This window comes from Cyanobium sp. Morenito 9A2, assembly GCF_024345575.1.
GTDB lineage: Bacteria > Cyanobacteriota > Cyanobacteriia > PCC-6307 > Cyanobiaceae > ATX-6F1.
The window spans coordinates 54,717-109,361 of record NZ_JAGQBJ010000003.1; the positions used below are offsets into that span (position 1 = coordinate 54,717).

Below are 54,645 nucleotides of genomic sequence, written 5' to 3' on the forward strand. Positions count from 1 at the left end.
GGAAAAGTGAGCCGTTGGCTCCCCCCATGCCTCTCGATCCGAGCGCTTCGGCATACCAAGACCACGCCATCCCCATGAACACCCTTCCCTTGAGGCCGCACCGTGGTGGTCATGCTGCCCTGATCCTGGTCCTGTCCGGCGCCCTGGCGGTCTTGATGCCGCCAGGCGCAGGGGCCCACATGCAGGGCATGTTCAAGACCAAAGCCGAGGCCGAGAAGCGGGCCGCTGAGCTCAAGTGCAAGGGCGCGTTCGCCATGGGTTCCCTGTGGATGCCTTGCGCCAATGAACGGTCCCTGCATGAGGCCCTGCAGAAGAACTGATGAACGCTCCAAGCAGCACCTTGCGCCAGCGACACCTACGGAGGCGCCTTCATCGCGCCCTGGTGCCGATCGCCGCGCTGCCGCTGATCATCACCGCCCTTTCAGGCTCGATCTACGGCCTGCTGCTGGCCCACAACATCGAGGCCTTCTGGCTCATGAAAATCCATACCGGCAACTTCGGGATCATCAATCTGCAGCCCTATTACTCCGCCATCATGGGGATTCTGACGTTGATCGTTGCCATCACCGGTGTCGGCCTGTGGCTCGACGGCCGCCGCAGGACAACCCCAGCCGTGAGCTGAATGCCAGCAGCCCTCAAATGCCGCTGCGAGCCCCATCGGTTGAAGTCATCTCCTCGGGTGATGGTCCGGCCCCTGATGTCAGTCCCCCCATGAGCGCCCCAGTCCCAGCCCCGACCTGTTGCCATGGGGACAGCAGCGGCACCTCGACCCCGGACATGGAGCGGGAGCTGGCCCATGAACTCACGCTTCTGCGCCGCAAAGTCACCGTGGCGGCTGTGCTGACGGGCCTGGTGGTGCTCTCCAGCCTGCCCCACATGCTCGGAGGCCGTCATCTGCCCTTCCTGCCGATCTGGTTCACCAGCCCCTGGACCCAGCTGCTGCTCTCCACACCGGTGCTGTTCTGGTGCGGGCGGGAGTTCTTCAGCGGCGCCGCCTCAGCCTTCCGGCAGCACAGCGCCGACATGAACACCCTGGTGGCCGCCGGCACCGGCATCGCCTGGCTCACCTCGCTGGTTGCCACCCTCGCTCCGCAGCTGCTCACGGCGGAGGGGTTGCCAGCGGACGTCTACTACGAAACCGCCGCGGTGATCATCACCCTGGTACTGCTGGGCCGCCTGCTGGAGGCCCGGGCCCGTGGGCAAACGTCGGAGGCGATCCGGCGGTTGCTGAAGCTGCAGCCCCCCACGGCCCGTGTGCTCCGTGACGGTGTGCCGCAGGAGATCCCGGTGGCCCTGGTGGTGGTGGGAGATCGGGTGCAGGTGCGCCCCGGCGAGAAGCTGCCCGTGGACGGGGTGGTGGTGGAGGGCAGCTCCTGGGTGGAGGAATCAATGCTCACCGGTGAACCCACCGCAGTCGAAAAGGGCCCCGGCGACACGGTGATCGGCGCCTCGATGAACCGCAGCGGCAGCTTCAGCTTCCGTGTCAGCCGCGTGGGGGCCGACACCGTGCTCGCCCAGATCGTGGAGCTGGTACGCCAGGCCCAGAGCTCGCGCACCCGGGTGCAGAAGCTGGCTGATCAGGTGGTGGGCTGGTTCGTGCCGGTGGTGATCGCCATCGCCATTGCCGCCTTCGTGGGCTGGTTCCTGATGAGCGGCAACCCGGTGCTGGCGATGCTGTTCCTGGTGAGTGTGCTGGTGATCGCCTGCCCCTGTGCCCTGGGCCTGGCCACGCCTACCTCGATCATGGTGGCCTCCGGCAAGGGGGCCGAGAGCGGGCTGATCTTCCGCAGCGCCGAGGCCCTGGAAACCGCCGGCGGCTTGCGCACGATCGTGCTCGACAAGACCGGCACCCTCACCCTGGGCCACCCGGACGTGACCGATTTCGAGCGCTTGCCCCTGGCTCAGAGCAGCGGCCAGCTGCCGGTCCAGACCCTGCTGGCCGCCGTGGCAGCGCTGGAGGAGCGCTCGGAGCATCCGCTCGCCGAGGCGATCGTGGGCTACATCCGCCCCCAGCTCAGCGAGCCGCGACTGCCTGCCGTGGAGGGCTTCGAGGCGGTACCGGGCCGGGGCGTGCAGGGCACGGTGGCCGGGCGGAAGGTGCTGGTGGGCACACCCCGCTGGTTGAGCGAACTCGGCCTCAATAGCACCGGCCTCACCCCCCTGGTGACACGAATGGAGGCAGCGGCCTGCAGTGTGGCGGCGGTGGCGGTGGACGGGCGGATCGAGGCCTGCTTCGGCATCGCCGATCCGCTCAAGCCCAGCGCCGCCGCCGCCGTGGCCGCCCTGCGGCGCCTGGGCCTGCAGGTGGTGCTGCTCAGCGGCGATGCCCGCCGCACCGCCGAGGTGGTGGCGGCCCGGGTGGGGATCGAGCGGGTGATCGCCGAGGTGCGTCCCGCCGATAAGGCCGCGGTGATCCGCCGGTTGCAGGAGCAGGGGGAAGGCCCGGTGGCGATGGTGGGCGATGGCATCAACGACGCCCCCGCCCTGGCCCAGGCCGACGTGGGCCTGGCGATGGGCACCGGCACCGATGTGGCGATCGCCGCCAGCGACATCACCCTGATCTCCGGCCACCTGGTCGGGGTGCCCGCAGCGATCGAGCTCAGCCGCCACACGATGGCGAACATTCGCCAGAACCTCGTCTTCGCCTTCGCCTACAACGTGGCTGGCCTCCCGATCGCCGCCGGGCTGCTGTTCCCCTTCACCGGCTGGCTGCTGAGCCCGATGATCGCCGGTGCGGCGATGGCGTTCAGTTCGGTGTCGGTGGTGAGCAATGCGCTGCGGTTGCGCCGTTTCCGGCCCACTCCTCTCCCCGTGGCGGTGCCCTGATGGTGCTTCCTCTGCTGATGGCGGGGGGGCCTGCCGCCCGCGCTGCGGCCGAGCCCCTCTGGCGCACGGTCGAGCAGCCCCTGGGCCTCAAGCTGCTGGTGGTCGTGGTCGGCCTGGTTTTGATCGCCTGGGAACTGTGGTGGTTTCTGGGGCGCCATGGAGGCGGCGTGGCGGCTCGGGTGGGGGAGCAGGGCCTCCAGGGGATCACGATCACGGTGGATGGCGGCTATGCCCCCGCTCGGATCAAGGCGATGGCCGGCCGCCCGCTGCGGCTCTCTTTTCACCGCATCGATCCCAGCGGCTGTGTGGCCCAGGTGATCTTTCCTGACTTCCACAAAACTCTCGATCTGCCCATGAATGCCACCACCAGCCTGGAGCTGCCGCCCACCGAGCCGGGGATCTATCCCTTTCACTGCGGCATGAACATGGTGCGCGGTGTGCTGGAGCTGGAGTGACGTTCCGCCGCAACTTCAGAGCGCAAACAGAGTGTCGTACTTGTGGTACTCGGGTTTACGCAAGCCTTCCACCGCCAGCATCCGGCGCAGTTCGATGATCTCCGCCCGCTGGGCCACGATCACACCGCGCGCAAAACGATGGATCGTTGGGTTGGTGCTCTTGGCCAGGGCGTCGTGGGCCATGATCAGGGCCCCGCCGTGGTGATCGAGCATCCCCTCGAGGAACCACACCACCCGGTTCTCTTTGGTGGGGAGCTCACCCATCATTCGCATGCCGTCGATCTGGGCCTGGCCCATGCGCGTGAGCCCCGAGAGGCTGTTGGGATCGCCGCCGTTCGCCAGCGCCACCGGATAGACCGGCGCCTGGGGGTACCAGGCCTTGCGCCAGAGGCCCATGGCGCGGATCTCGCTCGCCTGATCCCGCCAGATCGTCTTTCCCAGGGCCCCGACACCGGGCGCTCCGATGCCAAAGACGAACTCGCTCATGCGCAGAGCCCCGGAGTGGTGCTGCACCATGCCGTCGATGAAGCGCAGGTCGTAGGTGGAGCCGGCTGGTCCTAGGTCATGGGCGTGGCCGGCATGGGCAGGATTGACCCCCGTCGGGGCGGCCATGCCAGGCCTGCCGTCCATGCCGCGATGGCCCGCGTGGGGATCCATCTGGGCCAGGGTCGGGGAGGAGAGCAGCGCCGCAAGGGTGAGTGCGGAGACTCCGAACCGCAACACGGGTCCAGCCATGGGAGAGCGGAGGAAAAAGAAAGCAACACCACCGTATGGTCTCCCCTCAGATGGAGAGTCAAGGCCCTGGGCTTGCTTTCGGTCGATCCCAGGGGTTGATCCCCAGGCCTGCGGGATCAGCCCATCGCCTTCCGCAGCGTCCCCACTCCATTCGGCTGATCGCTGGACCTGGAGCGCCTTCCCCTGCCCTCCAGCCCCGTTCCTTGGGCCGTCGCCGGCCCCTTGGCGGGCCTGATCACCAAGGCGACCAGCGATCCTGCCTCGGCCCAGCAGACGTCCCATCGCCCCACCCCTGGCACGACACCGCAGCCGGCCGATGGGTGGGCCTACCCCCTCCAACCGGTCGTTGGAGGGGGTCGTCGCGTGGTTCCTCCCACCTCCGGGGGGGGCTGGACAAGCCGGGCGACGGCCCAGCCATGGTCGACCCCACGCCTCCCGGACCAGCGATCGATTGAGCCCTCAAGGATTTCATCGGCCGGTTCGCTCCAGCCACCTCGATGGCTTCGCCACCGTTGACCCCGGGCACCTGGGCGTTGATTGAGCAGCCGTGACGTCAGCTGGTTCCGATCTCAGTGTCACGCGCCCACGGATCTCTGGAGAGAGCGGATCGTCGTTCACACCATCGGAGGTGGGCCAACCCCGACCTACCCAACGCCACCCCAACGCGGTAAGACCGGCCCATCAGACCTACGCTCGGGCTCAGCGCCTGAGCTCTTCGATGGTCTGGTTCCTGTCTGAGCGCTCCCGATCCACCCTCCCCTCGGGCAGGGTTTCGATCACCAGGGCCTGGGGGCCCCGCTGCCTTGGCCCTGGGGTTCGTCGGCGCCGCTGGGCTGCGGTGGTGGGGCTTGTGCTCCTGGGAGCGGCGAACCCCGCTCACTCCGAGCTGGCCCTCGGTCCTGAGCCTGCGGTCGGCTTCAGCCTCGAGCAGACGGGCCGTCGGCTGCTGCCCACGGGTGATCCGGTCTGGGAGTTGCGCCTCAGCCTCCCCGGCGAACCAGTCCGACGCTTTGACGCGTTGGTGGGTCGCGCCTCCGCCCAAGGCGCCGATCGCCAACGGCTGGGCAGCCACGCCCCCCTGCCACCAGGCCGTTACCGCGTCGGCCCGATCGTGCCCGTGCCGGCCGGCCTGAACCCGGAGTTGGGCCGCTCCCTCTGGATCGACCTGCAGCCGTTGTTCTCCACCGCCCGACGCGCCTTGGGAATTCACCTCGATCCCAGCGCTGGGCTGGGTGCCGAGAGTGGCACGGAGGGTTGCATCGGCCTGATCCACGCCGCTGATCTCGAGCACTTGGGGGAGCTCCTGCGTCGCCATCGGGTGCGTCTGTTGCAGGTGGTGTCGTGAGTGTGGGCCAGTCCGCTCCCGCCGCCTGAGCCGTCCGTCGGCTCCCCAGCCCCCACCTGCGGGTGGCCAGACTCCAGCCACTGGTGAACCCCCGTGGACCCGCAGCCCGTCTCCGTTTCCAGCCGACCGCTGCTGCATGCAGGCCTGGGCCGCCACTCTGGGCGCCAGGGTGCCTGGTGGGGAGCCCCGGCTCAGGCTCTGGGGGCGGCCCTGGGCTGTGCGTTGGCCCTGGCCGGATGCGGGGAACCCCAGCCCCCCAGCGAACTGCGCCAGGTGCAGGCGGTCAGCGACCAGTTGCTGCGTGCCAATGGCATTCGCACCACCCCGATTCGCTTTGCCCTCGAGGCGGGTGAGACGGCTCCCTACTGGGCCCAGAAGGCGGGCCTGTGCAAGGCCAGTAAGCAGGAAACGGATGCCGGGGATGCTTGCGAGCACTGGGCCCACCTTTCACCGGCCGATGCCGAGACCCCGGCCCACCGCCAGGTCAACCGCCTCTCCTACCTGTTAGGCACCGCCAGCGCGCGCACCTACGCCCACGGGCTGATCACCTTCGATCGCTCCTTCTTCCTCGTCCACGGCGACGACCAGGGTGCCTTGCGCTGCGTGGTGGCCCACGAACTCACCCACTTCCTGCGTCGCCATGGCTTCTTGAGCTCCCGGGCGGTCAACGGCGCCTGGAAGGATCTTCCGGAGCAGCAGCGCCAGAGGGCCCTGGCCACCCTCTCCCAGACGCAGGAGCTGGCCGCCGATCGCAACGCGATGCTGATGACCGCCATCGCTGGCCACGACCCGGTGCTCTGTGTGCAGCAACTCCAGAACGGCGCCCAGCTCGATGCGGACTACGCCCCGGAGGCCCCCCTGGAAAGCCACCCCGGCTACGTCCGCCGCCTCGCCTCTGCCCGGGCTTATCTCAAAGGCCCCCTGCAGCGGGACCTGGCCGCCTGGCGACAGGCGGAGGGCAAGCGGGGTGGCCTCCAGGAGGGGTCCGCCCCTCGCTGGAGCTGGGATCCAAACGATCAGCTGCTCACCGTGCGCACCCTGCCGGAGCGCAGGGTTTCGCCGTAGTTCCACCCGCTTTTTCAAGCACGGTTACCGCTTGTCCGTCTACTCCCGCGTAGATCACAACGATCGTGGCGGGCACCGAACCAGGATTCTCGCCGTAGTGGGCGGTGTTGACCATTTCCACGATCGGATCGCCCGCATGCAGTTCCAACACCGCGCCGCTGGTGGCCACCACGCGCAGGCGCCCCTCCAACAGCACCCCTGCGTTGATCACCGGATGGTGGTGCAGGGGCAGGCGCATCCCCGCGGGGATCGTGATCCGCAGGATCGTCACCTGGGGCTGACCCGTTCCATAGGCGGGCAGGGTCGCCCCGTTCCAGGAGCGACTGGTGCGCACCAGGGTCTCGACCTTCACCCCCGCGCTGGTCTGGGGGGCGGGCTCACCATCGGCCTGCACCGGGCCCCAGCCCAGGCAGCAGAACGTTGCGGCGCCAATCCCAAGCCCCAGCAGCCGCTGCCCCAGGCTGCCCATCAACCCAGAACCGCAATGGCGTCAATCTCCACCCGTGCCCCCCTGGGCAGGGCGGCCACCTGGACGCAGGCCCGGGCCGGGGACACTCCGCTGCCGAAGGTGCCGGCGTACAGGGCATTCACCCTGGCGAAGTCGGCCAGATCGGTGAGGAACACCGTGGTGCGCACCACCTGCTGGGGCGTGGCTCCCGCCTCGGCCAGCACCGCTTCGAGGTTGGCCAGCACCTGGCGCGTTTCCGCCTCCACATCGCCTTCGCCCACCAGCACGCCGCTGGTTGGATCAAGGGCGATCTGGCCCGAGCAGAACAGCAGTCCCGCGGCCTTCACAGCCTGGTTGTAGGGCCCCACAGGGGCGGGTGCCTGGGTCGTGGTGATCGCTTCGAGGGCGGGGGCGGCAACCATGGCGGGTGAAGATGGGGCGCTGAGCTTATGGCCCGACGCCCATCGCCGGCACCGTTTCCCCCCCCACCAGTTCTTCAGACGCTGCGGCTTCCCCCCAGGTGGAGCTGCGGAATCTCTGGCACCGCTACCCGAGAGCCGTCTCGCATGTCGCCACGGGCGCTGAATGGACCCTCTCGGCCGTCGATTTCCAGCTCAATCCCGGGGAACTGGTCGGGTTGCTGGGTCCCTCGGGCTGCGGTAAATCCACCCTGTTGCGTCTGATTGCTGGCTTTGAACGGCCGTCCCGGGGCAGCGTCTGGATCGATGGGCGGGAGGTGGCGGGCCCCCGGCGCTGGATCGAACCGGAGCGCCGTGGGGTGGGCATGGTCTTCCAGGACTACGCCCTGTTCCCCCACCTCGATGCCTGGCGCAACACCTGCTTCGGCCTGCGTCCCCACCAGGAGCGCGGCCGCGCCGCCTGGCTTCTCGAACTGCTGGGTCTGAAGGGCTTGGAGCAGCGCTACCCCCATGAGCTTTCCGGTGGCCAGCGCCAGCGCCTGGCCCTGGCCCGGGCCCTGGCACCTGGGCCAGCCCTGGTGCTGCTGGATGAACCGTTCTCGAACCTGGATGTGGAGGTGCGCACGCGCCTGAGGGGGGAGTTGCCCGGGGTGCTTGGCCAATGCGGCGCCAGTGGCCTGATCGTCACCCACGATCCGGAGGAGGCCCTGGCGATCTGCGATCGGGTGGCCGTGCTTCGAGCCGGGGTGTTGCATCAGTGCGCCAGCCCCCGGGAGCTGGTGGAGCACCCCGCCAGTGCCTTCGTCGGCCGCTTTGCGCTCCAGGGGAATCTGTTGCCGGCTTGGCGTGAGCGTGATCGGATCCATACGGCCGTTGGTGTCTTCGCGCCCCAGGGGGAAGTGCCCCGGCCCCAGGACGCTCGCCCGGACACAGGCCGTGGTGAACCCCTGGCCCTGGAGGTGCTGATTCGACCGAGCGGCTTTGACCTGGCCGCTGACCCCGCCGGGGAGGTCCAGGTGGTGGGCCGGGAATTCCTCGGGCGTGAGTGGTTTTATCAGGTGGAGGCGGGCCCGCTCCGCCTGCGCCTTCGTTTGCCCCTGGAGCAGGAACTGGAGCGCGGCCAGCGCTGTCGGTTGAGCCTCAAACCCGATCAGTGGGCCCTGCTGTTTCCCGAGGGCGTCTCCTTGCTCCCCATCCCCGGTTCTGTGCCGATGCTGTGAGCGGGTGGCGATTGGTGCTGCCCGCAGGGTGGTCTGGGCTTTTACATCCTGGAGAGGGCCGTGATCTTCGCCAACTTCTTGATATTGAGGCCCTCAAGATCACTGATCTGTAGCAGACCGTCTTTCACCATGCCAGCGAAGGTGAAGAGAAGAGCTGAAGTGTTGAAGTCATACTTGCCGTCAAACTCGTATCTCCTGGTGCTGAGATAGTCGTGGAGGCCCCAGATCTGATCGAGAGTCACGATGGAATTGCTCAACTCCTGGACACTTCTGGTGAGATCGGCCAGATCCCGCTCATAGGCCAATGTAAAGGCCGCCCGGGCGGCTTCCTCCTCTTCATGGCTCCAGTCTTCCTCCATGCTTAACTTTTCATCATTGTCAATCCACCACCTTAGCGCTGGGCGTGGTGCTGACGCGTGGATCGTTCCATTGCATGGACCCTTGGCAGCAGGTGCCAGGGAACATGGGGGTAGTGATGGTGCTCCCAGTGATAGCCGAAGTGATAACAGCTCACCAGCGACAGCAGCGGCGGAAGGGCCCAGCTGCGAACGTGATGGGGCTCGTCCGTTGCGGCTCCCAGGCTTCCCCGGTGGGGCAAGTACGTTCCAAACAGAAAGAGCTGAAGGGAGCTGAGCAAGAGCGGCACAGTCCAATACAAAAGGATTGAGGCGATTGACCCGGCCCCCGCCCAGCGCAGGGTCATGCCCAGGCCTGCCCAGGTTCCGACCAGAAGGATCAACTGCTGGGGATGGAGATATCCAGCCATGAAGCGGATGTACCAGCTGAATGGGTTGGTGCTATGACCATCGTGGTAGTCAGGATCATCAACGCTGGCCGGAGAGCTGTGATGGCGTCGATGATTGGTGAGGCAGCGGTCATAGTCCAGGCAGCCGTAGAGCCAGAGCGAGAAGCGGCCGATGCCATGGTTGAAGCGTGGGTGGTCCGGCAAGAGGCTGCCGTGCATCGCATCATGGGCAACGATGAACAGACCTGTTTGCAGGAAGGTGCGGCAAAGCAGAGCAATCACCTTTCCTGAGGTTGAAAGGTGTTCGGCTTCGATCAGGCATCCAGCAAGACTGAGAATCCAGCCGCCGATGATCAAGGCCGCTAGGGCCACACCAATCAGTTCAGTGCGGTTGAGGTCCGTGAGGTTCAGGTCCGTGAGGTTCCGGCCAGTGTCGTTCAAGGCACTGCCGGGGAAACGGCCGGTGGAGACCAGGGTTATCCCTTGGGTCGCTTCTAGGTGTTGGGCCCCCGTTCGATCGCTTCGGCTGGGCTGCGCACTCGAACGGGGCAGGTTCACCGTCAACGAATCAGATTCAGCAACTCCTTAGGGGAGGCAAGCAGGTCGATGGCCACGAAGAAGATTTTGTTGTCAGGATTGAGCAGGAATCTCCAGGCGACATCCATGCCCACTCCGGCACCGAACCAAGGGGTCTGGACCTTCCCGGTGACTTTGATTTGAGTGAAGCCGCCATCGGCTGGCTCGCTGACACCTTTGGAAGGAACCAGCACCAGATTCTGGCAATCCTGCTTGAAGAACTTGAGCACCGCCTCCCTGCCGATGATCGGCTTCTGGAATGGCGGCTGAAGGGCTCCATCGGGAAGAAACAACTCAATCAGGCTGTCGAAGTCATTGGCATTAAGAAGATTCATGTATTCGATCACTGTGGGATTGTCCACATTTTCAATCGAAACCTGAGTGCGCTCGGAAGCAGCGGTTGGGCTGACAAGTGGCTCGCTGATCGTTTCCTCGCCTTCCAGTTTCTTGGGGTCATAACCCATGTCCACGACCATGTTCCGAAGAACTGTGATCTGCTGACCGGGCTCCATTCCCTTGATGGTGCTGAGAACGGCGGCGGCGTTGGCCGAGAGTTGGTAGCCCACGGGAATGGGGGCAACGATGCCCTGCTCCATCCACACGCCTAGCTCATACCAGAAGCCCAGTTTGATGTTGTTGGACCAGAGGGCGTAGGTCCGGTTGATGGGTGTGTTGACGTGATTGGCAAGATCGAACATCACCTTCGTCTGTTCAGCAAAGCTCATCCCGCGGATCTCGCTGAGCGTCCGTTCGGCGAACTGCATCCTTGCGGCACCTAGGGCGGCCACGGTGATTGTCTTGCCCATTTCTTTGTAGGCAAACCAGATCAGAGCCAGTTGATCTTCGACCGTGAGCTGGTTGAATCGGGCCAGGGTACTTGGAACGATGTCGGCCGTGCGGGTCTGTGGAAAAATGCTGCGGGCGGCATCGATGGTGAAAGACATGGCTCCCAGTTGGCGGATGAAAGATGTACCTACTCTAACAGAGTAGCTTCGATGTAATTGAAGGTGATTCGATGTCTGAAAACTTATGGTTTCATCCATTGTCCCCCCTTATTCTGATCATAAACCTGCGGCCATCCGTTCACCCATCCGCCTGAGGCCTGCCGGGTCGGTCCCGTCCTAGCCCCGCCAGTTGTTCTTGCTCTCCCGCAGGGCCCCCAGTTCAGCGGCATCGGCGGCGCGCAGGAAGAGGTTGGTGACGAGCTCCGCTCCAATGCTGCTGGGCACCGTGCAGCGCCCGGCGGCCCTCAGCTCGCGCACCTGCCTCAAGCGCTCGCCCACCGCCGGATCGTGGGGCCGTTCAGCGGCGGCCCAGGCGTAGTTGCCTTCGGTGTACTCGTGGGCGCACCAGATTCGGGTGTCCGCCGGCAGGGCCGCCAGGGATTGCAACGACTGCTGCATCTGGGCCGGACTGCCCTCGAACAGGCGGCCGCAGCCCCCCACGAACAGGGTGTCACCGCAGAACAGCTCCCCCCGGGTGGCCGTTCCGGGCACCGGAGGCAGGTGGTAGGCGATGTGGGCGCGGGTGTGACCGGGCACATCCAGCACCCGCACCGGTCGGCCCAGCAGCGCAAAATGTTCGCCCCCCTTCACGGAGCGGGTCTGGAGCGGGATGCGCGCGATGTCGGCGCCAGAGGCGTAGACCTCGGCGCCGGGCCAGCGGGCCAGCAGCCCTGGGGTGCCGCCGATGTGATCATCGTGGTGGTGGGTCTGGAGTACGGCCACCAGCTCCAGCTGCCGTTGCTCGAGCCAGCTGATCACGGGTTCGGCCACCGCCGGATCCACCACCACCGCCTGAGTGCCGGGGCCTCCGTGCCACACGAACACGTAGTTGTCCTCGAGCACCGGGATCAATTCCACCGTTGCTGCGGCTGTTGCGGCGGCCGTTGGCAGGGTCTCGCGGGGGGGCGGGGTCGCGGCCATCGTTAAAGTCCACGTTGCGGTGCAACACCATGATCACCGTCGCCCTGGCCAAAGGCGCCCTGCTCAAGCATTCGGTGCGGCGTTTCGCCGCCGCCGGCCTCGACTTCAGCGCCCTGCTCGATGCCGACAACCGCCAGCTGCGGGTGCCCAGCGCCTGTGGCCGCGCCAGCGGCCTGCTGGTACGCAACGCCGATGTCCCCGTTTATGTGGCCTATGGCCAAGCCCAGCTGGGCGTGGTCGGCTACGACGTTCTGCAGGAGCACCAGTTGCCTGTGGCCCAGCTGGTGGATCTCGGGTTCGGCGGCTGCCGCATGGCCGTGGCCGTCAAGGCCAGCAGCGGCTACCGCCAGGCGGCGGATCTGCCCCCCCACTGCCGCGTGGCCAGCAAGTTCACCCGCTGCGCCGAAGCCTTCTTCGCCGATCTCGACCTGCCGGTGGAGCTCATCCATCTCACCGGGTCGGTGGAGCTGGGCCCGATGACGGGGATGTCCGAGGCCATCGTCGATCTGGTGGCCACCGGCCGCACGTTGAAAGAGAACGGACTGGTGGCGATTGACGACCTCTTCAACAGCACCGCGCGGCTGATCGGCCACCCCCTGGCCCTCCGCCTGGATGAGGGAGCGCTCCAGGCCCTGGTGGACCGTGTCGCCGCCGCAGGTTCCCCTCCTGCGGCACCGTTGCCCTGATGGCCTCACGCGATCGCCAGCGGCTGCGTCTGCTGCTCCCCTACATCGGCCGTGAGCGCCGCCGGCTCACCCTCTCCCTGGTGCTGTTGATTCCGGTGGCCCTGGCGGCCGCCGTCCAGCCCCTGCTGGTGGGCCAGGCGATTTCGGCCCTGCGCCATGAACCCACCATGGCCTGGCTGGCGGGCCAGAGCGTGCCCCAGGCCCTGCGCACCCTGGTGGGGCTGCTGCTGCTCGCGGTTCTGGTGCGCCTCGCCCTTCAGGGGGTGCAGACCTACAACATCCAGGTGGTGGGCCAACGGCTCACGGCTCGCATCCGCGACGACCTGTTCGCCCATGCCCTGGCCCTCTCGCTGCGCTTCCACGACCGCACCCCGGTGGGCAAGCTGCTCACCCGGCTCACCAGCGATGTGGACGCCCTGGCCGAGGTGTTCGGCAGCGGGGCGATCGGCGTGCTTGCCGACCTGGTCACCCTGCTGGTGATCGCCTTCACGATGATCTCGATCGAACATCGGCTGGGGGCCTTGCTGCTGGCGATCCAGGTGCCGGTCACCTTTGCGATCGTCTGGCTTCAGGGGCGCTACCGCAAGGCCAACTACCGGGTGCGGGAGGAGCTCGGCCAGCTCAACGCCGATTTTCAGGAGAACCTCCAGGGGCTTGAGGTGGTGCAGATGTTCCGCCGTGAGGCCACCAACAGCGCCCGCTTTGCCAGCACCGCCCAGGCCTATCGCCAGGCCGTGGATGGCACGATTTTCTATGACAGCGCCATCTCGGCCCTGATCGAATGGGTGGCCCTGGCGGCAATCGCCGTGGTGCTTGCCCTTGGAGGGCTACTGGTGGATCGCGGAGCCATGGGCCTGGGCACGCTCACCACCTTCATCCTCTTCTCCCAGCGCTTGTTCGATCCCCTGCGTCAGTTGGCGGAACGCTTCACCCAGATCCAGGGGGGGCTCACGGCGATCCAGCGCATCGACGAGCTGATGGAGCAGCCGATCGAGATCGCCGAGCTCCCGATGGCCCAGCGCACGGTCGCCGCCCAGCGCGCCGGTGAGCAGCGCACCAGTGCCGGTGAGGTGGTGTTCGAGAACGTGTCGTTCGCTTATCGCAGCGACGACCCTATCCTCACCGACCTCAGCTTCCGCATTGCCCCCGGGGAGCACGTGGCCCTGGTGGGCCCGACGGGTTCCGGCAAGACCACGGTGATCCGGCTGCTCTGCCGCCTGTACGAGCCCCAGCAGGGTCGGATCCTGCTCGATGGCATCGACATCCGCCAGTTGCCGATGGCCACCCTGCGGCAGCGGCTCGGGGTGGTGCTGCAGGACACCTTCCTTTTCAGCGGCAATGTCGCCGACAACCTGCGCCTCGATGCACCGATCGACGAGGCCCAGCTGCTTCGGCTCTGCCATGAGTTGGGCCTCGATGGCCTCCTGGCCCGACTGCCCGATGGCCTGGCCACTGAGTTGCGGGAGCGGGGCGGCAACCTCTCCTCCGGGGAGCGTCAACTGCTCTCCGTGGTGCGGGTCGCCATTCGCAATCCCACGGTGCTGATCATGGATGAGGCGACGGCCTTTCTGGATCCCTCCACCGAGGCCACCTTGCAACGGGACCTCGACACCCTGCTTTCGGAGCGCACCGCAATCGTGATCGCCCACCGCCTGGCGACGGTGGAAGCGGCCGATCGCATCCTGGTCCTGCGCCGGGGTCGCCTGATTGAGCAGGGCACCCACCGGCAGCTGCGTGCCGCCGGTGGCCTCTACGCCCAGCTGGCCGACCTCCAGGAACGGGGGCTGGCCAGGCTCTGAGGGCGCTCGGCCACCAGCGGCTCCAGCCAGCGGTCGATCAGGGAGGCCAGCTGGCCGGGGTCCTGACGCATGGGCAGGTGGCCCATGCCCTCCAGCAACTCCACCTCGTGCAGGGGGGCATAGCCCGCCAGATGGCGCACGTAGCGCGGTTCCATCACCCCATCGCGGCTGCCACTGATCCACAGGCTGGGCACGCTCAACCGGGCGGTGAGCGTGGGCAATTGATGGACGGCTCGCCGGTTGGTGCTGCAGGCCAGGAGCCCCCGGGCGGCCCGCTGATCGGCCACCAAGGGACTGCGGAAGGCTCCGACGCCGGGCAGGTCCGCCAGCCAACGGGGGCGTAAGCGCACGACGGCCGAACCAGCCCAGCGCAGGCGCGCGAACGGCCGAGGCTGGTAGACCCCGCCCCCGGTGGAGATCTGGACCAGGGCCAGCAGCTGATCCCCCAGGGCGGCGGCGGCATGGAGGGCGACGCTGCCGCCAAGCGAATGGCCCACCAGCACGATCGGGCGACCATGGGCCTCCCTGACGCTGGCCTGGGCCACCCAGCGGCCGTAGCTGGCGAGGGTGGGCTGGAGCGAACGGGGCCGGGGCCGCTGGCCAAAGCCAGGCAAATCGGGGGCCCACACAGGCCAGCGGGGGGCCAGAGCTTCCTGGAGGGGATCCCAGAGTCGCCCGGAGAGCAGCCAGCCGTGCAGGCAGACCAGCAGCGGGACCTCAGGACCGGCAACCGGCCGGGCAATCGGGGGCTGGGCAGGGCGGGCAGGCGGCGGGCTCAGGGGGCCTGGGGCGTGGGTCTCCAGATTGCAGCAAAACCGGCTCGATCGGGCAGGATCGTCTCCTTGCTTGGTTGCGCCACTGACTCCCGACCGCCTGGACTCCCATCCCGCCTTGATCCCTCACTACGGCGAGGGACACCGTCTCTGCCCTGTGGCCAACACCCAACTGACGCTGGTGCTCAGCCAGGAGCGGGCCATCGATCTGGTGGAACTCGAGCAACTCTGCGATGCGGTGGGCTGGAGCCGCCGTCCCCTGCGCCGGGTGCGCAAGGCACTGGAGCACAGCCTGTTGCGGGTGGGTCTCTGGCGCCACGATGCCCGCCTTCCGCGGCTGGTGGGTTTTGCCCGCTGCACGGGCGATGGGGTGAGTGAAGCCACGGTCTGGGATGTGGCGGTCCATCCGCGTTACCAAGGTGCGGGCCTGGGCAAGCAGCTGATGTCCTATGTGCTCGATCAGCTGCGGGCGATGGAGGTGGAACAGGTGAGCCTGTTCGCCGATCCCGGTGTGGTGGGCTTCTACTCCGATCAGGGCTGGGAGCTTGAGCCGAACCAGCGCCGCTGCGCCTTCTGGTATTCCCCTTGATGGCCTGGGGCTGGTTCCTGGGCCTTGGGGGGGTAATAGGCCCCTGCCAGCCGCTCTGGACTCGCCCCGGCGCGCCAGGCCCGCCGCAGGCCCCAGTTGGCCCAGGTGGTGCGCAAGACCCCGAGCCGCCGCCAGCGTTCCCCGTCCACCTGCAGCTCCGCCTTGAGGCAGCGCACGGGGCTGGGGCCCTTGAGTCGCTCCACCAGATCGAGGTCTTCCATCAGTGCCAGGGGCCGGTAGCCGCCCACCTGCCGGTAGAGACCAGCTGGGATCAAGAGGCCCTGATCCCCGTAGGGACGATGCAGCAGCCGCGTGCGCACGGCCACCGCCACCTCCACCGCCCGCAGACCCAGGCCTTCCCCCTCGACGCGCAGCCGGAAGCACCAGGGAGCAGGGGGGCGCAGCAGGGCCTGCTGCAGCGCTTGCAGCCCGAACGGGCCCAGCCGCCCGTCGGCATGAAGGAAGAGAAGCCAGCCAGCGCCTGCCTCGGTGCCGCCACCCCATTCAGCCTGTGCCTGGGAGGCGAGCTCCAGCTCCGCCAAGGCCAAAGTGGCCCCACGCGCCAGCTGCAGCCCGCGACCGGGTGCGCTCTGGATCACCCGGGCCCCGGCCAGGCGAGCCAGCGCCGGGGTGCCATCGCCACTACCGCCATCCACCACTAGGGGCCGGCCCAGCGCTGGTCTGGCGGCCGCCAGATCTGCCAGCAGAAGCGGCAGTCGACCGGCCTCGTTGAGGGCTGGGATCACCACCTGGATCAGGGGCGCCAGGGACCCGATCACCGCAGCCATGGGGCCAGATCCTCCAGCCGATCCAGGTCCTGCTGGCTTCCGAGCGCCAGGGGCGTCAGCCCCAGGGCCGCCGCTGCCACGCAGGTGAGTGCCCACACCTGCTCCGTGCCCCAGGGAATCCCGACCAGCAGGGGCGCACTCGGCTGGCCTGCCCCCAGCCCCAGGAGCCAGTAGCCCCCATCGATCGCCGGTCCGAGCACCAGGGGGTGCTCGGTGAGGGCTACCAGGGCCGTCGCCAGGGCGGTGCGATCGAGGCGCGGTAGGTCGGTGCCGATCAGGGCCACCGCCTGGGCTCCCTCCAAGAAGCTGTGGCGCAGCTGGCGTTGCAGGCGCAAGCCCAGGCCGCCGGGGCCCTGAAGGCGCACCCGATCGGCCCCCAGCTCCCGGCCCCAGCGGGCGGCAGCCCGGGGGCCAAGCCCCTCCACCGCCAGCACCAACTCGGCGTTGACCGGCCGGGTCACCTCCTGGGCCACCGCGAGGGTGTGCTGGGTGAGGCGTGCCTGGATGCGCGCCGCGGCCACCGCGCCGATTCCGGCCGCCAGGCGCCGCTTGCAGCGGCCCGGCGCCGGCCAGCGACTCATCACCACGAGCTGGAGGGCATGACCGCCAGTGCTTGATTGCCGGTCGGCGCGCAATTCAGCGTTCGCGAGGTAGTTCAGCCGGTTGCAACTGCAGTTCCAGCCGTTGCTCGCCCCGACGCACCTTCAGGGGGAGAGCGGCGCCCACCTTGCCCTGGTCCACGGCCACCTGCACCTCAGAGGGGTTCTTGACCCGTTCGCCACCCACCTGCTCAATCAGATCGCAGGGCTTGAGACCACCTTTGGCGGCGGGGCTGCCCCCCATGACCTCCACCACCACCACGCCGTTGGACTCGGGCAGCTTGCATTCCGCCGAGGTGGCGTTGATCTCCCGTGCCAGCTGGGGGGTAAGCGCCTGTAGGCGCACACCGATGTAGGGATGGGAGGCCCGACCCCGATCAAGGATCTGGGCGGCGATCTGCCGCGCCAGGCGGATCGGGATCGCGAAGCTCAGGCCCGCGCCGGGGGCCTGGCGGATGGCGGTGTTGATGCCGATCACCTGGCCGCGGTCGTTGATCAAGGGGCCGCCGCTGTTGCCCGGATTGACGGCCGCATCCGTTTGCAGGTAGGGCACTCGCTGGCCTTCACCCACGGCATTGGAGCGGCCGATGGCGCTGATGATCCCGGCGGTCACCGTGTTGTCGAGGCCCAGGGGGTTACCGATGGCGATCGCCCATTCCCCCGGCCGCACCTTGTCGGAGTCACCCAGGGGGGCCACGGGCAGCTTCGAAGCCACCACTTTCACAACCGCCACGTCGGTGACCGGATCGCTGCCCAGCACCTTGCCGTGGAAGCTGCGGCCATCGGGCAGGGTCACGGTCACATCACTGGCTCCTTCCACCACGTGGGCATTGGTGAGCAACACCCCATCGGAGCGGGTGATGAAGCCCGAACCCTGGCCCTGCTGCTGCTGGATCGAGGGGCCGCCGCCGAACAGGCCCCCGAGCGGGTTGAGCACGCGCTTGACGGTGTCGATGCGCACCACCGCCGGTCCCACCTTGTCGACGGCATTGACGATGAAGTTGTTGCCCGCCTGCAGCGGGGCGGGTGGGGGCGCGTCGCTCACCTGGGCCGGGTCGCTTCCCCGGCGCGCGCCCGGCAGGCCAGGGATCTGGGGCAAGCCAGGAAACCCCGTGGCGCAGCTCCCCAGCAGCAGACCGCCGAGCGCGCTCGTGGCCAGGCCGCTGATCACAACGGCGGATCGCCGATGGCGCTGGGTGGGACGGGATTCGGGGGTCATGCGGGTGGGCCGGGGCCAGGTCGTCAGGCGCCTCATTCAAGGCGGCCTTGGCCTCTCACTCTGCCTATATTCGGGCGCTCGGTGAAGGGCGATCGGTGCAGCAGGGTCAGGAGCTGTGGCACCGGGTTCAGCAGGCTCTCCAGGCCAATCTCAGCAAGCCCACCTTCGAAACCTGGATTCGTCCGGCCCGCTGCTCGTCCTACGGCGACGGCCGCCTGCAGCTGATCGCTCCCAACAGTTTTGCCAGCGGTTGGCTGCGTAAGAACTACCTGGCGATGATCGCAGAGGTGGCCTCCGAGCTGGCTGGAGAGCCGCTGCTCGTCGAGGTGGAGACTGAGCCTGCCGTCGAGGCCGTCCCGGTGGCTGCGGCAGCGCGGGCCGGGGCCGGTGGGATGCAGGGGGCCCAGGGCAGTGGCGGCCCCGGGGCCATCGGGCCCAGTCCTGAGGGGACGCCCCAGGGGACCCCGGGGGAGGCGGCGCGGCGGGTTGCCCCGGGTCTCAACCAGCGTTACGTGTTCAATCGCTTCGTGGTGGGCCCCAACAGCCGCATGGCCCATGCGGCGGCCCTGGCGGTGGCCGAGGCCCCGGGGCGGGAGTTCAATCCCCTGTTCATCTGCGGAGGCGTCGGGCTGGGCAAGACTCACCTCATGCAGGCGATCGGCCACTACCGCCTGGAGATCGATCCAGGCGCCAAGGTTTTTTACGTTTCCACCGAAGCCTTCACCAACGATCTGATCCAGGCGATCCGCAAGGACGCCATGCAGAAGTTCCGTGACCGCTACCGGGCCGCTGATCTGATTCTTGTGGATGACATTCAGTTCATCGAGGGCAAGGAGTACACCCAGGAGGAGTTTTTCCACACCTTCAACGCCCTTCACGAAGCCGGCCGCCAGATCGTGATTGCCTCCGATCGGCCGCCCAGCCAGATTCCGCGGCTGCAGGAGCGACTGATCTCACGGTTCTCCATGGGCCTGATCGCCGACATCCAGGCGCCGGATCTGGAGACCCGCATGGCGATCCTGCACAAGAAGGCCGAGCAGGAGCGCATGGCCCTGCCGAGGGATCTGATCCAGTACATCGCCGGTCGCTTCACCTCCAATATCCGCGAGCTGGAGGGGGCCCTCACCCGTGCCGTGGCCTTTGCTTCAATCACCGGCTTGCCGATGACCGTGGAGTCGGTGGCTCCGATGCTCGATCCGGCTGGCAACGAGGTGGAGGTCACCCCCCAGCAGGTGCTCAACAAGGTGGCCGAGGTCTATGGGGTCAAGGTCGATGAAATGCTGAGCAGCAGCCGTAAGCGGGCCGTCAGCCAGGCAAGGCAGGTGGGCATGTACCTGATGCGCCAGGGCACGAATTTGAGTCTGCCGCGCATCGGTGAGGCCTTTGGCGGCAAGGACCACAGCACGGTCATGTACGCGGTCGAGCAAGTGGAGAAAAAGCTGGCCATCGACCCGGCGGTGGCCCGTCAGGTGCAGCAGGTGCGCGACCTGTTGCAGATCGATTCGCGTAAGCGCAGATAAGGCTTGCCCTGCGAGTTTGTGGGGCTGGAGCCGGCTACTCCGTGATTGGCAGACTGGGGTCGAGGCCCTCCACTTCACCGGCAAACACCCGGCTGGAGGTGATGTCCGGGGCCTCAATCGTGATCAGGTCACCCTTGGTGATACCACCGCCCCTGTTGTTGAACAGGCGGTTGGCCTGGCGCATGCGGGCGCGATCAATGGCGTTGCGAATGGAGCGGGCATTGGCGAAAAAGGGGAGCTGCATGCGACGCTGGATGTAGTCGGAGAAGGCGAAGGTGGCCTCCTCGCTGAAGCGGTAGTTCTCCGTGGCCAGAATAAGCTTGGCGATCGCCAGCAATTCCGAGGCTGTGTAGTCGGGGAAGTCGATGTGGTTTGCCACGCGTGAAGAGAGCCCTGGATTAGACTGATAGAACACATCCATACGGTCCTTGTAACCGGCGAAGATCACCACCAGATCGTCGCGGTTGTTCTCCATCACCTGCAGCAGGATCTCGATCGCCTCGGCGCCGTAGTCCCGTTCGTTCTCGGGTCGGTAGAGGTAGTAGGCCTCGTCGATGAACAGCACGCCGCCCATCGCCTTCTTGAGCATCTCCCGGGTCTTGGGGGCCGTGTGGCCGATGTACTGGCCCACCAGATCATCGCGGGTGGCCGTCACCACATGGCCTTTGCGCACATAGCCGAGGCGATGCAGGATCTGGCTCATGCGCTCGGCCACGGTGGTTTTGCCCGTGCCCGGTCGTCCGGTGAACGACATGTGCAGACTGGGGGCTCCCGTGGCCAGTCCAACCTGCTTGCGGGCCCGCTCCACCACCAGCAGGGCGGCGATCTCGCGGATGCGGGTCTTGACGGGCCTGAGGCCGATCAGTTCCTTGTCGAGTTGCTCCAGGACCTCATGCACCTGGGAGCCCTCGTAGGCCGCCATGAGGTTGACCGGTGTGGTGTCATCCAGCTCACCATGGGCTGTCGTGGGAGGGGGGGACTCCGATCCGGGGTCAGCTGAGGAGACCATCGATGGCGGCGGCGAAGGTATGGTCGGCGTCGCTGAGCGCTTCGCCCTCCCCCTCCGCCCGCAGGGTGATGTTGACGTAGGTGCGGCCGAAGCTGATGTCCGGGTAGCGGCCCTGCTGCTCGCAGAAGTCGTTGAGCCGATCGAGAAAGGCGCGATTGCTGGCGTAATCGGCGAATTCCACGCGCCGCTCCAGGCGCACGGGCTGCTCGGGTTTGGGGCGCGGCGTCCAGGGCTGGTCCATGGCGTACAAACTAAGTGAGGGGCTGATCAGTCCGGAATCGGGGCCAGCGCTCACGCCAGGCAATCGGTGCGGGCCACCGCCAGGCGGGCGGCCCAGGCGGCGGCGTAGGCCCGGTTGGCAGCCTGCTCGGCCGGATCCTTGCTGCTGAGCGGACCGGGGAAGGTGCCCTGAATGGCGGCGTTGGTCACGCAGAACATCGCCTTCTGGAAGCTCATGCAGATCTTGACGCGCACATCGCCATCCCCTCGGGTCCGCTCCAGGTACCAGGCGTGCAACCGTTCCGGCAGGTGGCGGTACATGTCCTGCATCAGCAGGCTGGGCGGGATGCCGGCCCCCATCGTGGGAAGTGGATCGGCGTAGAGGGCGCCGTAGGCGAACTGGGCCTGATCCGGGGAGATCTGCTGGGCCTGGGCGTTGAAACTCACGGTGCCCAGGAACGGGAGGCCCCGCAGGAACACCGCCTCCACGTAGGGCACAGCCACATCCCCCAGGAAGGTGAGACCAGCTTCGGGCGGCAGCACCCACAGGTGTTCCCCGGCCACCTCCACCCCGTAGCTGATCGGGTTGGCGGCGGCAGCCACCAGGCCGTCCTTGATGAACTCCACCACTGCCTCGATCGAGGTCACGTGGCGGCTGGTTTCGGCGCGGGCCAGATCGAGGAAGAGATCGCTCATCACCCGCCAGAATTGGCCCAGGGCGTGGGTGGTGGCAGCGGTGCGGATCAGCTCGATCAGAAAACCCGGAAACAGCGGATGCAGCAGCGCCAGCAGCGGATCACGGCGGGTCTTGCGGCGGATGATCGCGGCGCAGCCTGCGGCGAAGGCCTCCGAATCGAGGTAGGCATCCAGACCGCCGGTGCCGTGCCAGAGCATCGCCTTCATGCAGTATTCGGCGTACTCGAAATTGATCCGGTCGTGGTTGAGGTGGCGCCAGATCTTTGCCGGACTCCTCTCGCCATCGAGGTATTTGAACAAAGGAAACGGCAGCAGGAACTGCTGCTCGGCCTGGAAGATCAGGTTGGTGCTGTAGGCATCCAGCACCTCGCCGTAGCTCTTGAGTACATCCACCACTTCGATCAGATGGTCGGCGGTCTCCGCCAGCAGCGTGGCGCCGGCCAGCAGTTTCGATTGCAGCTCCCCGGCGCTGGGCATGCCGCCGGCGTGGACCAGATCGGCCGAGATGATCGGCATCAGCCCAAGCCTCCGCTCGGCAGGGCGACACCATGGAGGGCCGCCGTCAGGGCCGGCAGTTGAACCATGGCCGTGGCCGCGGTCTCACTGAGCCGTCCAAGACCAGCCGGCAGCAGACCGATGACGACCACCCCGATCGCCAGGGCCATGGCGGGGATCGTTTCACGGGGGGCCACCGCGGCGAGATTCACATCCAGCCGGCCATGGACCACCGGATCGGTGATGGCGGTCACCGCCAGACGGCCGAAAAACGCCCGGTTGACCAGCAACAGGAAATACACGGCCGTGAGACCCGATCCCACCATGGAGAGCAGGGTGGCCAGGGGAAAGGCGCTGATGCTGCCGCGGAACACCAGGAACTCGGAGATGAATCCAGCCATCCCCGGCATCCCGGCGCTGGCCATCACCCCCAGAATCATCAAGCTGCCGGTGAAGGGCAAACCCCGCTCTGGGTTGAGCAGCCCATGGAGCACCGCCAGATCCCGGGTGCCGGTCTTGCGGTACACGATCCCCACCAGCAGGAACAGCAGCGCCGAGATCAGGCCGTGGCTCACCATCTGGAACACCGCCCCGAGCATGGCGACGGGTGTCGCCGCGGCGGAGGCCAGCAGGATGTAGCCCATGTGGCCCACGGAGCTGTAGGCCACCATCCGTTTCATGTCCTTCTGGGCGATGGCCGCGAGCGAACCGAACAGCACCGAGATGGCCGCCCAGATGGCCAGAGCCGGGGCCAGTTGCACCCAGGCCTCGGGGAACAGCCCCAGGCAGAAGCGCAGCAGGCCATAGGTGCCCAGCTTCAGCAGCACGCCGGCGAGCAGCACCGACACCGGCGTTGAAGCCTGGGTGTGGGCATCGGGCAACCAGTTGTGGAACGGAAACAGCGGAATCTTGATGCCGAAGCCGATCAGCAGTGCCCCCAGCAACAGCAGCTGGCTGCCCATCGACAGCTGTTCACTGGTGATCGGCGCCAGGCTGAAATCCGCGTTGCCGGTGAACAGGGCCAGACCGAGGAAGGCCCCCAGGATCAGCATCCCCGAAACCGCCGTGAAGATCAGAAACTTTGTGGCGGCATAGGCCCGGTTGGTGCCGCCCCAGATGCTGATCAGGGCCCAGAGCGGAATCAGCTCCAGCTCATAGAAAAGGAAGAAGAGCAGCAGGTTCTCGGCCAGAAAGGCACCGTTGACCGCCCCACTGATCACCATCAGGAGGGCGAAATAGAAACGCGGCCGCTTGTCGATGTCGCGGGTGCAGATCGCCGAGACCAGCGTGAGGGCGCCGTTGATCAGCACCAACGGCAGGGACAGGCCATCGATGCCGAGCCTGTAGTCAAGCCCCAGGCTGCCCACCCACCCGAGCGACTCCTGCAGCTGCATGGCGCTGTTGCCGGGGTCGAACCGGGCCAGCACCACCAGGCTCCAGGCCAGCTGCAGGCCCAGCACCACCAGGGTGATCGTGCGCATGCGCCCCTGGGCAGGGTTGCCTGGCCAGAGGGCCAGCAGCAGGGCCCCGCCGAAGGGAATCAGCAGCAGGAGGCTCAGCATCGGGTGCGCCTCATCCCTGCCACCACTGGAGGGAGGTGAGCAGCAGCACGATCGCCACCATCACCGTGAGCACATAGGTTTGCGGCTGGCCGCTCACGCCCAGCTTGAGCCCCTCGGCGCTGGCCAGGGTGAGGCGGCCGATGCCGTTCACCAGGCCGTTGACCATGCTGCGGTCGAGCCAGTCGGTGAGCCTGGCCAGGCCGGCCACCGCCGCCACGATTGTGGCCCGGTAGAGGCGATCGGTGTAGAAGTCGGAGGCGAGCAGGTCCTGCAGGACCCGCAGCGGCTGGATCATCGAGCTCGACCAGAACTTGCTCAGGGGCGCCACCGCGCCGCCGGCCATCCCCACCAGGCCGCTGGCGGCCACCGCGGCGGCCACCGTCCAGGGGAAGGCGCCGATGCCGGGCAGCGGATCGAAGCGGGCCATCAGCGCTGGAATCAGTGCCACCAGCACCGTGAGGCTCACCATCGGCAGCGCCATCAGCCAGTTCACCTCCGGGGCGCGCTTCGTTTTGGGCATCGGAGGGCCAAGGAACACGTGCCGGTAGACGCGGGTGAGGTTGAAGGCGGTGAGGCCGTTGGTGAGCAGGCACACCGCTGCGAAGAAGGGCTGCTGGTGGGCGAAGCTTTCCACCAGCAGCCCAAAGCACCAGAAGCAGCCCAGGGGCAGCAGGCCCACCAGACCGGCGCCGCCCACCAGGTAGGCGGTGGTGGTGGCGGGCATGCGGGAGCCGAGGCCGCCCAGCTCAGTGAGGTCCTGGCAGTTGGTGGTGGCGATGATGCTGCCCACGCTCATGAAGATCAGCGCCTTGGCCAGGCCGTGGGCGAACAGCAGCAGCAGCGCGATCGCCGGCTGTTGCAGGGCGATGGCAATGAACACCAGCCCCAGATAGGAGGAGGTCGAATAGGAAAAGGCCCGTTTGATGTCCACCTGGGCGATCGCCACCAGGGCGCCGGCCACGGCGCTGATCGTGCCCACCACCAGCAGCACGCTGGTGGCCAGCGGGGAGAAGCGCAGGAGGGGCATCACCTTCATCAGCACCAGGGCGCCGGCCGTGACGACCACCGAGTTGCGCAGGATCGAGGCCGGGTTCGGCCCCTCCATCGCTTCATCCAGCCAGAGGTGCATCGGGAACTGGGCGCACTTGCCCATTGGTCCGGCGATCAACCCCAGGCCCAGCAGCGTGCCGGCCAGGGGCGTGAGCGCACCACTGCCTTCAGCCTCGGCGGCCCAGACGTAGAGATCCTGGAACTCTGTCGAGCCTGCCCAGGCCGAAAGCGCCACCATCGCCATCAGCAGGAGCACATCACCCACCCGTTTGGTGAGGAAGGCGTCGCGGGCGGCCGTCACCACCAGCGGTTGGGCATACCAGAAGCCCACCAGCAGGTAGGTGGAGAGGGTGAGCATCTCCAGCAGGAAATAGCTCATGAACAGGCTGCTGCTCAGCACCACCCCCGCCAGGGCTCCCTCAAAGAAACCCACCAGCGCGTAGAAGCGAGCCAGCGACCACTCCTTGTCGAGGTAGCCGAGGGCATACACCTGGCCCAACAGGCTGATGCCCGTCACCAGCTCGAGCGCCGCCAGGTTGGTGAGCGAGAGGTCGAAGCCGATGCGCAGGTTGAGGTCGGCGGCCTGGAACCAGGTGAACTCCAGGTGCTGGGGTCCGTACTGCCACACCTGCCAAAGGATCCAGCTGCCGTGCACCACCGCGAGGAGCGTCACCAGCAGATTCAGATAAGCCGCAGGGCGTGGGCCGTTGCGCTTGAACCAGCCCGCCGCCCACGGCACCGATAGCGCCATGCCGCTGAATCCGTAGAGGGGAATCAGCCAGACCAGCTGGGTGGGCAGAGGAATGGACGTGGACAAGGGCGGGGTCGGTGGTAGGCGTCCCGACGGCCGCCAGAACTGAAATCTAGGGACCGGTCAGAAGGTCGCCCGCTCCTCCGCAGGCCACTGAAGGGTGCTGAGTTGGCTGAGCCAGGCCTCCAGCTCAACACCATGCTGGAACTCCTCCTGGTGCAGTTGACGGAAGAAGTCCGTGTTGTCACGGTCGCTGATCAGAAGACAGAAGCGCACCGCCTCGGTGTAGTGCTCCACCAGGGAGGACTCAAGGGCTGCGTTCTGACGGAGCAGTCCCACCAGATCGCCCGCCGTGGTGACCGGCCGCAGCTGGGAGGCAGCGGGGGCCACCCCAAAGGAGAGCATGCGTTGCACCAGACGCTCGGCATGCTGCATCTCCTCGACGGCTTCGTGGCGAAACCGGCCGGAGGACTCTCTGTCACCCCAGCGGTCAGCCAGGGCGGAATGGGTGACGTACTGCTGAACGGCCGAAAGCTCGAGGCTCAGGGCCCTCCCGAGGAAGGCCAGCACACGGGGATGAACGGCCATCATTGCTTTCAGAGCCGGCGCAGGGCGTCGCTGGCGACAAGCACGGGCTCCACTTCGCTATGGGGGCGGGCAATGATGTGGGCCGCCACCAGACCATCGCCGACCCGCTCACAGGCATCAGCGCCGGCACGAACCGCGGCATTCACGGCGCCGGTTTCACCACGCACCATCACGGTGACGTAACCACCGCCCACGAATTCCCGCGCCACCAGGGTGACTTCCGCGGCCTTGGTCATGGCGTCGGCGGCCTCGATGGCGGGCACCAGACCACGGGTTTCGATCAGGCCGAGGGCGATGCCTTGATGGGTGGGAGCCATGGGAAAGGGGGTGGGGGTGGAGGAAGGACGGATGGGGGTGGAGCTGCCACCTGTGCTCGCGCCGCTGGCTGAGCGGGCGGTGGAGGCCCGGGCTGGAGTGCTCCGGGTGGGGGGGGCGGACTTGGCGCTGGTGGTGCGAGCCGCTGGGCGAGCCGAGGCCGCCGCCGCCGCCGTTGTCGCCACGGGGACGGCTGTGGCCTCGACAACGTTGGGCCCAGCGGCCTTGGCCTCGGGAGGCGTTTTGGGCGGGGCCGGGTCGGGCGCCGCCGGCAGGGCCTTGGGGCCGGCAGGCGGAGTAACGGCTTTTCGGGAGCTGACGGGACGGGAGCGTGGGGTGGCCATGACGGTGAAGGGGTAAGGGGATCAGGTCGATTGCATTCAGCCGTCTGGCGTCCAGTGGTCGATGATGCCGGCGATGGTGAGGTCGGTGAAGATCTCAGGGTTTTCGCAAGCAAAGCGGGCAGCGGAGCCACTGGCTGTGAACACCCAGTTGCCCGGAGAGGCGCCCACCGGATCCACGGCCACGCTTGTTTTCCCCTTGCTGCTGCGCAGCACGCGCAGGTTCATGTGACCAAGGCCGTCCACCCGTTGGGTGCAGGTGATCGAACCTGTGACCTGCATGATTTCCATCAGCGGGTTCCCCCGCTGGCGGGCGCATGGTTGCTGTCAGCTGTTGGCCCTTCGGCCATTGGCGTATCGATTGTTGCGGTGGTGGTCGTCGCTGGGGCCTTTGGCGTTGACGTAGGTGCTGGTTTGTCGGCGTTGGGATCCCAGTAATCGATGATCCCGACGATGGTCAGATCACTGGGGTATGACTTGCTGCCGGCCGCCTCCCGGGCCGCGGAGCTGCCCACGCAGATCACCCAGTCACCGGGGATGCAACCCACGGCATCGACGGCCACTTTCTGGGTGCTGCCATCGAGAACCACTTGCAGGTGTTTGTGCTCGAAACCTGGGATGCGGTTGGTGGAGACCAGCGGCTTAAGGACCTGGCAGATCAGCATGTCAGTGCACCTCCACAGGCTTGGAAGAGATCGAGGACCCCACGGTCTCGGCGGGCACGTGGTGATCGCGGTCTCGCACCGTCAGCAGGGTGTGGAGGAGGCCATCGCGGCAGAGATCGGCGTAGCGGTTTTCGATGGCGGAGCGCACCCGTTGACAGTGGCCAATGGCCCGCTCCCGGGCCCCCGGCACGCTCCCGTGGTAGTCGAAGCGGATGACCACCGGAATCGGCAACCCCCTGGAGACGTTAAGTCCACGGAAGATGTTGACGCCCACATCCAGATCCGGGGCACCCTCCTCCACGGTGTCCATGTAGGCGAAGTAGGTGAGGTTGCGCAGGTGGATTTCCTTGAAACCGATGCCCACGCCGATGAAACGTTCGGCATGGCCCGCCTGGCCGTAGCTACCGCCGTGGTAGTGGCGCACGTAGTCAATCTGGGAAAGGTTGTTCTCGATCAGCCGGGCAATCAGATGCACCATGCCGGGGTCGGCAGGTTCCACAGCAGCCTGTTCCACCAGCTCGAGGATGAGTCGCCGCCCTTCGGCTTCGCCCAGATTCCGGGTGGCCTCATAAACGTCAGCGGCGGCCAGCCAACGGTTGAGATCGGTGCCTCCGTCGCGGCTGGGCACGTGCACCCGGATGGCATCAGTGTCAGTGTCGAGGCCGATCAGCAACAGATCGACGGAGGCCCCGCAGCAGAAGCTGTTCTCCACCGCCTCGCGGAAGTCCTGCAGGCGGCGCAGGCCTGAGGCCGCGGCAGCGGCGTCATCGCTGCCATGGGCAGCGCAGCCCCCATGGTGTGGGTCGCGGGAACTGAAGTGGTAAACCACCGACTTGAGGTAGTGGGTGGGCTCGTGGGCCCCGTTGGGCTTGGCCTCTCGGAACCGCAGATGTTCGGTCTTGACCCAGCGGTCAACGGTGTTCTCCACATCGAACAGGGCGCCCGCATGGGAGCGGCGGCGCACGGAGCTGAACGGAATCCGCAGGGCGTAGGCGATGGCGTGGGCAAGCCGACCGTCTGAACAGGGCGTGATGTCGAGCAGATGAAAGCCATCGGCGATCAGTTCGGCGTTGAAGCTCTCCCCATCAAGGCCCCCCAGCGGATCGCCGTTGAAGAAGCCATCGCTCACGGATCGGTAGGTCTCGAAGACGCACCAGGCGAACAGGGAACGCATGTCCAGCTGGGTGACCCAGGCTTGCTCGAGGATGGGTAAGGGCAGCTCAAAGCCAAGGCTGGCCCGGGCGCAGTCCTGGGCCAAGGCAACGAAGTCGCTTTCGTGTTGCAGGGCGGAAATGTCCTTGAGCACCGGCACGATGCGCTCGAAGGAGGTCTGTACGCTGGCTTCGTAGGCCTCCAGCAAGGCGTTGGCCCGGCCGTTGGTGAGCGGGTGGAGGTTGCCGCGCCTGGGCTCGAAGGCGTGGCTGGTGGTGGGGGTTTCGGTTGCTTTTCCCTCCAGCTTGCCTGGTGCTTTCTCCGTGGGGCGCCGCCGGGGCGCCGTGGGAGCCATGGGCCGGGGCGCTGTCGCAGGGCGACGGACCATCAACCTCGAGCGCCCCCTGAGACGGTGATCAGCGAGCCTTGGTTGGTGTTACCGCTGGAGCCGGTGACAGGGCTGCTGGGGCGGGGCAGATCTTCGTTGCGTTTGCGCTGGTGAATCACCTGGCCGGGCAGGGAGCCGTTGCGGGTTGGGTTGCGACGGCGGGCGGAGACGCCCTCCGTACCGGTCACGCGTTCACCGCGATCCCAGTCGTCGCCTGTGATTTTCAATCCTGCTGAGATGCCTTCACCGGTGACCCGCGACACCGGGCGAGCATCCTCATCAACGCTCACGGGGGCGTGAGCCGTGGCCGCAGCAAGGGTGCTGGGACGACGATCGAAGCGGAATTGTTCCGTGCCGGTGACGGTGTCACCGGCCAGGTCAAAAGGGCCGGTGATCTTGGCGCTGGTTTCGTAGCGGGTGCCGGTGACGGCACCACTGCGCTTCTGGGTCTGTTGGGCCACTTGGGCCGGGGACTGCACGCTGAAACGTTGCCAAGAAGACTCAGCTTCGAGAGGTTGGGGGAAATCGGCTTCGTGGACGCCGAGGGTTGCTGCGGCTGTGCCGCAAGCGGAGGCGAATTGGTCACCACCGATGTAAGGGGTGCCGGTGATGGATTCACAGGCTCCCTTGGCCGCGCCGGTCATCACCCCGCCGATACCAGGCTGGATCCCGCTCAAGCGGGCGCCGGGGGTGCCGGCACGAGCCGGGGTGCGCTGGCGGATGCTGCGCAGATCGTCACTGCTGCACCAGTCGCTCGCCTGCTCAAGGCCGGCATAGGGGGTGCCGGTGACCGACTTGCAGGTGCCGGCTTCATCGCCGGTCACGCTGGCGGAACGACCGGTGCGGGTGCCTGAAACCACCTGGGCCCTGTTCGTGATGCTGAAGCCCACCTTGGCGGCCTCTGGCCCCGGCCGGGCGCCGCAGAAGCGGTCGTACTGCTGGGGGCCGATGTACTCGTCGCCGGTGATGATCTTGCAGGTGCCGGGCTCGTTCCCTGTGACCTTGTCGGAGCGGCCGACCAGGGTGCCGGTGACACCGGTTCCTCTGAGGGTCAAGACCTCGCCCACCTTTGCCGGGGCCTGGCCCGGTGTAGCCAGGGAATCGTTGCCGAGGTACTGGGTGCCCGTGGGGTTGATCCCGGATCCGTGCTCATCGCCTGTGACCCGTTCCGATCGGCCGACCAGAACTCCTGAGACCTTGCGCCCTCCCTGAGTTTGGGCCACTCCCACCTTGCGTGGTGAGGGGGTGGAGCCCCCGCACCAGGTGGAGGCCTGGTTGGCGGAGATGTATTCGGTGCCGGTCACGTTTTTGCAGGTGCCAGGTTCATCGCCGGTGACTTTTTCGGAACGGCCCACCTCGTTGCCGGTGACCCGATTGCCGTGGCTGGTGGCGCTGACACGAACCTTTGCGGGTTGACTGGGACCTGGATCGCTTTGGCAGAAGGACCGGAAGATTTCAGCGCCGAGGTACTCGGTACCCGTGATCGTGCGGCAGGTGCTGGCTTCGTTGCCGGTGGTCTTCAAGGAGCGGTTGGCCTGGGTGCCGGTCACCACTTGACCACGGGAAGTTTCACTGGCGCCCACCTTCCAGGGGGCGTCCTGGGCACCGGCGGCAGCATGGGCCTGAAGGTTCTTGCCACGGCGGGGCCCGCTGGGACGGGCGGAGCCCGAACCGCTGGAGCCGCCGGCACTGCGAGCCACGGCGGCGGCACCGGTTTTGCTTCTTAGATCACGGATGCGGTGGGCGAGATCGCGGCTGCTGAGTTCGGGGTTCGCCTGGCGTACTGCAGCCGCACCACTTGGGGTGGAGGTGGTGGCTGATTTGCCGCGCTTGGAGAGGGCGTCTCGGCGCGCCAGCACGAGGGCCCGGCTGGGATTGTGTTGGGCGCTGACGCGCTTGCTGCTCTTGCTGCTGTGGCGAGAACCCTGCTCAGGGGCGGACAAGCTCAAGCCAGGGCGAGCATCGGAACGGGAGGTGGAGCCTTCACCCCGATCCTTGGCTTTGGAGGTGGTCTCAGGCGTAGCGATGGGAGAACTCGATGCCGCCTTGACCGGCAGGCTGCGGGTTCGATCGCGGCTGGTGTCGGCCCGTTTGCCCTTCTTGCTGAGGGCTTCGCGACGGGCCAGCACGAGCTCACGGCTGGGGTTGGAGAGGGCCGCCCGGTTGATGGTGCGGGGCGTTGAGTGGCTCAGGCTGATGGGGATGCGGGTGGCCAGTTCGGGGCGGGCGGCGGGAGTTGCAGAGAGGCTGGTCGACGCCGCAGCGATGTCAGTGCGGCTCGGCCTGGCTTCACTGGCACTGCGCACGCGGTTGGCCCCATTGGAGTAGCGCTTCTCGGCACTCTTGCCGGAGGTGGAGAGAGCGAGGCGCCGCGCCAAGGCAGCTTCACGACTGGTTTGAGTTGCCATATCCGCCCGTTGATTGAGATGTCTTGATGGAAACCATGGGCGAAACAATGAATCCGAAGCCTGCATCGGAATCTTGTTCAGCCGCAGCTACTGCGTCGATGGATGAAAAGGGGATCTGATCGAGTCAGGCCCCCCGAAACCCAGCGTGGATTCAGCGTGCTTCGAAGACGACGAAGCAGGCACCCTGGCTCTGGGCATAGGCGTCGTAGCCCACCAGACGCACGTGATGGTCGGGGTAGGCGCGATGGCAGGCCTCCAGCTCGCTGACGATCACACCCAGATCCTTCTCGCCGAAGAAGGGCAGCTTCCAGTACGACCAGTAGGTCGCCATGGAACGGCTGGGGTGGACGTGCTCCACCACAGGGCTCCAGCCCTGGGCAATGATGTAGGCGATCTGGTCGTAGATCTCGTCCTGGGTGAACGGTGGCAAGAAGCCGAAGGTCTCCAGGGTGGCGACTGTTTGGTAGTCACCCACGGTGCTCTTGAAGGGCATGGGGATGGTGAGAATGAAGGTGGGTGGGGACTCTCCCCGGGCCTTGGCCTCAAGGTCAAGGAGCCAGCAATCCTGGCCCCTCTCTTGCTGCGTAGGCGATCAGAGGACGATCAGACGTTGACGTCGAGTTTGTCGACGGTGTCGAACTCGAACTTGATCTCCTTCCAGGTTTCGAGGGCGATTGCCAACTCGGGACTGTGCTTCGCGGCCTCCAGGAGGATGTCGCGGCTTTCCTTCTCGATCTCGCGACCGGCGTTGCGAGCCTTGACACAGGCTTCCAGGGCCACGCGGTTGGCAGCGGCACCGGCAGCCGAACCCCAGGGGTGGCCGTGGGTACCACCGCCGAACTGCAGAACGGAGTCGTCGCCGAAGATCGCCACCAGGGCAGGCATGTGCCACACGTGGATGCCGCCGGAGGCCACAGCGAACACGCCGGGCATGGAGCCCCAGTCTTGGTCGAAGAAATTGCCGCGGCTGCGGTCTTCGGGAACGAAGGATTCCCGTAGTTGGTCGATGAAGCCCAGGGTGGTCTGGCGATCACCTTCAAGCTTGCCGACCACGGTGCCGGTGTGCAGCTGGTCACCACCGGAGAGGCGCAGGCACTTGGCCAGCACACGGAAGTGGATGCCGTGCTTGGGATGGCGGTCGATCACCGCGTGCATCGCACGGTGAATGTGGAGCAGCATGCCGTTCTTGCGGCACCAGCGCGCCAGACCGGTGTTGGCTGTGAAGCCACCGGTGATGTAGTCATGCATGATGATGGGCTGGTTGAGTTCCTTGGCGAACTCAGCGCGCTCATACATCTCTTCAGGAGTGTTGGCGGTGCAATTGAGGTAGTGACCCTTTCGCTCGCCGGTTTCCTCCTCAGCCGATTTAACGGCTTCAGCCACGAACTCGAAACGGTTCTGCCAGCGCTGGAAGGGCTGGGAGTTGATGTTTTCGTCGTCCTTGGTGAAGTCGAGACCACCGCGGAGGCATTCGTAAACCACCCGGCCGTAGTTCTTGCCGGAGAGACCGAGCTTGGGCTTGATGGTGCAACCCAGCAGAGGACGGCCGTATTTGTTCATCCGGTCGCGCTCGACCTGGATGCCGTTGGGCGGGCCACCGCAGGTCTTGATGAACGCCATCGGGAAGCGGATGTCTTCAAGGCGCAGGTGGCGCAGGGCCTTGAAGCCGAAGACGTTGCCAACCAGGGAGGTCAGCACGTTGGTGATCGAACCTTCCTCGAACAGGTCAAGGGGGTAGGCGATGAAGGCGTAAAACGACTCTTTGTCACCGGGCACATCTTCGATGCGGTAGCAACGGCCCTTGTAATAATCAAGGTCGGTAAGGAGCTCGGACCACACGGTCGACCATGTGCCTGTCGAGGATTCAGCGGCCACGGCGGCAGCCACTTCTTCCTTGGGAACGCCCTCTTGACCGGTGACCTTGAAGCAGGCCAGCAGGTCAGTGTCGAGGGGAACGTAGTCGGGAGTCCAGTAGGTGTCGCGGTACTCCTTGACCCCTGCGTCGTACTTCTTGCTCATAGGGAGATCTCTAGTTGGTTCGGTAGGAATTCAGAGGATTTGGCGTCCCTTCAGGGGCGCATCAGGCCTCAGTCCTTGCCGCCGAGGAAGTTGCTGCTGCTACCCAGGGCAGGCTCCACTTCGCGGTGGGGGCGGGCAATGATGTGGGCGGCCACGAGGCCATCACCAACGCGCTCACAGGCATCGGCACCGGCGCGGACGGCGGCGTTGACGGCGCCGGTCTCACCGCGCACGAGAACGGTGACGTAACCGCCACCGACGAATTCACGACCGATCAGGCGCACTTCGGCGGCCTTGGTCATGGCGTCGGCCGCCTCGATTGCAGGGACGAGGCCCCGGGTTTCGATCATGCCGAGGGCGATGCCCATGGTTTCGTTAGCCATTGCCTGCTCCTGGAAGGGGGGGGTGGAAGGTTCGTTCGTCACCATGGTCCTGCGCTTACCCCCCCGTCAAGGACTTTTGACGGATGGGGCCATCACGGTCCGTGCATGTATCTATAAGAGCGTCTGATCAGTGCGAAACAAAACGTTGGTTTTGCTGTTCTCCCGCCCGGTTCCGGCGCCCGGAGTGCCTGGAGGCAATGGTTCTGGGCCGCTGGATCAGAAGCTCTCCGCTTCGGCCACGAAGGCCACACCGCCGTAGTACTTCAGGATCGGGCGCACGCTGGAGCGCAGTTTGGCGAGCACGTCGGCTCCACAGAAGACGATCACATGGGCATTGGCTCCCAGGCCACTGAAGTCCATGCCCTCAGACACCTCTCCATTGGGCCCACGGCCCGTGACGTGCCGCATCACCGAGTAGCCGGGGGCTCCCGCCTTGTCGATCGCGGTGCAGATCTTGTCGAGTTCCCGTTCGCTGAAAATCAGATCGACGCGTTTCATGGCTCTCAGGTGGCAGGAATCAGGCGCTGGACAATCGCCATGTAGGCGGGAATGCCTACGACGATGTTGAAGGGGAACGTGAGCCCCAAGGAGGTGGAGATGTAGAGGCTCGGGTTGGCCTCCGGCACGGTCATGCGCATCGCGGCCGGTACGGCGATGTAAGAGGCGCTGGCGCAGAGCACCATGAACAGCAGTGCGTTGCCCTGGGCCAGCCCGAGCAGCAGGGCGATGCCCAGTCCCAGCAGGGCATTGACCGGTGGACAGAGCAGGGCGAAGGCAATCAAGAAGGCGCCTGCCTTCTGGAGTTCGGCCAGCCGCTGGGCGGCAACGATGCCCATGTCCAGCAGAAAGAAACTGAGGGCGCCGTAGAAGAGCTTGTCCGTGAACGGTTCCATCTTGGTGACCCCGCTCGGGCTGTACTGGGCAACGAGAAAGCCGATCACCAGGCTTCCCACCAGCAGAAACACCGAACTGTTGAGGAAGGCTTCCCGCAGGACGGAGCTCCAGGACATCTCGCCGCCCCCCGGACGCTCCTGGGGCGCGGCCAGCTTAACCAGCAGCAGACCAATGATGATCGCCGGCGATTCCATTAGGGCCAGGGCAGCCACCATGAAGCCGTCGAAGCTCACCCCCAACACCCCGAGGAAGCTCTGGGCCGTAATGAAGGTCACGGCGCTGATGGAGCCGTAGGTGGCGGCAATGGCGGCGGCGTTGAAGGCGTCGAGCCGCGTGCGTAACACCAGAAAGGTGATGAGGGGCACCGCCAAGGACATCAACACCGCCGCACTGATCGTTGGCAGCACCTGGCCGGCCAGGCCGCTGTGCTGCAGTTCGAGTCCCCCCTTGAAGCCGATCGCCAGCAACAGATAGAGGGAAAACAGCTTCGGCAGCGGCGAGGGAATGTCCAGGTCGGAGCCCAGCAGCACCGCCAGGACCCCGAGAAAGAAAAACAGAACGGGGGGCGAAAGCAGATTCTGCAGAACCAGGCTGGTATCCATCGCGGCCCGATCGAGGGATTCAGCGGGGAGTCAGCCTACGGGCTGCATCGAAACCCCAGCCAGGGCGGTCGCCAAAAGCAAGGGGTAGATCAACCCTGTCGCACGGGGTGGCGAACGGCGCGCCCCGTGCTGGCCAGGAGGCGGAGCAGCCTTCAACCAACCTGCATGGCCCGTCATCCTCTGCGAGGCAGAAGGCTTCCATGCTCTGGGACGTGAAGGAAGCAGCCTCTTGCAGCTTGCCCCTTTGTAATGGCAAGGCGATGGCGCCTGGGTTCGGCAGGCGCGTCGGAGTCGACCTGGGGTTGAGCCTTCCCTGGAGGTGAGTCGGCTTGGGGGCTATGGCGGAGAATGGGGCTGCTGTTGCCCCTGCCAAGCTTGTCCGTGGGTTTGTTCGCTGATCGCCCGCTGACCCGACCGGTCCTGGTGATCGCCAGCGGCAATCCCCGCAAGGTGGAGGAGATTGCTGGCATGCTCGAAGGCCTCCACCTTGATGTGCGCCCCCAGCCCGAGGGTCTGGAGATCGAGGAGACGGGTACCACCTACGCCGAGAACGCCCGCCTGAAGGCCGAAACGGTGGCTCGGCTTACGGGCCAGTGGGCCTTGGCCGATGACTCCGGCCTGGAGGTGCATGGCCTGGGGGGCGCTCCAGGGCTCTATTCCGCCCGCTATGCCGCCAGCGATCCGGAACGCCTGGCGCGATTGTTGCGGGACATGGGGGAGACCCCCTATCGCAGCGCCAGCTTCAACAGCGCCATGGCCTTGGCTGATCCCCGCGGCTCCACTGTGCTTGAAGCTGAAGGTGTTTGCCGCGGCGAAATTCTCACAGCGCCCCGGGGGGAAGGCGGGGGCTATGACCCGCTCTTCTGGGTGCGAGAAGCGGGCCTCACCTTCGCTCAGATGCCTCAGCACCAGAAGGTCCGGCTCGGCAGTCGCGGCAAGGCCGCTCGCGCCCTGGCTCCCGATCTGCTGACCCTCCTGCAGGTGCCGCTCAGGCGTTGATCAGGGCCACGGCGCGCATGGCGGCGGCGGCGGCCTCCTCCACGTCCCCTTCGCGACCAGCGATGGTGAGACGGCCGAAGGCACCAACGGCCTTGATGTCAACCACCGTGATGTTGGATGCCTTCTCGGCGTCATTGGCGGCGATCAGCACGTAGCCGGCAGGCTCTGTTTCGAGAATGAACATGCTCATCCCCGCCTGAATCATCGACCCCCGGCGGTTCTGGCGGTTGATGAGCACCGCATGGTCAGGGGTGATCGCCCGGATGATCTCCGTCCAGCTCACGTGGCAGTTGCTGCGGCGATCGACGCTGCTGCCGATCGCCTCCAGCACCACCTGGCCGGAATGGCGCACGTTGCTTTGATCGCGGTGGTAGAGCGCCAGGGAGCCGAAGGCACGCTCCACAACCATTTGTCCCAAACGCACCGTGCTGGCCTTGAGGGCGATGTCGGTGACGCGGTGCACGGCCATGCCGGGGGACACCTCCAGCCAAAGGCAGGCATCACCGGGGATCGGCAGAAACCCTTGGGACACGGTGCCCATGTAGGCGGCGAGCTGGGGTTGCAGGGAGTCGATGAAGACGTACGTGCGCAACTGGATGGACTGCACGGCACCACTGCTGTTGGCGAGCCGATGGCCTTCGCTGTCGGTGGTCACGGTGACGCAGCTGGGTCCACTGCGCTCGATGTCGATCTGGGTGCCAGTGATCGGGGTTGTCGATCCTCCCAGGCCCTGGCGGCGGCGTCGTGTCCGCAAGTCGTCGACGCTCGTGAGACGCTCCATGGCTCAGGGGGCTGGGATGGCCGCTCGTCAGGCCATGGGCGAGGAGCTGGGGGTGATCTTATCCTGCGCCCCGATGGGGACCCGCTGACGCCCGGCGGCAACGGTGCCCATCGACACGACGGCCTCGCAGGCCCCCGCTATCAAGGGAGGATCCCTGGGGAGCGCCCCATGCTCACGTCCACCACTCGCCTGCGCCTCCAGGCGATCATTGAGCGCATCGGCAACGATCAACCGGTCTCGCTCGGGGAGCGCATCTACCTGCAGAAATTCGCCGACCGCGATCAAGCAGTTGCCGGTTGGTTGTGGCGCGCAAGGAACCATCAGATGGTGGGGTAACCCCAGGCTGGTTTCGGCCGGCTGCTGGTGGTTGTCACTCGGGGGAAGTTGAAGCCCGTCACCCCGCGCAGGGACGATCCCGGTGGCATGGGGACTGAAGTCAACTGATCTTCCGGTTGGCTGTCCATCAGCGCAGGGACGCCCCTTGCGCCAACGGCAGAAGCGGGTACCTTCCGCCCAGGCACCCTGTGGAACCTGCCGTGGCCACGAACAGCACCACTCCGACCCAGCCCCTCCGCTCCGAGCCGGAGAGCGTCACCTTTTCCGACTGGATTGCCCAGGCCGTGGACCAGGGCGTCAAACCTGAGCAGGCCCTTGCTTTCATCGGTTTGGGGTTGATGCAGCGCTTGGGGGGCCATGCCAGCGAGGCACCCTTGATCTGGAACGACGGCGGTGAGGGGGGCCAGCTCGATGCAGGCGCCCTGCGCCAACGGCTTGAACTCACCGACCTGGCCATTCGCACCGGCGCTCCCTTGAGCACGTTCGAGGTGAGCCTGCTGCTGGGGGCAAGGCCCGGATCGGGCTTTGTGGAGCGGGCCGGCCTGGTGGCCCGCCGCCTCAGCCGCAATGTCTGGAAGCTGAGCCGCAGCAGCGCTGATGCCGAGCGCACTTCCTACGGCGACGCCTTCCGCCGCAGGCTCTGAACGCGGCGGTTCAGAAGCAGCAGTCCCAGGACCGTGGTGGTGGTCACCATGATCACCAGGGCTGAAAAAGCCGTGTCGTCAATGAGGCCAGCCTTGAGGGCGCCGCCGGCAAACACCAGGCCGGGAAGACCGCGGGGGATCAGGCCAAACACCACCGTCCAGGCGTCAACGCCCTGGGTGCGGGCCCCTTTGCCGATCCCGTACCAGCAGACAAGCTTGCTGATCAGGGCCATGACGGTCAACAGTCCCGCCAGTTTCCAGGCCGCAGGGGTGAGCAGAGAGTCCAGCTTCACGCGCATCCCCACGGTCACGAAGTAGAGCGGCACGAACACATCGGAGAACACCACCAGGTTGTCCTCCACGGCGGCATCGGGCGGGCTGAGCCGGGCCAGCAGCATCCCTCCGACCAGGGCTCCGAAGAGGCCCGTGAGTCCGAACGCTTCCCCGGCAGCGGCACTGGAGATCATCATCAGCACCAGGGCAAGCGGGCCCAGCTTCCGCGGGCCGCAGCGCTGCACCCAGGCCTTTACCAGGCCATAGCTCAGGACCGCCAGGGCCAGGCCGATGGCGATCCAGCCCAATCCTCCCGAAGCGAAAGGGCCACCTGCCTCGAGCGCGCCTGCTCCGTTGCCGCCAACGTCCGATCCCCTGGCCAGAAACGTGGCCAGGGCCAGCAGGCCCACGGCAGGAAGATCGTCGAGCACTGAAACACCTACCAGCAGCCTCGCGGAGGGGGTCGCCATCGCCCCAAGGCTGCGCAGGGTGCGCAGGGTCACCCCGGTGCCGGTGGCGGCCACCACCGCCAGGAACAGCAGCGCCTGGGCTGTGCTGGCGCCGGTGAGGGCCTTGAGCGGTACAAAGAACAGCAGCGGCGCCAGGCTGCTGATCAGCACCGTTCGCACAATCGTGCTGCGGTGCTTGGCCAGCAGATCGCCTCTGGTTTCCAGGCCGACCAGAAAGAACAGGCTGATCACCCCCAGCTCCGCGATGCCCGCCACGCCGTTGAGGCGCTCGTGGGAGAGCACTGTGTTGCCGAGCAGGAAGCCGACCGTGAGTTCCAGCAAGATCGCCGGCAGTGCGGCGCTGCCCACCAGACCCTGCAGGCGCCTGGCCGCCACGACCGCCAGCAGCAGGACGAGAAGGCTCATCAGCACCGTGGGGGGGGCCATGGGCTGATGGCAGTTCGCAAAGGTCGCAGTGGACCCTAACCAGCGAGGGCGATAATCAGAACTTGGTTGACCGATAGGCAACGCCGTTGCCCCGTCCCACCCAACCACTCGACGCCGTTTTTAGTATTCGCACCACCGAATGCGGTGACCTTCGCTGGCTCCCTTGATGACCGTCTTTTTCACTGAGACGGCCTGGCTGATTCCCCTCTACCCGTTGCTGGCCGCCGTGGCCTCTTCGGCTTGGTCGCCTGGCCTCATCTGGCGCACGGGGCCACGCCCCTGCGGCTATCTCAACCTGCTGATGGTGAGCCTCGCCTTCGCCCACAGCGTGCTGGCCCTTATGGGTTTGCTCTCGAATGCGGCAGCGGGGCCGAGCGCCCTCTACAAACCACTCACTTTCGGCTGGACCTGGCTTTCGACTGCCGGCCTTTCAATCGGGTTCGAGGGCATCATCACGGAGCCCGCCCTGATCGCGATGACGGTGATCACCGGGCTGCATGTGCTCACCCAGATCTTTGCGATCGGCTACATGGAGATGGATTGGGGCTGGCCGCGTTTCTTCGGCAGCCTCAGCTTCTTCGAGGCCGGTCTCTGCGCCCTGGTGCTCACCGATTCCCTGTTCTTCAGCTATGTGATTCTCGAGCTGCTCACGCTCGGCACCTATCTGATCGTGGGTACCTGGTACAACCAGCCTTTGGTGGTGAAAGGAGCCCGCGATGCCTTCCTCACCAAGCGGATCGGTGACCTCATCTTGCTGGCCGGCCTGATCGCCATCCTGCCGGTGACTGGCACCTGGAATTTCCATGGCCTGGCCACCTGGGCGGCTGGGCAGAACCCCGACGAGTTGCCTGCCGGCGTCACCCTGATCCTGCTGGCTCTGATCGCCGGGCCGATGGGCAAATGTGCCCAGATCCCCCTGCATCTTTGGCTCGATGAGGCGATGGAGAGCCCCCTGCCCTCCACCGTGCTGCGCAATTCCGTGGTGGTGGTCGGCGGCGCCTGGGTGCTGCTGCGTCTCCAGCCCCTGATCGCCCTGAGCCCGCTGGTGCAGACGGTGCTCGTGGTGGTGGGCGGCACCAGTGCGGTGGTGGGGGCTTTGATCGCCCTGGCCCAGATCGACGTCAAGCGTGCCCTTTCCTTCCTCGTCACCAGCTGGATGGGGCTGCTGTTCATGGCGGTGGGCCTGGGCGGCATCGCCACGGCCGATCACCTGTTGCTGGTGTATCCCCTGCCGATGGCCCTGATGCTGCTCTCGATCGGCACGATCGTGATCACCAACGTGACCCAGGACCTCACCAAGCTCGGTGGCCTCTGGAGCCGCCGGCCCCTGATCGGCCTCGCCTTCCTCACCGGCGCCGCCGGCCTGATCGCCCTGCCCCCCTTCGGAGGGTTCGCGGCTCTTAGGGAACTGATGGCCCTCACCAGTGCCAGCGACCGCCCGATTCTCCTGGGCAGCCTGGTGTTGCTCACCAATGCCCTCATCAGCGCGGGCCTGATCCGGGTGTTCGGGTTGATCTGGGCCGGCCGCCCATCGCCGTTCACCACACGTTCGCCCGAGGCCCTCTGGCTGATGGTGCTGCCCACCGTCGTGCTGATGGGGGTGACCCTGCACCTGCCCCAGCTGCTGGTGCGCAACGGCCTCTATGCCCTCACGCCCCTGCCTGGCTGGGGTCCGATGGCCTGGCCCCTGCTGCTATCCACCCTGGTAGGTGGCGGACTATCAGCGATCTTCTATCTACGTCCCCATCCCCTGGCCCACCTGCCGGCAACCCTCGGGGGATTGCAGGACTGGCTCGCCCACGACATGCAGACCGAGCGCTTTTACCAACGCACCGTGGTGGGCGCCGTGGTGGCCCTTTCCCGCCTCAGCGCCTGGACGGACGAGCGGCTGGTGGATGGATTCAGCGGCGCCACCGGTGGCGCCGCCATGGAGGGCGCCCGCCGACTCAGTTTCACCACCTCTGGCCGCACCCAGGCCTATGCCCTCACCCTGCTGCTGGGCGTGCTGCTGATGGCCGCCTGGCTGCTGGTCTCCCAGCCCTCCGTGCCCTTCCTTCCACTCCGCTGATGGCACCCCTGGTTCTCCCCCTGCTCGTCGCCTTGCCCTTGCTGGCGGGAGTGCTGCTGCCGCTGCTGCCGGAGAATCGTCCGGTGCTGGTGCGCAGCCTTGCCGCCCTGGCCCCGGGCCTTCAGTTGGTGCTGGCCCTGCTCTGCTGGTGGTACCCCCCGGCGGATCTGCACCTGGCCTGGCTGCCGAAGCTGGGGCTCTCCTTTGATCTTGGTCTGGATGGCCTTTCCCTGCCTCTGGTGGTGCTGAGCGGCCTGCTCACCGCCCTGGCGATCCTGGCTTCCCCCGCCGACCAGCTCCGTCCGCGGCTCTACTTCCCGCTGATGCTGGCCACCAACCTCGGAGTGGTGGGCGCCTTCCTGGCCCGCAACGCCCTGCTGTTCGTGCTGGCCTTCGAACTCGTGCTGATCCCCACCACACTGCTGGTGGCGATCTGGGGAGGCGAACGGAGGGCCGGTGCGGCGATCCGCTACCTCATCTATGGCGCGGTCTCGGGCCTGAGTCTGCTGGCCGGTGTGCTGGCCCTGGGCTGGTTCAACGCCAACGGCTTCAGCTTCGCCTACGACGACCTGATGCGAGCGGAGATCACCCCCCGGGCCTCCGCCGTGATCCTCGGACTGTTGCTGCTCGGCTTCGGCCTGAAGCTGCCGGTGGTGCCACTGCATGGCTGGCAGCCCCTCACCTACGCCGAGGCTCCCACGCCGGTGGTGATGCTGCTGGGCGGTGCGGTGGCCAAGCTCGGTGCCTACGGTCTGCTGCGCTTTGGGGTGGGCTTCCTGCCCGATACCTGGATGGCCTGGTCCCCCTGGATCGCTGCCGCCGGAGCAGTGAGTGCCGTCTATGGCGCCCTCAACGCCATCGCCCAGAGCGACATGCGGCGGCTGATGGCCTACAGCTCACTGGGTCATATGGGCCTGCTGGTGCTGGCCCTGGCGGCCGCCACCCCGATGAGTCTGCAGGGGGCCGTGGCCCAGGTGCTGGCCCACGGCCTGATCGTGGCCCTGCTGTTCGCCACGGTGGGGCTGATCGAGCGCCGCACGGGCACCACCGCCATCCCGGAGCTCTCCGGCCTGCTCAATCCCTACCGGGGCCTGCCCTTCACCCTGGGCATGCTGCTACTCGCCCTGATGGCCGCCGCCGGCATCCCCGGCCTGGCAGGTTTCCCGGCGGAGTTGCTGGTGTTCGAGGGAAGCTGGACGGCCTTCCCCAGAGCCACCCTGATCTGCCTGGTGGCCTCTGGCTTCACGGCCGTCTATGCCGTGCGCCTGTTCAATCGGGTGGGCTTCGGTCGACTCGACAACGAACGGGCCGACTGGCAGAGCACCACCTGGCAGGAACGGCTTCCAGCCATGGTGCTCACCGTGCTCGTGGTGGTGGGCGGGCTCTGGCCCACCTCCTTGGTGGGCTGGAGTGAAAGCAGTACGGCAGCCCTGGCCCTGCGGGCCCAGCAGATTCCTCCCTCCCCCGCCCAGACCTTCCTGGCTTCGGCCACCCTCACCTTCCCCCTGGAGGTCCCCGTCTCATGACTCCGCCTTCCGCCGCGGCCGAAACCACCACCCGTCCGCCCCTGATCCCTCCTTCGCAGCATCCCTACGCCGAGGTGATCCATCGGCTGGAGGCCGGCGGTTCGATGTTGCCGGACACGCCGGAAAACCTGATGCAGATCATCGGCATCTACAAGGCCTATGCCGTGCCGATGGACTTTTACTGGCGCGACCTGCTCTACATCGCCGAGCGGGTGTTCCTTGATCCCCTGCCGGCCTTTAAGTACTTCCCCACCCAGGAGTATCTGGACCTGCCCAACTCCTACGCCGGCGACGATTCCAAGCTGCGCATCTGGCGTGGACAGGCCACGGCCCACCCCGAGCTATTGGAGTTCATGGCCAAGGGCGAGACCCGCCCGATGTCCAAACTTCTCCATCATTTGTGGCACGACCGCATCAACATGGAGTTCGCTGAGGCCTGCATGGAGGCCATGCTGTGGCACCAGGGCATGGGTGGCCGCTTCTACGACTACCTCGAAACCGACGTCTACAAGGCCAACGCCGACCGGGCGATCAAGGCCTATTTCAAGGGCAACCCCCTGATGCTCGGGCTGCATGCCCTGTTCCCGGAGATGTTCCTGGAGCAGGTTCGCAAGATGAGTTACTACGCCAACCTGGGCCTGTTCTGGGAGGTGATGGCCCCGGTCTTCTTCGAGATGAGCGACATCTATGACGAAGGTGGATTCAAAGGGGTGCCCGACGCCATGGACTTCCTCGTCAATGGCATCTTCGCCGTGGCCGGCCGGCCGATTTACCACCATGTGTACATCGGCGAGGAGATGTTCGAGATCATCCCCAAATCCGAAGGTTTCACCTGGCTGTATGAGGCGGCCCTTCCCTATGTGGAGGCTGTCTTCTACCGCACGGCGCCGTTCCGGGGCACCAAGAGCTACAACGCCCAGGCCGGCCAGGTGCCCGAAGTGCAGGCCGACTTCCACTACGGCATCCTCTATGCCGATGTCTTCCCCGTGGGCTCGGCGGGCATCCCACCCACGCTGCTGATGCAGGACATGCTCCATTTCCTGCCGCCTTACCTCACGGAGCTCTACGACCAGCACAAGCGCGGGGAGGCTGACATCCTCATCCAGCTTGGCGTCACCTTCCAGCGTTCCATGTACAACGTCACCTCAGCGGTGATCCAGGCCCTGCGCTGCGCGCTCCTCTACCCCCTCGACGACACAGATCCGGAGCACCTGATGGCGAACCGGAAGTTTTTCGAGGCTCAGATGGACCGTTTTATCCGGCCCGAGGCACGCTTGCCTCAGATCCAGACCCAGGACTACCGCTAGGAGATCTCCCATGGCCAACATCATTGAAACCGCCAAGGGAGCCGGCTGCTTCGGCACCCTGCTCACCGCCGTTGAAGTGGCGGGTCTCACCGGTGCCCTTGAGAGCCCCGGCCCCTTCACGGTGTTCGCCCCCGTCGACGACGCCTTCGCCGCCCTCCCTCCAGGCACGGTGCAGACGCTGGTGGATAACGTGCCGCAACTGGCTCGGATCCTGAAGTTTCACGTTCTCTCTGGGGCGCACACACGCGCGGAGTTGATCGATCAGCCCGAGTGGGAGAGCCTTGAGGGCGCACCTGTGCCCATTCGCCGCGCTGAACCCTTCGAGGTCAAGAACGCCACGGTGGTGTCCGCCGACATCGTCTGCGACAACGGCATCGTGCATGTGATCGATCGGGTGATCCTGCCCGGATGAGATTGCGCAGCCGGTTCCGGCTCTGGCGGCACCGGGCGACGTTGTGGTTTTTGGAGGGCGCGGCGGCTGGTTCCCTTCCTTCGCGTTCCAAACCGCGCTCGAAACCGCTTGGCCCGGCGCTTGGCAAGGAGACCGGTCTCAGGTGGCGGCGGCCCCTCGATCAGCATCCTGTCCCCTTGGTGGCCGATTGACCGGCTCCGTTCTCAGCTCAGCAGCCCGCGCTTCGGGGCTTGTCCGGCCAGGAGCGTTGCGAGCTAGACCCGCTCTCCCTGGATGAGCCTTCAGCAGCCCCTCAGGTCCGGCTCCGGTTGGCTGGCGTTGGGGCAGCCCTCATCTGCAGAGGATTGGTCTGGCATGGCGGCGTCCCACGGAACGGCACCATGCCTTCGCCGCATTACATTCCTGCAGCTCAATCCCTAAGACAACGGGAACCTTCAACCGAATGGACCCGTGCTCACTTAGTTGTGGACGCTCTCTCCCCCATGGAAGGTCACGCCGATGAGCGTGTCTCCGGCCCCGCTGCCGCCACCCGAGCTTCTCAAGGAGAGCGGCCAGCGGGAGGTGTTCTGCGGTCTCACCTCCATTGTCTGGCTGCACCGCCGCATGCCGGACGCCTTTTTCCTGGTGGTGGGCTCCCGCACCTGCGCCCACCTGGTCCAGTCGGCCGCCGGCGTGATGATCTTTGCGGAACCCCGTTTCGGCACGGCGATCCTCGGTGAGCGCGATCTGGCCGGCCTGGCCGATGCCAACGAGGAACTCGACCGTCTGGTGAAGGATCTGCTGGAACGCCGACCCGAGATCCGCACCCTCTTCCTGGTGGGCTCCTGTCCCAGTGAGGTGATCAAGCTCGATCTGGCCAAGGCGGCTGAACGCCTCTCCGCCCAGTTGCTGGGCCGGGTGCGAGTGCTCAATTACTCCGGCAGCGGCATCGAGACCACCTTCACCCAGGGGGAAGACAACGCCCTGCTGGCGATGATGCCCCTGATGGCCAACAGCGACGAGGAGCAGCTGCTGATCGTCGGCACCCTGGCCGATGCGGTGGAGGATCGCTTCCGGCTCATCTTCGAGCGGATGGGCATCCCAACGGTCCGCTGCCTGCCGCCGCGCCGTTCCACCGAGCTTCCGCCCGTGGGCAAGGGGACCAGGGTGCTGCTGGCCCAGCCCTTCCTGAGCGCCACGGCCCGGGCCCTCCAGCACCGGGGAGCCACCCTGTTACAGGCGCCTTACCCCTTCGGCGTGGAGGGCAGCCGCGACTGGATGGCGGCGGCCGCTGGGGCCTTCGGGGTGCCTGACGCCCGGATTGCTGAGGTGCTCGATCCCCTGGTGGAGCGGGGCCGCCGGGCTCTTGAGCCCCACCGGCAGGTGCTCGTCGGCAAGCGGCTGTTCCTGCTTCCCGATTCCCAGATGGAGATTCCCCTGGCCCGCTTTCTGGCCCGTGAATGCGGCATGGAGCTGGTGGAGGTGGGCACTCCGTACCTCGATCGCCTGCTGATGGCGGCCGATCTGGCCCTGCTGCCCGCCGGCACCCAACTCAGCGAGGGGCAGGATGTCGACCGGCAACTGGAGCGGGTCCGGGCTGAGCGTCCCGACCTGGTGCTCTGCGGTCTGGGGCTGGCCAATCCACTCGAGGCCGAAGGCATCGCCACCAAGTGGTCGATCGAGCTGGTGTTCAGCCCGATCCATGGATGCGACCAGGCCGGCGACCTGGCCGAACTCTTCGCCCGGCCCCTGCGGCGCCGTGCTCTGCTGCAGCTCTCCTGACGTCCCCATGGAACTGACCCTCTGGACCTACGAAGGCCCTCCCCACGTGGGCGCGATGCGCATCGCCACTTCGATGGAGGGGGTGCATTACGTGCTCCATGCCCCCCAGGGCGACACCTATGCCGATCTGTTGTTCACGATGATCGAGCGGCGGGGAAAGCGGCCTCCCGTCACCTACACCACCTTTCAGGCCCGCGACCTCGGTGGTGACACCGCCGAGCTGGTGCAGCGCTCGATTCGGGAGGCGGTGGCCCGTTTCCGCCCGGAGGCGCTGCTGGTGGGCGAGAGCTGCACCGCTGAGCTGATCCAGGACCAGCCAGGCGCCCTGGCCGCCGGCATGAACCTGGGCGTGCCGATGGTGAGTCTGGAATTGCCGGCCTACTCCAAGAAGGAGAACTGGGGGGCGGCCGAGACCTTCTACCAGCTGGTGCGCACCCTGCTGAAAGACCAGATGCCCCCGCCGGGCACGCCCAAACCCTCCCCCTCCCGCTGGCGCGCGGAGGGCCGCCGGCCCCGGGTCAACCTGCTGGGCCCCAGCCTGCTGGGCTTCCGCTGCCGCGACGATGTGATCGAGATCACCCGTCTGCTGGGGGAGCACGGCATTGATGTGGCCGTGGTGGCGCCGTTGGGGGCCCGGCCCGCGGATCTGATTCGCCTGCCCAGCGCCGATGCCAACGTCTGCCTCTATCCGGAGGTGGCGGGGCCGGCCTGCAGCTGGCTGGAGCGCAGCTTCGGCCTGCCGGTGGTGCGCACGGTGCCGATCGGCATCGGTGCCACCGCCGATTTCCTGCGGGAGCTGCATGCTGTTCTCGACCTTGAACTTCCGGCCGAGCTTCAGGCCACCGATGGCCGGCCGAGTGAGGCCGAACGAAGGTCCAGGCTGCCCTGGTACTCCCGCTCCGTCGACTCCACCTACCTCACCGGCAAGCGGGTGTTCATCTTTGCTGATGCCACCCATGCCATCGCCGCCGCCCGGATCGCTTCGAGGGAACTCGGCTTCCAGGTGGTGGGGCTGGGCAGCTACAGCCGCGAGCAGGCCCGGGAGGTGCGGGCCGCCGCGGCCGAACTGGGCCTGGAGGCCCTGATCACCGACGACTACCTGGCGGTGGAGAAGGCCATGGGTGAGGCGGCCGCTGAGCTGGTGCTCGGCACCCAGATGGAGCGCCACAGTGCCAAGCGGCTCGGCCTGCCCTGCGCGGTGATCAGCTCTCCGCTGCACGTGCAGGACGTGCCGGCCCGCTACGCCCCCCAGATGGGCTGGGAGGGGGCCAACGTGATTTTCGATTCCTGGGTGCACCCGCTGATGATGGGGCTGGAGGAGCATCTGATCGGGATGTTCCGCCACGACTTCGAGTTCGTGGACGGCCACCGCAGCCACCTGGGGGATGGGGCACCCTCGATGGCCCCCGCGGTGGATCAGCCCCCCCCTGGGGATGCCGCCGCGCCAGGCCTTGAGCGGGAGGCGACCACGGCCACGGCGGTGGCGATCCAGGCGCCGCCAACGGTGGCCGGAGAGCCCAGCTGGATGCCGGACGGCGAGGCGGAGCTGGCGAAGATTCCCTTCTTCGTGCGGGGCAAAGTTCGTAAGAACACCGAAGCTTTCGCCAGAGAGCGGGGTCTGGCGTCGATCGATGCCGAAACCCTCTACGACGCCAAGGCCCACTTCAGCCGCTGATCCCTGCAACGCCGCCGATGTGTCGGTTTGCGTGTTCCCCCGACAACCGCGATCTGCCTTGATCAGGCTGTTCCCTTACGAGTGATCCGCCGGGTTGTCGGCCTTCCTTCCCCATTCGTTACCCCATGACCTCCACACTCATTCCGCCTGCGACCACCGGCCCCAGCAACCCCCGGGAAGACGGGGAAGGCAGCCTGCAGGTGCATCAGGAGCCCGGCATGGCCATCGAGGAAGGTGCCCTGGTGATCGCCGTTTACGGCAAGGGCGGCATCGGCAAATCCACCACCTCGTCGAACCTTTCTGCGGCTTTCTCGAAGCTGGGCAAGCGGGTGCTGCAGATCGGTTGTGATCCCAAGCACGATTCCACTTTCACCCTCACCAAGAAGATGGTGCCCACGGTGATCGACATCCTCGAAACCGTGGACTTTCACACCGAGGAACTGCGCCCTGAAGACTTCGTGTTTGAGGGCTACAACGGGGTGATGTGCGTCGAGTCGGGCGGTCCGCCGGCCGGCACCGGCTGTGGCGGCTACGTCACCGGGCAGACCGTGAAGCTGCTCAAGGAGCACCATCTGTTGGAAGACACCGATGTGGTGATCTTTGATGTGCTGGGCGATGTGGTGTGCGGTGGCTTCGCCGCTCCTCTCCAACACGCCAACTACTGCCTGATCGTGACCGCCAATGATTTCGATTCGATCTTCGCCATGAATCGGATCATGCAGGCCATCAATGCCAAAGCCAAGAACTACAAGGTGCGCCTCGGCGGCGTGATCGCCAACCGCTCCGAAGAGACCGATCAGATCGACAAGTTCAACGAGCGCACCGGCCTGCGCACCATGGCCCACTTCAAGACCGTGGACGCTATCCGCCGTTCGCGACTGAAGAAGTGCACCATCTTCGAAATGGAAAGCAGCCCGGAGGTGGAGGCGGTGCAGCAGGAGTATCTGAGTCTGGCCAGCAAGATGCTCAACGACGTTGAGCCTCTGGAGGCTGAATCACTGAAGGACCGCGACATCTTTGACCTGCTGGGATTCGACTGAATCCCCCAGAGGCAAAAGTTGCACAGGGGATGGCTCAGGCCAGCCCACCAGCTTCATCGAAAGAGCCCAGGTGCGCTGGGCGGTGCTGGGATCGCTGGCTTTTTCGGAGAGCTCCTGGAGGAATTGCTTGCCCCCTTTCTTCTGGCGGTTGCCCCAGCTCCAGTGGGCCCCAGAAACAGCAAACTCGGGATCGGCCACCACCTGGGCCACCCGCTCTCCGGCCAGGGCCTGGGTGATGTAGCCGCCGGTGATGTTCTTCTGGAACCAGGGAAAGATCTTCTGGAACAGCCGCGGGGTGTTGCGGAACAGAGGTGTGTCGGCAACACAGCCTGGGTAGAGCGAGCTGAACACGATTCCCGTGGACTCGTGCAGCCGGCGGTGCAGCTCCTGGGTGGTGATCATGTTGCAGAGCTTGCTGTCCTTGTAGGCTTTGCCGGGCTTGAAGGGTTGGCCGTTGGCCATCGCGATCGGCGCCTTGAAGCCCTTCTCAAAGCCGGAGAGATCGCCGAGATCGGCAGGGGCGGGGATCGGGATCTTGCCCCCGAGCTCCTTGGAGTTGGCCGTCACCGTTCCCAGAATCACCACGCGCCGGGAGGGGTGGCTTGAGCGCTCAAGCTCTTCGAGCAGCATCTGGATGAGCAGGAAATGGCCGAAGTGATTGGTGGCCATCGAGATCTCATAGCCCTGGGGCGAGCGCTCCGCCTCCTTGAGTTGGGGCTTGTAGACCGCCGCGTTGATCACCAGGGCGTCGAGGGGAAACCCCAGGGAGTCCACCAGGGCTTCGACACCGATCCGCACGCTGTTGAGATCGCCGAGGTCGATACGCAGGTGATGCAGGTGCTCTGGCGAGATCCCCAGGGCGTCGGCTGCGACCGCTGCACGGACCGGGTCGCGGTTGGCGGTGATCACTGTCCAACCCCGATCCACCAGGGCCTTCACGGCGTTGAGGCCCACCCCTGAGGTGGTGCCCGTGATCAGAACGTTGCCGGCATCGCCCCCGCCGCTGCCTGCGGCCGTGGAGGGGCTGGTCGATGGCTCGGCGGGCATGGCAACCGTGACAGTGACGGAAGCCTCAACCTAAGGACGGAGTGTGGGTTTCCCTGGCTGGGCGGGGGGGCGCTCAACAGATGGAAATGGGCTGGGCTGTGGCTGCTGCCAGACCACCCTCAGACGGTTTGGAGCGATCCACTGGTTTTGTTGACGGATCAACCGTTGCTCACCGTCGGTGGCGAACAGGTTGTCGAATCGTTCCTGGGCCTTGTTGAGCTTGGTGGTCTGAATGTCGAGGATGGCCGAGAGTTCGCCGTTGCGATCGAGGCGTTCCTGGTAGGCGCTGGCAATGCGGGAAAGGCTGACAACGACCAGACAGGTCAGACCGATTTTCACCGTCAGGCCGATGGCACTGCAGAGCAACTCACGCCGCTCGTTGGAGAGGCCAAGGGCCCTTACCTGGCTGGCGGCTGTCTGATTGCTGAAAACAATCCCATCCCCGAGGCCTGAGAGCGAGTGCAACGGCACCAGGGGTTGTGGGCTCCGCCGGTGTGAGTTACGGCGTTCCTGGGAGCGCTCGGACCCGCGGCTGGCGGAGCGAACAGGTTGGGTGCTCAACGTTGGGGCTCCGATCGCCTCTGCTTGTAGCAGAGGTTGGTGGACCTGCCAAGGGATTGATCAGGATCCGGCCGCCAGTTGTGGGGATCAGGCCTTGTAAAGGCTCACGGCCAGGCGGACGGCCAGCACACCAGCGTGGGCGGCCACCACAAGAGCGATCAGAACTTCGGCCTGGCTGAGAGAAGAAACCATGACCCGCGGCGGTTCGAATTTGTCTTGGCCATTGTCCAGGTTTAGGGCTGCGGCTCCGCGGGCTGAGCGTTGGCTGTCACAGCTCTTGATGGCGTGGACGTCACCTCCGCACGCCGCCCCTTAGGGTCCGGCCGGTGATCTCGATCCCCGCACCTTGATGGTTACTCCCCCCAGCATCATTCAGGTTGATCCCGCAGCGATCCGGGGTCTTGATCTCACGCCGTTGGTCCCATGGACGAGTCTAGGGGCGGCGGAACTGTTGGCCCTCGGGCCGGTGCTCGACCTTCAGTTCGACTGGCCCCTGCAGGAGGGCGACCCGCGGGAGCGTTCTGAGATCCCTGAACTGCGCCTCTGGAGCCTGCGGGCCGATGCGCTCCATCCCTGGCTTCCATTGGTTCTCGAGCGCAGTGGAGGTCAGCTGGCCCGCCACGTGGCGATGCTGCTCCCCCATGGTTTCAGTGCCAGCGAGGGCTTAGGTTTTGCCCCCGGGAGCCTGGAGCTCTGGATCACGCACCGGCTCTTTCAGCTCGAGGCCTGGGGCGCCCGTGAGGGTGTCCTTTGCCGAGCGAATCTGGACCAGATGGCCGCCGTGCTCGGCTACGCGCTCGAGCCGGCCTTCTGGACGGTTCTTGATGGCAAGCCGTGAGCGAGGCTCCGCTGGCCTCAGCCGGACAGCACCAGGTTGAGGGCCCGTCGGCCGCTGTCCAGGGCCAGGCTGATGGCCACCAGACGCAGCAACCACACCAGTCGCGCCTCACTCACCCGGTTGAGCCGTGCTGCCGACCAATGGGCGCCGAAAGCGGCTGTGCCCCCCAGCAGCAGGGCGGGGAGCCACTGACCACGGCCGTCGCCCAGAAAGGCAGGCGCAGCGCCGCTGGCCGAACAGAACACCGCCAGGGTGCTGAAACGAATCGCCAGGTGGATCGGCACGTTCAGCAGACGCACCATCAGCGGCACCATCACCAGGCCACCACCGACCCCCAGCAACCCCCCGGCAAACCCCGCCACCAGTCCCACCGCCGCCAGGCCCCCGAGGGGCAGGGGCCGCTTGGGGTTCTGCGCCGGCAGTGCTTCCTTCGCCTGAATCGTGAACGCCAGCACGAGGTACACCAGCGCTTGCAAGCCCAACAGCTGCCAACCATTGAGCAGGCTGCCCACATGGCTGAAGAGCCAGCCTGTCATGAGGGCACCGGCGCCGATCGCCATCCCTGGTACCGGGGGGAGACTGCCGCTGCGCAGATGGGCCGAGGTGCCCGCCAGGGTGGTGGGCAGGATCGCCAGGGTGCTGGTCGCCATGGCCTGATGGGGGTCGAGGCCCATCACCAGAAGCAGGGGCGAAAACACCAGACCGCCGCCGATGCCCAGCACCCCTGAGAGCAGACCCGCCAGGATGCCCAGGGGTAAGAGCGGCAACAAGTCCCAAGGCATGGTCCCGCAGGCCCCGATCTTGAATGTCGTCCCAGCATCCCCCCTGAACCTCAGCGCCGGAGCCTGGCGTTGGATTCCACCGCTGAGCCTCCCGGGCGATTGGCAGATGGCCATTGACGACTGGCTCCTCGATGAACTGGTGGCGGGCCGCAGCGGCCCGGTGGTGCGCCTCTACCGCTGGTCGCGCCCCACGCTGTCGCTGGGGTGGCACCAGCGCCGGCTGGAGCCCCACTGGTTTGACCTGCCAGCCCAGGCGGGCATTGCCCTGGTGCGTCGCCCTTCCGGGGGCCGTGCCGTGCTTCATGCCGGCTGTTTGACCTACGCGCTGCATTGGCCCGATCCCCCCGCTGACCGGCCGCTCGCCTACCGGCAGGCCTGCGCCTGGCTGCGCAGGGCTTTTGCCGCCCTCGGCCAGCCGCTCCAGCCGGGCGCAGCGGCCGCGAGCGCCCGCCGCAGCAGCTGCTTTGCCACCAGCACCAACGCCGATCTGGTCCATGGCGGTGGGGCCAAGCGCGTGGGCAGTGCCCAGCTCTGGCGTCGGGGTCGCCTGCTGCAGCACGGAAGCCTGCTGATCGATCCGCCAGAGCCCATCTGGCGGCTGGTGTTTGACCAGCCGCCACCATCGTTCGATCCCCTGCCGCTGCAGGGCCAAGCGCTGGAGGCCTTGCTGCGGCAATCGGCGGCCCAGCACCTCTGTGGCGGTGACCTCATCAGCCGGCCCCTGGGGATCGAGGAGTTGGCCGAAATTGAGGTGCGGCGCAGGCGCTACCGCTGGGAGGGCGCTGGGGGAGCCTGAAGGCTGCTGGCGTTGTCGGTGTCGGTTTCTCCACTGGCCAGCATCGAGCGGGCCACCTGGCCAAGGGCCAGGCCCAGGGGGTAGCCCCCCTGGCGCTGGGCGGCCTCCACCAAGCCCTTGGGCAGGTTCAACCCGAGCCGCGCCAACACCGCTTCCGAGAGGTCGGAGCGCTCCAGGGTGCCACTGGGGAGCCCGGCGGCGCTGAGCACCAGCAGCCGGCGACAGTCGGGGTCATCGAGCTGAAGGGCGGCCTGCCAGAGGGGGGCATCCTCGCGGATGCTCGAGAGGCTGCTGAGGGGCCGGAGGTGATTGCCCAGGCGTTCCCCATCCCAGCGCTGCACAGGCATGGTCTTGAGCGGTTCATCGTCGATCACCCCTTGCCAGCGGCCCTGGTCACAGACCAGAAACCAGTCACCGTTGCCGTCTTCGTCAGCGATGCGCACCTGGCTCAGCTCCCGGAGGCTGGTGCTGGACTCCAGCACCCGGAAGCGGCGCTTGGCTGCATCCCGCACCTTCAGGTCCCGCAGAGCCTTCTGCAGCGCCAACCCCTGCAACTGGTTGCGGGCGGCCCCAAGACCGAACCAGCCAAGGAGGATCAACCACAGTCCGCTGATGCCCCCGCCCCGCAGCACCAGCACCGTGCCCAGCCCGACCGCCAGCAGGGAGAGGAAACGGCCGCAGCCGACGGCCACCTTCACCCCTTGGCGCTGGCTGCCGGTGGCCTGCCAGACCAGCGCCTTGACGATCAGTCCGCCGTCAAGCGGCAGGCCGGGCAGCAGGTTGAAGAGTCCCAGCACAAGGTTCAAGGCCCCCAGTTCCCCGGCCATCGCCCCCAGCAGCGGCGAGATGTGGGCCAGAGGGTGGGTGATCGTGAGCAGGCCCGCCGCGAGCAGCAGGCTCACCATGGGCCCAGCAGCCGCCACCAGCAGAGCGCCCCAGGGGGTGGTCGATTCCCGTTCGACGCTGGCGACACCCCCGAGCAAGAACAGCGTGATGCTGCGCACCTTCACCCCCTGGGCCATCGCCACCAGGGAGTGGCCCAGTTCATGGAGGAGCACCGAGACGAACAGCAGCAGCGCCGTCAGGAAGGCCAGGAGCCAGAGGCTGGCGGCGTTGGTGGCCCCCGCCAGTAACTGGCCATAGCGCTCCTGGAAGGCCAGGGTGGCCAGGGCCAGGATCACGAACCAACTGGGATGGATCCGCAGGGGGATCCCCCGGATCGTCAGCAGTTGCCAGCCGTCACCCACGCGGTTTGCCCTCGGCGATGCCCCGCTTGGCCGGGACGTCTGTTGGGGTGATCCTAGAAAGGTGGGATGCGCTGATCGAGCCCCGTGCCGAGGCCCCGACTGAAGATCTGTGGCCTTCGCCAGCCGGAGCAAGCGGCGGCGGTGGCGCGCCTGGGGGTCGACGCGATCGGTGTGATCGGCGTTGCCGGTACCCCACGCTTTCTGGAGCCGGCCGAGCGTCCGGCGTTGTTCAAAGCGGTGGCAGCGGTGAATCCAACGGTGCTCGGGGTCCTGGTGGTGGCCGATCCCGGAGCCGACGCCCTCGAAGAGCTGAACTTGAATCAGGGGCATCAGGTGGTCCAGCTGCACGGCCAGGAAAGTCCGGGCTTCTGCGCTGCCCTGCGTGAG

Annotated in this window: 58 protein-coding genes and 1 pseudogene (2 of these 59 running past the window's edge); 26 read left to right on the forward strand and 33 right to left on the reverse strand. The window is 66.5% G+C overall.

Annotation, left to right across the window (positions count from 1 at the left end):
- From KBY88_RS05415 to KBY88_RS05435, 5 genes are all read left to right on the forward strand, one after another.
- Positions 1-10, forward strand: the 3' end of a protein-coding gene (locus KBY88_RS05415) for a DUF3721 domain-containing protein (protein ID WP_254938897.1). Its footprint begins 218 nt before the window's first position; only the last 10 of its 228 coding nucleotides appear in the window; its start codon lies beyond the left edge, outside the window; the stop codon is at positions 8-10.
- Between the two features lie 16 nt (positions 11-26).
- Entirely contained in the window at positions 27-320 is a 294-nt protein-coding gene (locus KBY88_RS05420; RefSeq protein ID WP_254938898.1) for a DUF3721 domain-containing protein, read from the forward strand.
- A 62-nt stretch (positions 321-382) separates the two neighbouring features.
- The gene (locus KBY88_RS05425) at positions 383-622 is read left to right on the forward strand and encodes a hypothetical protein (RefSeq protein ID WP_315858104.1); all 240 of its coding nucleotides are present in this window, start codon (positions 383-385) and stop codon (positions 620-622) included.
- 89 nt (positions 623-711) lie between these two features.
- Positions 712-2,826 (forward strand): copper-translocating P-type ATPase, encoded by a 2,115-nt coding sequence (locus KBY88_RS05430; protein ID WP_254938900.1) that lies wholly within the window; start codon positions 712-714, stop codon positions 2,824-2,826.
- Positions 2,826-3,281, forward strand: coding sequence for a cupredoxin domain-containing protein (locus KBY88_RS05435; protein ID WP_254938901.1), 456 nt, complete (start codon positions 2,826-2,828; stop codon positions 3,279-3,281). Before KBY88_RS05430 ends, KBY88_RS05435 begins: the two co-directional genes overlap by 1 nt.
- A gap of 15 nt (positions 3,282-3,296) precedes the next feature.
- On the opposite strand, the gene KBY88_RS05440 is transcribed toward KBY88_RS05435, so the two are convergent.
- Complete coding sequence (locus KBY88_RS05440) at positions 3,297-4,016, reverse strand: DUF305 domain-containing protein (protein ID WP_254938902.1); 720 nt, start codon at positions 4,014-4,016, stop codon at positions 3,297-3,299.
- Between the two features lie 718 nt (positions 4,017-4,734).
- Between KBY88_RS05440 and KBY88_RS05445 the strand changes: the two genes are divergently transcribed.
- Both KBY88_RS05445 and KBY88_RS05450 read left to right on the forward strand, forming a co-directional pair.
- Positions 4,735-5,361 carry a L,D-transpeptidase gene (locus tag KBY88_RS05445; protein ID WP_254938903.1) on the forward strand — a complete coding sequence of 209 codons (627 nt, stop codon included), beginning with the start codon at positions 4,735-4,737 and terminating at the stop codon, positions 5,359-5,361.
- Between the two features lie 93 nt (positions 5,362-5,454).
- A complete protein-coding gene (locus KBY88_RS05450; RefSeq protein ID WP_254938904.1) occupies positions 5,455-6,426 on the forward strand; it encodes a M48 family metalloprotease in 972 nt (323 codons plus the stop codon).
- Here KBY88_RS05450 and KBY88_RS05455 read toward each other — a convergent pair.
- Both KBY88_RS05455 and KBY88_RS05460 read right to left on the reverse strand, forming a co-directional pair.
- Positions 6,386-6,895 (reverse strand): cupin domain-containing protein, encoded by a 510-nt coding sequence (locus KBY88_RS05455; protein ID WP_254938905.1) that lies wholly within the window; start codon positions 6,893-6,895, stop codon positions 6,386-6,388. The two genes, KBY88_RS05450 and KBY88_RS05455, sit on opposite strands and share 41 nt — an antisense overlap.
- The gene (locus tag KBY88_RS05460) at positions 6,895-7,296 is read right to left on the reverse strand and encodes a Rid family detoxifying hydrolase (RefSeq protein WP_254938906.1); all 402 of its coding nucleotides are present in this window, start codon (positions 7,294-7,296) and stop codon (positions 6,895-6,897) included. Before KBY88_RS05460 ends, KBY88_RS05455 begins: the two co-directional genes overlap by 1 nt.
- 98 nt (positions 7,297-7,394) lie before the next feature.
- On the opposite strand from KBY88_RS05460, the gene KBY88_RS05465 reads away from it, so the two are divergent.
- Positions 7,395-8,513: an ABC transporter ATP-binding protein gene (locus tag KBY88_RS05465; protein WP_396102609.1), complete on the forward strand. Its 1,119-nt coding sequence runs from the start codon at positions 7,395-7,397 to the stop codon at positions 8,511-8,513.
- A 41-nt stretch (positions 8,514-8,554) separates the two neighbouring features.
- Here KBY88_RS05465 and frp read toward each other — a convergent pair whose 3' ends face one another.
- The 4 genes from frp to gloB all read right to left on the reverse strand — a co-directional run bounded on the left by frp (position 8,555) and on the right by gloB (position 11,759).
- Positions 8,555-8,872, reverse strand: a complete 318-nt coding sequence (gene frp / locus KBY88_RS05470) for a fluorescence recovery protein (RefSeq protein WP_254938907.1) — start codon at positions 8,870-8,872, stop codon at positions 8,555-8,557.
- A gap of 32 nt (positions 8,873-8,904) precedes the next feature.
- On the reverse strand, positions 8,905-9,699 hold the full coding sequence (locus KBY88_RS05475; RefSeq protein WP_254938908.1) for a fatty acid desaturase: 795 nt from the start codon (positions 9,697-9,699) through the stop codon (positions 8,905-8,907).
- A 119-nt stretch (positions 9,700-9,818) separates the two neighbouring features.
- Positions 9,819-10,778, reverse strand: coding sequence for an orange carotenoid-binding protein (locus tag KBY88_RS05480; RefSeq protein ID WP_254938909.1), 960 nt, complete (start codon positions 10,776-10,778; stop codon positions 9,819-9,821).
- A gap of 177 nt (positions 10,779-10,955) precedes the next feature.
- Positions 10,956-11,759, reverse strand: coding sequence for a hydroxyacylglutathione hydrolase (gloB, locus tag KBY88_RS05485; RefSeq protein ID WP_254938910.1), 804 nt, complete (start codon positions 11,757-11,759; stop codon positions 10,956-10,958).
- A 29-nt stretch (positions 11,760-11,788) separates the two neighbouring features.
- Here gloB and hisG point away from each other — a divergent pair, with 29 nt between their 5' ends.
- Together hisG and KBY88_RS05495 are read left to right on the forward strand one after the other, a co-directional pair.
- Positions 11,789-12,445: an ATP phosphoribosyltransferase gene (gene hisG / locus KBY88_RS05490; RefSeq protein ID WP_254938911.1), complete on the forward strand. Its 657-nt coding sequence runs from the start codon at positions 11,789-11,791 to the stop codon at positions 12,443-12,445.
- Complete coding sequence (locus KBY88_RS05495) at positions 12,445-14,244, forward strand: ABC transporter ATP-binding protein (RefSeq protein WP_254938912.1); 1,800 nt, start codon at positions 12,445-12,447, stop codon at positions 14,242-14,244. The genes hisG and KBY88_RS05495 overlap by 1 nt, the downstream gene beginning before the upstream one ends.
- Here the strand turns inward: KBY88_RS05495 and KBY88_RS05500 are convergent.
- On the reverse strand, positions 14,196-15,047 hold the full coding sequence (locus tag KBY88_RS05500) for an alpha/beta fold hydrolase (RefSeq protein ID WP_396102693.1): 852 nt from the start codon (positions 15,045-15,047) through the stop codon (positions 14,196-14,198). The genes KBY88_RS05495 and KBY88_RS05500 overlap by 49 nt on opposite strands.
- A gap of 43 nt (positions 15,048-15,090) precedes the next feature.
- On the opposite strand from KBY88_RS05500, the gene KBY88_RS05505 reads away from it, so the two are divergent.
- Positions 15,091-15,606 (forward strand): GNAT family N-acetyltransferase, encoded by a 516-nt coding sequence (locus KBY88_RS05505; RefSeq protein WP_254938913.1) that lies wholly within the window; start codon positions 15,091-15,093, stop codon positions 15,604-15,606.
- Here the strand turns inward: KBY88_RS05505 and KBY88_RS05510 are convergent.
- From KBY88_RS05510 to KBY88_RS05520, 3 genes are read right to left on the reverse strand one after another with little or no spacing between them, the layout of a single operon-like run.
- On the reverse strand, positions 15,549-16,394 hold the full coding sequence (locus KBY88_RS05510) for a TIGR04283 family arsenosugar biosynthesis glycosyltransferase (protein ID WP_254938914.1): 846 nt from the start codon (positions 16,392-16,394) through the stop codon (positions 15,549-15,551). The two genes, KBY88_RS05505 and KBY88_RS05510, sit on opposite strands and share 58 nt — an antisense overlap.
- Entirely contained in the window at positions 16,382-16,975 is a 594-nt protein-coding gene (locus tag KBY88_RS05515) for a TIGR04282 family arsenosugar biosynthesis glycosyltransferase (protein WP_254938915.1), read from the reverse strand. Before KBY88_RS05515 ends, KBY88_RS05510 begins: the two co-directional genes overlap by 13 nt.
- Before the next feature lie 55 nt (positions 16,976-17,030).
- On the reverse strand, positions 17,031-18,212 hold the full coding sequence (locus KBY88_RS05520) for a trypsin-like peptidase domain-containing protein (protein WP_254938916.1): 1,182 nt from the start codon (positions 18,210-18,212) through the stop codon (positions 17,031-17,033).
- Between the two features lie 95 nt (positions 18,213-18,307).
- Between KBY88_RS05520 and dnaA the strand changes: the two genes are divergently transcribed.
- Positions 18,308-19,732, forward strand: coding sequence for a chromosomal replication initiator protein DnaA (gene dnaA, locus KBY88_RS05525; RefSeq protein ID WP_254938917.1), 1,425 nt, complete (start codon positions 18,308-18,310; stop codon positions 19,730-19,732).
- Between the two features lie 34 nt (positions 19,733-19,766).
- Here dnaA and cbbX read toward each other — a convergent pair whose 3' ends face one another.
- From cbbX to KBY88_RS05605, 16 genes and pseudogenes are all read right to left on the reverse strand, one after another.
- Positions 19,767-20,654 carry a CbbX protein gene (gene cbbX, locus KBY88_RS05530; protein WP_254938918.1) on the reverse strand — a complete coding sequence of 296 codons (888 nt, stop codon included), beginning with the start codon at positions 20,652-20,654 and terminating at the stop codon, positions 19,767-19,769.
- 70 nt (positions 20,655-20,724) lie between these two features.
- Positions 20,725-20,982, reverse strand: a complete 258-nt coding sequence (locus tag KBY88_RS05535; protein WP_254938919.1) for a 4a-hydroxytetrahydrobiopterin dehydratase — start codon at positions 20,980-20,982, stop codon at positions 20,725-20,727.
- Between the two features lie 50 nt (positions 20,983-21,032).
- The gene (locus KBY88_RS05540) at positions 21,033-22,172 is read right to left on the reverse strand and encodes a CO2 hydration protein (protein ID WP_254938920.1); all 1,140 of its coding nucleotides are present in this window, start codon (positions 22,170-22,172) and stop codon (positions 21,033-21,035) included.
- Positions 22,172-23,713, reverse strand: coding sequence for an NADH-quinone oxidoreductase subunit M (locus KBY88_RS05545; protein WP_254938921.1), 1,542 nt, complete (start codon positions 23,711-23,713; stop codon positions 22,172-22,174). Before KBY88_RS05545 ends, KBY88_RS05540 begins: the two co-directional genes overlap by 1 nt.
- Before the next feature lie 10 nt (positions 23,714-23,723).
- On the reverse strand, positions 23,724-25,580 hold the full coding sequence (locus KBY88_RS05550) for an NAD(P)H-quinone oxidoreductase subunit F (protein WP_254938922.1): 1,857 nt from the start codon (positions 25,578-25,580) through the stop codon (positions 23,724-23,726).
- Between the two features lie 57 nt (positions 25,581-25,637).
- Positions 25,638-26,102 (reverse strand): ferritin-like domain-containing protein, encoded by a 465-nt coding sequence (locus tag KBY88_RS05555; protein WP_315858105.1) that lies wholly within the window; start codon positions 26,100-26,102, stop codon positions 25,638-25,640.
- An 8-nt stretch (positions 26,103-26,110) separates the two neighbouring features.
- Positions 26,111-26,761, reverse strand: coding sequence for an alpha-carboxysome major shell protein CsoS1 (gene csoS1 / locus KBY88_RS16160; protein WP_315858106.1), 651 nt, complete (start codon positions 26,759-26,761; stop codon positions 26,111-26,113).
- A 36-nt stretch (positions 26,762-26,797) separates the two neighbouring features.
- Positions 26,798-27,049 carry a carboxysome peptide B gene (locus KBY88_RS05565; protein ID WP_254938924.1) on the reverse strand — a complete coding sequence of 84 codons (252 nt, stop codon included), beginning with the start codon at positions 27,047-27,049 and terminating at the stop codon, positions 26,798-26,800.
- A 122-nt stretch (positions 27,050-27,171) separates the two neighbouring features.
- A pseudogene (gene csoS4, locus KBY88_RS05570) lies at positions 27,172-27,423 on the reverse strand (alpha-carboxysome shell vertex protein CsoS4); the annotation flags it as partial.
- Between the two features lies 1 nt (position 27,424).
- Positions 27,425-28,963, reverse strand: coding sequence for a carboxysome shell carbonic anhydrase (locus KBY88_RS05575; RefSeq protein ID WP_396102618.1), 1,539 nt, complete (start codon positions 28,961-28,963; stop codon positions 27,425-27,427).
- Positions 28,963-31,371: an alpha-carboxysome scaffolding protein CsoS2 gene (gene csoS2 / locus KBY88_RS05580; protein WP_254938926.1), complete on the reverse strand. Its 2,409-nt coding sequence runs from the start codon at positions 31,369-31,371 to the stop codon at positions 28,963-28,965. Before csoS2 ends, KBY88_RS05575 begins: the two co-directional genes overlap by 1 nt.
- 151 nt (positions 31,372-31,522) lie before the next feature.
- Positions 31,523-31,864: a ribulose bisphosphate carboxylase small subunit gene (locus tag KBY88_RS05585; protein ID WP_254938927.1), complete on the reverse strand. Its 342-nt coding sequence runs from the start codon at positions 31,862-31,864 to the stop codon at positions 31,523-31,525.
- 110 nt (positions 31,865-31,974) lie between these two features.
- Positions 31,975-33,390 carry a form I ribulose bisphosphate carboxylase large subunit gene (locus tag KBY88_RS05590; RefSeq protein WP_254938928.1) on the reverse strand — a complete coding sequence of 472 codons (1,416 nt, stop codon included), beginning with the start codon at positions 33,388-33,390 and terminating at the stop codon, positions 31,975-31,977.
- A 68-nt stretch (positions 33,391-33,458) separates the two neighbouring features.
- Complete coding sequence (gene csoS1, locus KBY88_RS05595; RefSeq protein ID WP_254939130.1) at positions 33,459-33,773, reverse strand: alpha-carboxysome major shell protein CsoS1; 315 nt, start codon at positions 33,771-33,773, stop codon at positions 33,459-33,461.
- 216 nt (positions 33,774-33,989) lie between these two features.
- Positions 33,990-34,271 (reverse strand): P-II family nitrogen regulator, encoded by a 282-nt coding sequence (locus tag KBY88_RS05600; RefSeq protein ID WP_254938929.1) that lies wholly within the window; start codon positions 34,269-34,271, stop codon positions 33,990-33,992.
- Positions 34,272-34,276: 5 nt separating this feature from the next.
- Positions 34,277-35,269 (reverse strand): sodium-dependent bicarbonate transport family permease, encoded by a 993-nt coding sequence (locus KBY88_RS05605; RefSeq protein ID WP_254938930.1) that lies wholly within the window; start codon positions 35,267-35,269, stop codon positions 34,277-34,279.
- A 375-nt stretch (positions 35,270-35,644) separates the two neighbouring features.
- Here KBY88_RS05605 and rdgB point away from each other — a divergent pair, with 375 nt between their 5' ends.
- Positions 35,645-36,268: an RdgB/HAM1 family non-canonical purine NTP pyrophosphatase gene (gene rdgB, locus KBY88_RS05610; protein ID WP_254938931.1), complete on the forward strand. Its 624-nt coding sequence runs from the start codon at positions 35,645-35,647 to the stop codon at positions 36,266-36,268.
- On the opposite strand, the gene KBY88_RS05615 is transcribed toward rdgB, so the two are convergent.
- Positions 36,258-37,049 carry a BMC domain-containing protein gene (locus tag KBY88_RS05615; RefSeq protein ID WP_254938932.1) on the reverse strand — a complete coding sequence of 264 codons (792 nt, stop codon included), beginning with the start codon at positions 37,047-37,049 and terminating at the stop codon, positions 36,258-36,260. The two genes, rdgB and KBY88_RS05615, sit on opposite strands and share 11 nt — an antisense overlap.
- 168 nt (positions 37,050-37,217) lie before the next feature.
- On the opposite strand from KBY88_RS05615, the gene KBY88_RS05620 reads away from it, so the two are divergent.
- Together KBY88_RS05620 and KBY88_RS05625 are read left to right on the forward strand one after the other, a co-directional pair.
- Positions 37,218-37,385: a DUF8638 family protein gene (locus KBY88_RS05620; RefSeq protein ID WP_254938933.1), complete on the forward strand. Its 168-nt coding sequence runs from the start codon at positions 37,218-37,220 to the stop codon at positions 37,383-37,385.
- 200 nt (positions 37,386-37,585) lie between these two features.
- Complete coding sequence (locus KBY88_RS05625) at positions 37,586-38,029, forward strand: DUF8679 domain-containing protein (RefSeq protein WP_396102622.1); 444 nt, start codon at positions 37,586-37,588, stop codon at positions 38,027-38,029.
- Here KBY88_RS05625 and KBY88_RS05630 read toward each other — a convergent pair.
- On the reverse strand, positions 37,999-39,177 hold the full coding sequence (locus KBY88_RS05630; RefSeq protein WP_254938934.1) for a cation:proton antiporter: 1,179 nt from the start codon (positions 39,175-39,177) through the stop codon (positions 37,999-38,001). The two genes, KBY88_RS05625 and KBY88_RS05630, sit on opposite strands and share 31 nt — an antisense overlap.
- Positions 39,178-39,364: 187 nt before the next feature.
- On the opposite strand from KBY88_RS05630, the gene KBY88_RS05635 reads away from it, so the two are divergent.
- The 7 genes from KBY88_RS05635 (at position 39,365) to bchL (ending at position 48,987) form a co-directional block, all read left to right on the forward strand.
- Positions 39,365-41,266, forward strand: coding sequence for an NAD(P)H-quinone oxidoreductase subunit F (locus tag KBY88_RS05635; RefSeq protein WP_254938935.1), 1,902 nt, complete (start codon positions 39,365-39,367; stop codon positions 41,264-41,266).
- Positions 41,266-42,792, forward strand: a complete 1,527-nt coding sequence (locus KBY88_RS05640) for an NADH-quinone oxidoreductase subunit M (RefSeq protein WP_254938936.1) — start codon at positions 41,266-41,268, stop codon at positions 42,790-42,792. The genes KBY88_RS05635 and KBY88_RS05640 overlap by 1 nt, the downstream gene beginning before the upstream one ends.
- On the forward strand, positions 42,789-44,099 hold the full coding sequence (cupA, locus tag KBY88_RS05645) for a CO2 hydration protein CupA (RefSeq protein WP_254938937.1): 1,311 nt from the start codon (positions 42,789-42,791) through the stop codon (positions 44,097-44,099). The genes KBY88_RS05640 and cupA overlap by 4 nt, the downstream gene beginning before the upstream one ends.
- A gap of 10 nt (positions 44,100-44,109) precedes the next feature.
- Positions 44,110-44,511: a CO2 hydration-associated protein CupS gene (cupS, locus tag KBY88_RS05650; protein ID WP_254938938.1), complete on the forward strand. Its 402-nt coding sequence runs from the start codon at positions 44,110-44,112 to the stop codon at positions 44,509-44,511.
- A gap of 519 nt (positions 44,512-45,030) precedes the next feature.
- A complete protein-coding gene (locus KBY88_RS05655) occupies positions 45,031-46,272 on the forward strand; it encodes a ferredoxin:protochlorophyllide reductase (ATP-dependent) subunit N (protein WP_254939132.1) in 1,242 nt (413 codons plus the stop codon).
- A 7-nt stretch (positions 46,273-46,279) separates the two neighbouring features.
- The gene (locus tag KBY88_RS05660) at positions 46,280-47,947 is read left to right on the forward strand and encodes a ferredoxin:protochlorophyllide reductase (ATP-dependent) subunit B (RefSeq protein WP_254938939.1); all 1,668 of its coding nucleotides are present in this window, start codon (positions 46,280-46,282) and stop codon (positions 47,945-47,947) included.
- A gap of 125 nt (positions 47,948-48,072) precedes the next feature.
- Positions 48,073-48,987, forward strand: coding sequence for a ferredoxin:protochlorophyllide reductase (ATP-dependent) iron-sulfur ATP-binding protein (gene bchL, locus KBY88_RS05665; RefSeq protein WP_254938940.1), 915 nt, complete (start codon positions 48,073-48,075; stop codon positions 48,985-48,987).
- Here bchL and KBY88_RS05670 read toward each other — a convergent pair.
- Positions 48,943-50,034 (reverse strand): protochlorophyllide reductase, encoded by a 1,092-nt coding sequence (locus KBY88_RS05670; RefSeq protein WP_254938941.1) that lies wholly within the window; start codon positions 50,032-50,034, stop codon positions 48,943-48,945. The genes bchL and KBY88_RS05670 overlap by 45 nt on opposite strands.
- Positions 50,035-50,184: 150 nt before the next feature.
- On the opposite strand from KBY88_RS05670, the gene KBY88_RS05675 reads away from it, so the two are divergent.
- Complete coding sequence (locus KBY88_RS05675) at positions 50,185-50,487, forward strand: hypothetical protein (RefSeq protein WP_254938942.1); 303 nt, start codon at positions 50,185-50,187, stop codon at positions 50,485-50,487.
- A gap of 195 nt (positions 50,488-50,682) precedes the next feature.
- Here KBY88_RS05675 and psaM read toward each other — a convergent pair whose 3' ends face one another.
- On the reverse strand, positions 50,683-50,787 hold the full coding sequence (psaM, locus tag KBY88_RS05680) for a photosystem I reaction center subunit XII (protein ID WP_254938943.1): 105 nt from the start codon (positions 50,785-50,787) through the stop codon (positions 50,683-50,685).
- 157 nt (positions 50,788-50,944) lie between these two features.
- Here psaM and KBY88_RS05685 point away from each other — a divergent pair, with 157 nt between their 5' ends.
- Positions 50,945-51,433, forward strand: coding sequence for a CRR6 family NdhI maturation factor (locus KBY88_RS05685; RefSeq protein WP_254938944.1), 489 nt, complete (start codon positions 50,945-50,947; stop codon positions 51,431-51,433).
- 17 nt (positions 51,434-51,450) lie between these two features.
- Here the strand turns inward: KBY88_RS05685 and KBY88_RS05690 are convergent, their stop codons facing one another.
- Positions 51,451-52,215 (reverse strand): sulfite exporter TauE/SafE family protein, encoded by a 765-nt coding sequence (locus tag KBY88_RS05690; RefSeq protein WP_254938945.1) that lies wholly within the window; start codon positions 52,213-52,215, stop codon positions 51,451-51,453.
- Between the two features lie 106 nt (positions 52,216-52,321).
- Between KBY88_RS05690 and KBY88_RS05695 the strand changes: the two genes are divergently transcribed.
- Positions 52,322-53,011, forward strand: coding sequence for a lipoate--protein ligase family protein (locus tag KBY88_RS05695; RefSeq protein WP_254938946.1), 690 nt, complete (start codon positions 52,322-52,324; stop codon positions 53,009-53,011).
- On the opposite strand, the gene KBY88_RS05700 is transcribed toward KBY88_RS05695, so the two are convergent.
- On the reverse strand, positions 52,981-54,258 hold the full coding sequence (locus tag KBY88_RS05700; RefSeq protein WP_254938947.1) for a site-2 protease family protein: 1,278 nt from the start codon (positions 54,256-54,258) through the stop codon (positions 52,981-52,983). The two genes, KBY88_RS05695 and KBY88_RS05700, sit on opposite strands and share 31 nt — an antisense overlap.
- A gap of 84 nt (positions 54,259-54,342) precedes the next feature.
- Here KBY88_RS05700 and KBY88_RS05705 point away from each other — a divergent pair, with 84 nt between their 5' ends.
- Positions 54,343-54,645 carry the beginning of a phosphoribosylanthranilate isomerase gene (locus KBY88_RS05705; RefSeq protein ID WP_254938948.1) on the forward strand. Its footprint extends 375 nt past the window's final position, so 303 of the gene's 678 nt are visible here — the first part of the coding sequence; it begins with the start codon at positions 54,343-54,345; the stop codon falls past the right edge of the window.

Bases quoted from the DNA above. Each gene is read 5' to 3' on its own strand.
- KBY88_RS05420 (WP_254938898.1), top strand. From the start codon at position 27: ATGCCTCTCGATCCGAGCGCTTCGGCATACCAAGACCACGCCATCCCC.
- KBY88_RS05430 (WP_254938900.1), top strand. From the start codon at position 712: ATGAGCGCCCCAGTCCCAGCCCCGACCTGTTGCCATGGGGACAGCAGC.
- KBY88_RS05435 (WP_254938901.1), top strand. From the start codon at position 2,826: ATGGTGCTTCCTCTGCTGATGGCGGGGGGGCCTGCCGCCCGCGCTGCG.
- KBY88_RS05440 (WP_254938902.1), bottom strand. From the start codon at position 4,016: ATGGCTGGACCCGTGTTGCGGTTCGGAGTCTCCGCACTCACCCTTGCG.
- KBY88_RS05445 (WP_254938903.1), top strand. From the start codon at position 4,735: ATGGTCTGGTTCCTGTCTGAGCGCTCCCGATCCACCCTCCCCTCGGGC.
- KBY88_RS05455 (WP_254938905.1), bottom strand. From the start codon at position 6,895: ATGGGCAGCCTGGGGCAGCGGCTGCTGGGGCTTGGGATTGGCGCCGCA.
- KBY88_RS05460 (WP_254938906.1), bottom strand. From the start codon at position 7,296: ATGGTTGCCGCCCCCGCCCTCGAAGCGATCACCACGACCCAGGCACCC.
- frp (WP_254938907.1), bottom strand. From the start codon at position 8,872: ATGGAGGAAGACTGGAGCCATGAAGAGGAGGAAGCCGCCCGGGCGGCC.
- KBY88_RS05480 (WP_254938909.1), bottom strand. From the start codon at position 10,778: ATGTCTTTCACCATCGATGCCGCCCGCAGCATTTTTCCACAGACCCGC.
- gloB (WP_254938910.1), bottom strand. From the start codon at position 11,759: ATGGCCGCGACCCCGCCCCCCCGCGAGACCCTGCCAACGGCCGCCGCA.
- hisG (WP_254938911.1), top strand. From the start codon at position 11,789: ATGATCACCGTCGCCCTGGCCAAAGGCGCCCTGCTCAAGCATTCGGTG.
- KBY88_RS05495 (WP_254938912.1), top strand. From the start codon at position 12,445: ATGGCCTCACGCGATCGCCAGCGGCTGCGTCTGCTGCTCCCCTACATC.
- KBY88_RS05510 (WP_254938914.1), bottom strand. From the start codon at position 16,394: ATGGCTGCGGTGATCGGGTCCCTGGCGCCCCTGATCCAGGTGGTGATC.
- KBY88_RS05515 (WP_254938915.1), bottom strand. From the start codon at position 16,975: ATGAGTCGCTGGCCGGCGCCGGGCCGCTGCAAGCGGCGCCTGGCGGCC.
- KBY88_RS05520 (WP_254938916.1), bottom strand. From the start codon at position 18,212: ATGACCCCCGAATCCCGTCCCACCCAGCGCCATCGGCGATCCGCCGTT.
- cbbX (WP_254938918.1), bottom strand. From the start codon at position 20,654: ATGGCGGCCTACGAGGGCTCCCAGGTGCATGAGGTCCTGGAGCAACTC.
- KBY88_RS05535 (WP_254938919.1), bottom strand. From the start codon at position 20,982: ATGGACCAGCCCTGGACGCCGCGCCCCAAACCCGAGCAGCCCGTGCGC.
- KBY88_RS05540 (WP_254938920.1), bottom strand. From the start codon at position 22,172: ATGCCGATCATCTCGGCCGATCTGGTCCACGCCGGCGGCATGCCCAGC.
- KBY88_RS05545 (WP_254938921.1), bottom strand. From the start codon at position 23,713: ATGCTGAGCCTCCTGCTGCTGATTCCCTTCGGCGGGGCCCTGCTGCTG.
- KBY88_RS05555 (WP_315858105.1), bottom strand. From the start codon at position 26,102: ATGGCCGTTCATCCCCGTGTGCTGGCCTTCCTCGGGAGGGCCCTGAGC.
- csoS1 (WP_315858106.1), bottom strand. From the start codon at position 26,761: ATGGCCACCCCACGCTCCCGTCCCGTCAGCTCCCGAAAAGCCGTTACT.
- KBY88_RS05565 (WP_254938924.1), bottom strand. From the start codon at position 27,049: ATGGAAATCATGCAGGTCACAGGTTCGATCACCTGCACCCAACGGGTG.
- KBY88_RS05575 (WP_396102618.1), bottom strand. From the start codon at position 28,963: ATGGTCCGTCGCCCTGCGACAGCGCCCCGGCCCATGGCTCCCACGGCG.
- csoS2 (WP_254938926.1), bottom strand. From the start codon at position 31,371: ATGGCAACTCAAACCAGTCGTGAAGCTGCCTTGGCGCGGCGCCTCGCT.
- KBY88_RS05585 (WP_254938927.1), bottom strand. From the start codon at position 31,864: ATGCCCTTCAAGAGCACCGTGGGTGACTACCAAACAGTCGCCACCCTG.
- KBY88_RS05590 (WP_254938928.1), bottom strand. From the start codon at position 33,390: ATGAGCAAGAAGTACGACGCAGGGGTCAAGGAGTACCGCGACACCTAC.
- csoS1 (WP_254939130.1), bottom strand. From the start codon at position 33,773: ATGGCTAACGAAACCATGGGCATCGCCCTCGGCATGATCGAAACCCGG.
- KBY88_RS05600 (WP_254938929.1), bottom strand. From the start codon at position 34,271: ATGAAACGCGTCGATCTGATTTTCAGCGAACGGGAACTCGACAAGATC.
- KBY88_RS05605 (WP_254938930.1), bottom strand. From the start codon at position 35,269: ATGGATACCAGCCTGGTTCTGCAGAATCTGCTTTCGCCCCCCGTTCTG.
- KBY88_RS05615 (WP_254938932.1), bottom strand. From the start codon at position 37,049: ATGGAGCGTCTCACGAGCGTCGACGACTTGCGGACACGACGCCGCCGC.
- KBY88_RS05620 (WP_254938933.1), top strand. From the start codon at position 37,218: ATGCTCACGTCCACCACTCGCCTGCGCCTCCAGGCGATCATTGAGCGC.
- KBY88_RS05630 (WP_254938934.1), bottom strand. From the start codon at position 39,177: ATGAGCCTTCTCGTCCTGCTGCTGGCGGTCGTGGCGGCCAGGCGCCTG.
- KBY88_RS05635 (WP_254938935.1), top strand. From the start codon at position 39,365: ATGACCGTCTTTTTCACTGAGACGGCCTGGCTGATTCCCCTCTACCCG.
- KBY88_RS05640 (WP_254938936.1), top strand. From the start codon at position 41,266: ATGGCACCCCTGGTTCTCCCCCTGCTCGTCGCCTTGCCCTTGCTGGCG.
- cupA (WP_254938937.1), top strand. From the start codon at position 42,789: ATGACTCCGCCTTCCGCCGCGGCCGAAACCACCACCCGTCCGCCCCTG.
- cupS (WP_254938938.1), top strand. From the start codon at position 44,110: ATGGCCAACATCATTGAAACCGCCAAGGGAGCCGGCTGCTTCGGCACC.
- KBY88_RS05660 (WP_254938939.1), top strand. From the start codon at position 46,280: ATGGAACTGACCCTCTGGACCTACGAAGGCCCTCCCCACGTGGGCGCG.
- bchL (WP_254938940.1), top strand. From the start codon at position 48,073: ATGACCTCCACACTCATTCCGCCTGCGACCACCGGCCCCAGCAACCCC.
- KBY88_RS05670 (WP_254938941.1), bottom strand. From the start codon at position 50,034: ATGCCCGCCGAGCCATCGACCAGCCCCTCCACGGCCGCAGGCAGCGGC.
- psaM (WP_254938943.1), bottom strand. From the start codon at position 50,787: ATGGTTTCTTCTCTCAGCCAGGCCGAAGTTCTGATCGCTCTTGTGGTG.
- KBY88_RS05685 (WP_254938944.1), top strand. From the start codon at position 50,945: ATGGTTACTCCCCCCAGCATCATTCAGGTTGATCCCGCAGCGATCCGG.
- KBY88_RS05690 (WP_254938945.1), bottom strand. From the start codon at position 52,215: ATGCCTTGGGACTTGTTGCCGCTCTTACCCCTGGGCATCCTGGCGGGT.
- KBY88_RS05695 (WP_254938946.1), top strand. From the start codon at position 52,322: ATGGCCATTGACGACTGGCTCCTCGATGAACTGGTGGCGGGCCGCAGC.